The organism is Ruegeria arenilitoris (assembly GCF_013032445.1).
Lineage (GTDB): Bacteria > Pseudomonadota > Alphaproteobacteria > Rhodobacterales > Rhodobacteraceae > Ruegeria > Ruegeria arenilitoris_F.
The window spans coordinates 171,346-229,016 of the sequence record NZ_WQCA01000004.1 but is presented as its reverse complement, the minus strand read 5'-3'; the positions used below and the strand labels follow the sequence as shown (position 1 = coordinate 229,016).

49 protein-coding genes, 1 tRNA gene and 1 pseudogene (1 of these 51 running past the window's edge) are annotated in these 57,671 nt (G+C 57.7%); 25 read left to right on the top strand and 26 right to left on the bottom strand.

Annotation, left to right across the window (positions count from 1 at the left end):
• Positions 1-11 precede the first annotated feature (11 nt).
• Genes GOW98_RS07335 through GOW98_RS07325 form a run of 3 tightly spaced genes read right to left on the bottom strand, consistent with a single transcriptional unit; the run spans position 12 to position 4,170 of the window.
• A complete protein-coding gene (locus tag GOW98_RS07335; RefSeq protein WP_170330488.1) occupies positions 12-1,742 on the bottom strand; it encodes a dynamin family protein in 1,731 nt (576 codons plus the stop codon).
• An 8-nt stretch (positions 1,743-1,750) separates the two neighbouring features.
• A complete protein-coding gene (locus GOW98_RS07330) occupies positions 1,751-3,760 on the bottom strand; it encodes a dynamin family protein (protein WP_170330486.1) in 2,010 nt (669 codons plus the stop codon).
• 2 nt (positions 3,761-3,762) lie between these two features.
• Positions 3,763-4,170, bottom strand: a complete 408-nt coding sequence (locus GOW98_RS07325; protein WP_170330732.1) for a hypothetical protein — start codon at positions 4,168-4,170, stop codon at positions 3,763-3,765.
• Positions 4,171-4,898: 728 nt separating this feature from the next.
• Here GOW98_RS07325 and GOW98_RS07320 point away from each other — a divergent pair.
• Positions 4,899-4,983, top strand: a tRNA-Leu gene (locus tag GOW98_RS07320).
• 189 nt (positions 4,984-5,172) lie between these two features.
• Positions 5,173-5,370: a hypothetical protein gene (locus tag GOW98_RS07315; protein WP_170330484.1), complete on the top strand. Its 198-nt coding sequence runs from the start codon at positions 5,173-5,175 to the stop codon at positions 5,368-5,370.
• 217 nt (positions 5,371-5,587) lie between these two features.
• Here the strand turns inward: GOW98_RS07315 and GOW98_RS07310 are convergent, their stop codons facing one another.
• The 5 genes from GOW98_RS07310 to betI form a co-directional block, all read right to left on the bottom strand.
• A complete protein-coding gene (locus GOW98_RS07310) occupies positions 5,588-6,709 on the bottom strand; it encodes an asparaginase (protein ID WP_170330482.1) in 1,122 nt (373 codons plus the stop codon).
• A gap of 105 nt (positions 6,710-6,814) precedes the next feature.
• Complete coding sequence (locus GOW98_RS07305) at positions 6,815-7,291, bottom strand: hypothetical protein (RefSeq protein ID WP_170330480.1); 477 nt, start codon at positions 7,289-7,291, stop codon at positions 6,815-6,817.
• 51 nt (positions 7,292-7,342) lie between these two features.
• Positions 7,343-7,636 (bottom strand): tetratricopeptide repeat protein, encoded by a 294-nt coding sequence (locus GOW98_RS07300; RefSeq protein WP_217359438.1) that lies wholly within the window; start codon positions 7,634-7,636, stop codon positions 7,343-7,345.
• 5 nt (positions 7,637-7,641) lie between these two features.
• Complete coding sequence (locus GOW98_RS07295; RefSeq protein WP_170330476.1) at positions 7,642-7,932, bottom strand: hypothetical protein; 291 nt, start codon at positions 7,930-7,932, stop codon at positions 7,642-7,644.
• A gap of 159 nt (positions 7,933-8,091) precedes the next feature.
• The gene (betI, locus tag GOW98_RS07290) at positions 8,092-8,745 is read right to left on the bottom strand and encodes a transcriptional regulator BetI (RefSeq protein ID WP_170330474.1); all 654 of its coding nucleotides are present in this window, start codon (positions 8,743-8,745) and stop codon (positions 8,092-8,094) included.
• Between the two features lie 175 nt (positions 8,746-8,920).
• On the opposite strand from betI, the gene GOW98_RS07285 reads away from it, so the two are divergent.
• The 4 genes from GOW98_RS07285 to GOW98_RS07270 are packed head-to-tail and all read left to right on the top strand — an operon-like array spanning position 8,921 to position 14,535.
• The gene (locus GOW98_RS07285) at positions 8,921-9,856 is read left to right on the top strand and encodes an ABC transporter substrate-binding protein (protein WP_170330472.1); all 936 of its coding nucleotides are present in this window, start codon (positions 8,921-8,923) and stop codon (positions 9,854-9,856) included.
• A gap of 60 nt (positions 9,857-9,916) precedes the next feature.
• Complete coding sequence (locus tag GOW98_RS07280; protein WP_170330470.1) at positions 9,917-10,996, top strand: quaternary amine ABC transporter ATP-binding protein; 1,080 nt, start codon at positions 9,917-9,919, stop codon at positions 10,994-10,996.
• A gap of 4 nt (positions 10,997-11,000) precedes the next feature.
• Positions 11,001-13,064 carry an ABC transporter permease gene (locus GOW98_RS07275; RefSeq protein ID WP_170330468.1) on the top strand — a complete coding sequence of 688 codons (2,064 nt, stop codon included), beginning with the start codon at positions 11,001-11,003 and terminating at the stop codon, positions 13,062-13,064.
• Between the two features lie 16 nt (positions 13,065-13,080).
• Positions 13,081-14,535 carry an amidase gene (locus tag GOW98_RS07270; RefSeq protein WP_170330466.1) on the top strand — a complete coding sequence of 485 codons (1,455 nt, stop codon included), beginning with the start codon at positions 13,081-13,083 and terminating at the stop codon, positions 14,533-14,535.
• Between the two features lie 348 nt (positions 14,536-14,883).
• Here the strand turns inward: GOW98_RS07270 and GOW98_RS07265 are convergent.
• Positions 14,884-15,135, bottom strand: a pseudogene (locus GOW98_RS07265) (ISNCY family transposase); the annotation flags it as partial.
• Between the two features lie 452 nt (positions 15,136-15,587).
• Here GOW98_RS07265 and GOW98_RS07260 point away from each other — a divergent pair.
• The 5 genes from GOW98_RS07260 (at position 15,588) to GOW98_RS07240 (ending at position 20,763) form a co-directional block, all read left to right on the top strand.
• Positions 15,588-15,815 carry a hypothetical protein gene (locus GOW98_RS07260; protein WP_170330464.1) on the top strand — a complete coding sequence of 76 codons (228 nt, stop codon included), beginning with the start codon at positions 15,588-15,590 and terminating at the stop codon, positions 15,813-15,815.
• Between the two features lie 96 nt (positions 15,816-15,911).
• Positions 15,912-17,117 (top strand): YcaO-like family protein, encoded by a 1,206-nt coding sequence (locus tag GOW98_RS07255; protein WP_170330462.1) that lies wholly within the window; start codon positions 15,912-15,914, stop codon positions 17,115-17,117.
• A complete protein-coding gene (locus tag GOW98_RS07250; RefSeq protein ID WP_170330460.1) occupies positions 17,114-18,424 on the top strand; it encodes a TfuA-like protein in 1,311 nt (436 codons plus the stop codon). The genes GOW98_RS07255 and GOW98_RS07250 overlap by 4 nt, the downstream gene beginning before the upstream one ends.
• Before the next feature lie 43 nt (positions 18,425-18,467).
• Positions 18,468-19,760: a hypothetical protein gene (locus GOW98_RS07245; protein WP_170330457.1), complete on the top strand. Its 1,293-nt coding sequence runs from the start codon at positions 18,468-18,470 to the stop codon at positions 19,758-19,760.
• 151 nt (positions 19,761-19,911) lie between these two features.
• Entirely contained in the window at positions 19,912-20,763 is an 852-nt protein-coding gene (locus GOW98_RS07240; RefSeq protein ID WP_170330455.1) for a hypothetical protein, read from the top strand.
• Between the two features lie 74 nt (positions 20,764-20,837).
• On the opposite strand, the gene GOW98_RS07235 is transcribed toward GOW98_RS07240, so the two are convergent.
• From GOW98_RS07235 to GOW98_RS07210, 6 genes are all read right to left on the bottom strand, one after another.
• A complete protein-coding gene (locus tag GOW98_RS07235) occupies positions 20,838-22,607 on the bottom strand; it encodes an adenylate/guanylate cyclase domain-containing protein (RefSeq protein ID WP_170330453.1) in 1,770 nt (589 codons plus the stop codon).
• Positions 22,608-22,699: 92 nt separating this feature from the next.
• Positions 22,700-23,344, bottom strand: coding sequence for a GNAT family N-acetyltransferase (locus tag GOW98_RS07230; RefSeq protein ID WP_254437930.1), 645 nt, complete (start codon positions 23,342-23,344; stop codon positions 22,700-22,702).
• A gap of 193 nt (positions 23,345-23,537) precedes the next feature.
• Positions 23,538-24,482: an ABC transporter substrate-binding protein gene (locus GOW98_RS07225; protein ID WP_170330451.1), complete on the bottom strand. Its 945-nt coding sequence runs from the start codon at positions 24,480-24,482 to the stop codon at positions 23,538-23,540.
• A 36-nt stretch (positions 24,483-24,518) separates the two neighbouring features.
• The gene (locus GOW98_RS07220; protein WP_170330449.1) at positions 24,519-25,526 is read right to left on the bottom strand and encodes an ABC transporter permease; all 1,008 of its coding nucleotides are present in this window, start codon (positions 25,524-25,526) and stop codon (positions 24,519-24,521) included.
• A complete protein-coding gene (locus GOW98_RS07215; RefSeq protein ID WP_170330448.1) occupies positions 25,523-27,049 on the bottom strand; it encodes a sugar ABC transporter ATP-binding protein in 1,527 nt (508 codons plus the stop codon). The genes GOW98_RS07220 and GOW98_RS07215 overlap by 4 nt, the downstream gene beginning before the upstream one ends.
• 41 nt (positions 27,050-27,090) lie before the next feature.
• Positions 27,091-28,644 carry a UxaA family hydrolase gene (locus GOW98_RS07210; RefSeq protein WP_170330445.1) on the bottom strand — a complete coding sequence of 518 codons (1,554 nt, stop codon included), beginning with the start codon at positions 28,642-28,644 and terminating at the stop codon, positions 27,091-27,093.
• An 82-nt stretch (positions 28,645-28,726) separates the two neighbouring features.
• On the opposite strand from GOW98_RS07210, the gene GOW98_RS07205 reads away from it, so the two are divergent.
• From GOW98_RS07205 to GOW98_RS07170, 8 genes are read left to right on the top strand one after another with little or no spacing between them, the layout of a single operon-like run.
• Positions 28,727-29,464, top strand: coding sequence for a GntR family transcriptional regulator (locus GOW98_RS07205; RefSeq protein WP_170330443.1), 738 nt, complete (start codon positions 28,727-28,729; stop codon positions 29,462-29,464).
• The gene (locus tag GOW98_RS07200) at positions 29,461-30,513 is read left to right on the top strand and encodes an aldo/keto reductase (RefSeq protein WP_170330441.1); all 1,053 of its coding nucleotides are present in this window, start codon (positions 29,461-29,463) and stop codon (positions 30,511-30,513) included. Before GOW98_RS07205 ends, GOW98_RS07200 begins: the two co-directional genes overlap by 4 nt.
• Complete coding sequence (locus GOW98_RS07195) at positions 30,503-30,931, top strand: RbsD/FucU family protein (RefSeq protein WP_170330439.1); 429 nt, start codon at positions 30,503-30,505, stop codon at positions 30,929-30,931. The genes GOW98_RS07200 and GOW98_RS07195 overlap by 11 nt, the downstream gene beginning before the upstream one ends.
• The gene (locus GOW98_RS07190) at positions 30,928-31,758 is read left to right on the top strand and encodes an amidohydrolase family protein (protein ID WP_170330437.1); all 831 of its coding nucleotides are present in this window, start codon (positions 30,928-30,930) and stop codon (positions 31,756-31,758) included. Before GOW98_RS07195 ends, GOW98_RS07190 begins: the two co-directional genes overlap by 4 nt.
• Position 31,759: 1 nt before the next feature.
• Positions 31,760-32,872, top strand: a complete 1,113-nt coding sequence (locus tag GOW98_RS07185; RefSeq protein WP_170330435.1) for a fumarylacetoacetate hydrolase family protein — start codon at positions 31,760-31,762, stop codon at positions 32,870-32,872.
• A 13-nt stretch (positions 32,873-32,885) separates the two neighbouring features.
• Complete coding sequence (locus GOW98_RS07180; protein WP_170330432.1) at positions 32,886-34,388, top strand: aldehyde dehydrogenase (NADP(+)); 1,503 nt, start codon at positions 32,886-32,888, stop codon at positions 34,386-34,388.
• A gap of 8 nt (positions 34,389-34,396) precedes the next feature.
• On the top strand, positions 34,397-35,143 hold the full coding sequence (locus GOW98_RS07175; protein ID WP_170330430.1) for an SDR family oxidoreductase: 747 nt from the start codon (positions 34,397-34,399) through the stop codon (positions 35,141-35,143).
• Positions 35,144-35,161: 18 nt separating this feature from the next.
• Positions 35,162-36,004 carry a fumarylacetoacetate hydrolase family protein gene (locus GOW98_RS07170; RefSeq protein WP_170330428.1) on the top strand — a complete coding sequence of 281 codons (843 nt, stop codon included), beginning with the start codon at positions 35,162-35,164 and terminating at the stop codon, positions 36,002-36,004.
• Positions 36,005-36,069: 65 nt separating this feature from the next.
• On the opposite strand, the gene phnY is transcribed toward GOW98_RS07170, so the two are convergent.
• From phnY to psrA, 3 genes are read right to left on the bottom strand one after another with little or no spacing between them, the layout of a single operon-like run.
• On the bottom strand, positions 36,070-37,518 hold the full coding sequence (gene phnY, locus GOW98_RS07165) for a phosphonoacetaldehyde dehydrogenase (RefSeq protein ID WP_170330425.1): 1,449 nt from the start codon (positions 37,516-37,518) through the stop codon (positions 36,070-36,072).
• 12 nt (positions 37,519-37,530) lie between these two features.
• Positions 37,531-38,775 carry a phosphonoacetate hydrolase gene (gene phnA, locus GOW98_RS07160; RefSeq protein WP_170330423.1) on the bottom strand — a complete coding sequence of 415 codons (1,245 nt, stop codon included), beginning with the start codon at positions 38,773-38,775 and terminating at the stop codon, positions 37,531-37,533.
• A gap of 54 nt (positions 38,776-38,829) precedes the next feature.
• A complete protein-coding gene (psrA, locus tag GOW98_RS07155; RefSeq protein ID WP_170330421.1) occupies positions 38,830-39,945 on the bottom strand; it encodes an iron-containing alcohol dehydrogenase PsrA in 1,116 nt (371 codons plus the stop codon).
• A 308-nt stretch (positions 39,946-40,253) separates the two neighbouring features.
• On the opposite strand from psrA, the gene GOW98_RS07150 reads away from it, so the two are divergent.
• Positions 40,254-40,928 (top strand): GntR family transcriptional regulator, encoded by a 675-nt coding sequence (locus tag GOW98_RS07150; protein ID WP_170330418.1) that lies wholly within the window; start codon positions 40,254-40,256, stop codon positions 40,926-40,928.
• A 6-nt stretch (positions 40,929-40,934) separates the two neighbouring features.
• Here GOW98_RS07150 and GOW98_RS07145 read toward each other — a convergent pair whose 3' ends face one another.
• From GOW98_RS07145 to GOW98_RS07115, 7 genes are all read right to left on the bottom strand, one after another.
• Positions 40,935-41,891 carry an ABC transporter ATP-binding protein gene (locus GOW98_RS07145; protein ID WP_170330416.1) on the bottom strand — a complete coding sequence of 319 codons (957 nt, stop codon included), beginning with the start codon at positions 41,889-41,891 and terminating at the stop codon, positions 40,935-40,937.
• The gene (locus GOW98_RS07140; RefSeq protein ID WP_170330414.1) at positions 41,888-42,865 is read right to left on the bottom strand and encodes an ABC transporter ATP-binding protein; all 978 of its coding nucleotides are present in this window, start codon (positions 42,863-42,865) and stop codon (positions 41,888-41,890) included. Before GOW98_RS07140 ends, GOW98_RS07145 begins: the two co-directional genes overlap by 4 nt.
• A 4-nt stretch (positions 42,866-42,869) precedes the next feature.
• The gene (locus tag GOW98_RS07135; RefSeq protein ID WP_170330412.1) at positions 42,870-43,772 is read right to left on the bottom strand and encodes an ABC transporter permease subunit; all 903 of its coding nucleotides are present in this window, start codon (positions 43,770-43,772) and stop codon (positions 42,870-42,872) included.
• Positions 43,772-44,779: an ABC transporter permease subunit gene (locus GOW98_RS07130; protein WP_170330409.1), complete on the bottom strand. Its 1,008-nt coding sequence runs from the start codon at positions 44,777-44,779 to the stop codon at positions 43,772-43,774. The genes GOW98_RS07135 and GOW98_RS07130 overlap by 1 nt, the downstream gene beginning before the upstream one ends.
• On the bottom strand, positions 44,779-45,873 hold the full coding sequence (locus tag GOW98_RS07125) for a M24 family metallopeptidase (protein ID WP_170330407.1): 1,095 nt from the start codon (positions 45,871-45,873) through the stop codon (positions 44,779-44,781). The genes GOW98_RS07130 and GOW98_RS07125 overlap by 1 nt, the downstream gene beginning before the upstream one ends.
• Before the next feature lie 68 nt (positions 45,874-45,941).
• On the bottom strand, positions 45,942-47,525 hold the full coding sequence (locus tag GOW98_RS07120; RefSeq protein ID WP_170330405.1) for an ABC transporter substrate-binding protein: 1,584 nt from the start codon (positions 47,523-47,525) through the stop codon (positions 45,942-45,944).
• A gap of 326 nt (positions 47,526-47,851) precedes the next feature.
• Positions 47,852-48,772, bottom strand: coding sequence for a LysR family transcriptional regulator (locus GOW98_RS07115; protein WP_170330403.1), 921 nt, complete (start codon positions 48,770-48,772; stop codon positions 47,852-47,854).
• Between the two features lie 341 nt (positions 48,773-49,113).
• On the opposite strand from GOW98_RS07115, the gene GOW98_RS07110 reads away from it, so the two are divergent.
• The 5 genes from GOW98_RS07110 to GOW98_RS07090 are packed head-to-tail and all read left to right on the top strand — an operon-like array spanning position 49,114 to position 57,605.
• Complete coding sequence (locus GOW98_RS07110; RefSeq protein ID WP_170330401.1) at positions 49,114-52,317, top strand: beta strand repeat-containing protein; 3,204 nt, start codon at positions 49,114-49,116, stop codon at positions 52,315-52,317.
• 60 nt (positions 52,318-52,377) lie between these two features.
• On the top strand, positions 52,378-54,108 hold the full coding sequence (locus tag GOW98_RS07105; protein ID WP_170330399.1) for a type I secretion system permease/ATPase: 1,731 nt from the start codon (positions 52,378-52,380) through the stop codon (positions 54,106-54,108).
• On the top strand, positions 54,105-55,475 hold the full coding sequence (locus tag GOW98_RS07100) for an HlyD family type I secretion periplasmic adaptor subunit (protein WP_170330397.1): 1,371 nt from the start codon (positions 54,105-54,107) through the stop codon (positions 55,473-55,475). The genes GOW98_RS07105 and GOW98_RS07100 overlap by 4 nt, the downstream gene beginning before the upstream one ends.
• Before the next feature lie 45 nt (positions 55,476-55,520).
• Positions 55,521-56,357 (top strand): HAD-IIB family hydrolase, encoded by an 837-nt coding sequence (locus tag GOW98_RS07095; protein WP_254437929.1) that lies wholly within the window; start codon positions 55,521-55,523, stop codon positions 56,355-56,357.
• 18 nt (positions 56,358-56,375) lie between these two features.
• Entirely contained in the window at positions 56,376-57,605 is a 1,230-nt protein-coding gene (locus tag GOW98_RS07090) for a glycosyl transferase (protein ID WP_170330396.1), read from the top strand.
• On the opposite strand, the gene GOW98_RS07085 is transcribed toward GOW98_RS07090, so the two are convergent.
• A protein-coding gene (locus tag GOW98_RS07085) for a sugar phosphorylase (protein WP_254437928.1) crosses the window boundary here: on the bottom strand, positions 57,589-57,671 show its 3' end. Its footprint extends 1,663 nt past the window's final position; the window shows 83 of its 1,746 coding nt (coding positions 1,664-1,746); its start codon lies off the right edge, out of view; it ends in the stop codon at positions 57,589-57,591. The genes GOW98_RS07090 and GOW98_RS07085 overlap by 17 nt on opposite strands.

Genomic DNA, 57,671 nt, shown 5'->3' with positions numbered 1-57,671 from the left:
TGAGGTTTTGGTCATAATACGCGGAACTCCGCGCCACCGTTTTCTGCGGTGTTGGGGATTGGGCGGCCGGGGGTCTTAGCATAGCGCGCGAAATGCTCGGCTGCGATCTGGTCGAATTCCTCAAGGAACGCTCTGAACACTTTCTTCATGCCTTCGACATCGTCTGGCAAGTTCTCATCTGCGGTAACGTCCCGCCACATTGTTGCTGCGCTAAGCGGAGTGCCCTCTGAAACATCCAACACCAGTTCTTCACTTGTGTCTTTTACTGGGGCTGGCTCGTCTGCAGGAGCTCCGTTTGACAACGGGACAACCTGCATGTTCACAAGGCCGCTGGATTCCGGCTCAGGTTCGTATTCCTCATCTGAGCCATTTGGCTGTTCTGCCAACAAAGCGGCAATTGACGACACCGATACTTCGGTCGGCTGTTCTTCTGGCTCGTCGACTGATGCCTGTGCCTGTTCCGGCGCGTCGGCCAACTTATCTTCCAACGACTCCATAAAAGGATCCGAAGATGCAGTGTCAGGCTTTTCCGAAGCCTCAACTGGTTCGGAATCAGCCAGGATGTTGACGTCGTCGTCTTCGAGGTCGTCCTCTTCCAGCAGATCGAACGAGTCTTCCTCTGACATTGTGTCCGTGAATTCGGCCAAGTTCAGGCTGTTGTTTTCCGTATCCCGGAAAAAGGCGCGCAGATCGTCCCCTTCAATGTCCGATTGGGGCTCTGGCACTTGCGTCTCAGCTTCCATTTCAGCGCGCAGGCGCCCGGCCTCCGCCGCGTCAATACGCTCTTCGCGGACAGGATCTTCGGTGCGACGCTCTACACGGGCAGGACGGACAGGAAAGCTTGTGACGACTTCATCATCCTTGGCGGTTTCGGCAACAGGGTTCACCAGTTTCAGCGGGGCTGGTTCGTTTGCCTGTTCATCCTTTCGTTTAGGACGGACGGGCTGAACGCGCGGGGCATCGGACATACCGTTGTCGATTTGATAACGCGTGAGTATGTCGGCGCGGTTGTCCATGATCTGTTCGGTGATCTGCAAGAAGCTATCGACCATCTTACCGCCGCCACTGCGGGCCCAAAGCTCGGCATCTCCGCTCTTGTCGCGCGCAGTGATTGCATCACGGGCTGAAAACAGAATCGATCGGTTGAACAGATGGCCCGCTTCGCGGTTGACCCGCCGCAGAACCTTTTGACGGTCTTTGGGACCCAGCACGTCGGCTCGGGTGACCAACAGCAGAGAGTTGTGCTGCAGCCGTTCCGGCAGAGATACCCATGTCGCACGCTCGGTTTCGCGCCAGGCCTGGGTCGCGTGCGTACACCACAAAACTCCGTTGGCCTGCCCGACTGCACGACGCCAGACGTCGCTTGATATCTTCGGGTCTGAGATGCCGGGGGTGTCGATCAGGTCCACCGCTTCCAGAATGTCGGCCTCAAGAAAGATACGAACAAACTGGGCGTCATTGACGCCAACGGATTCCAGCTGATCCAGCGTGATATTCTCGCGGGTTCCGTCCGGTCTTTGCACATAGGCAGATTTTTTACCCCAACTGAACCAGACCGGCGGCAGTTGCGTGGCGGTGACCTGTGTCGGCAACGCTTGCGAGCGAAGCAAAAAGTTCATCAGCGTCGATTTCCCGGCACTGAACTCTCCCATCAACGCAAAGATCGGTTTGCGCCGGGACCACTTTTCAATGCGTTCCCATGCCTTAGGAGAGACGAAGCGGGTTTGTGAATCTTTTGCCATATCGCTACTTATGCTGCCTCGTTACTAAGATCTTTCAGGATGTCACCCAGGATGTCGTCGCGCGATTTCTTGGGGGTCATACCTGCCGTCAGGGCCGCCTGGTTTGGATTCTGGTCGGCAGAAGCTGAAATGTTCAGCAGAGTTTCTTTCTGCTCGCGCAGGAAGTCCGACAAACCAGCCCGAACGTTTTCTAGGACCGCTGCGACCTGGTTTTCCTCCAGGTCTTTTGTGATCGAGTTCGCCTCGGACGCAATCAGGCGGGTGTAGTCAGCGGCATAAGCCTCGAACCCTTTTCGGCGTTGCCACCACCGGCGCCACCACGTACTTTGCAAATCCAGTGCGATGGTGCGGCCGATACCCAGTGGCGGCGGCACACGAGGCACAATGGGGGCTTCGATGCTGAACTCGCCCAAATGGTTGCCCAGCAGCTTTTGATACAACGCCTGAACGTCTGCCGCAGCGGAGTTGTAAAGCGCTCCGGCGTCTTTGCGCATCGCGCGGGCAAAGCTGAAATAGGCCGCCTTTTGCAGGGTCCGCAGGCCCGCAGGGTCGTACTGCCATGTGCCTTGCTCGCCGTGCTGCTCAAGATGAGAAATCAAGGAGTCTGTTGCGCGTTTAACAAAATTTGACTCCGCCGAATTCAACCGCTCCAGCACTTTGTTCCGCAAAGAGGTCGTCAAATCAGCGGCCTTCTTCTCATACTCCTCGATAACCTTGGCGATTGCTTCTTCCGGTGACGCACCGTCCAGATCTCGCACGACGCCCTGACCGTCAGACAGGTTCTTGGCTACTGCGGTTGCACGAATTTGACTTGCGATGTTGCGTGCCCGGTGGCGTACCCTGTCCAACAACCGGGTGCCGGCCCCCTCGGCGATGCGTTCATTCATCGCCAGAAGCAAGTCAGGCAAGCCCGAAAGCGCCCAGATTTTATCGAGTGACGGGGCCTGATCGCCAAACCCGGCGGCCAGATAGAAGGTGTTCAGGGCCTCGCGCGATTCCTCGGACAGGATTTCGGGATTCCCGGTCAGGGCTGCCTCGGCCCAGAGGGCGCTGCCGAAGACAACGCTGGTATTGGTGTCAATGTTGTTCTGTTTCAGCGTGTCCTGAATCCGATCGCGAATCTCAGGCACCTGATTGACCGGATCGGACAATTCGTCGATCCGGTTCACGAACAGAATGATCTGGCGGTTTTCGAACTGCGCAATGATCCGCATCAGTGCCATGTCCATTGTGGTCAGCGCCTGGCTGGCCGCCAATACCACAACGCAGACCTCGGACCCACGCAGACTGCGCAGGGTGATCTGCTCGCGCACCATGAAGGTATCGTTCACACCGGGCGTGTCGCAGAGCTTCAGCGAGATCGGGTATTGCGGAATGTCCATGAACAGCTCCGCCGACTTGGTGACGTCGGCGAAGCGTCCGGTCTTGGGGTTGATATCCGGATCGTCTTCATCGCCAAGACAGACATAGCGCTGGATCAATTCGTCGTCGAAATAATCATACTGGTGGCTTTGTCCCAGAATCAGGTCGAAATGCTGGCCCAGACGTGCTTCGGACTTGGCCTTCATTTCACCGATCTGACGGCGGATGTCCTCCATTTCGTCATCAGCACCGGCCCGGTTGGCCAGTTCGCCCAGACGGCCACCGCCAACCATAAGATTGTCCCACTCTTCCTGTTCGAAAAAGGTGAACTTGGCTTTTTTGTCGCCTTCGGTACGGGTGTTGATGTTCAGCGTCGTCACCACCGAGGTCCACGGGTTCACATCCGAGGGCAACAGAGCAGGGCGCCCGGCCAGAATGTTCACGATCGAAGACTTTCCAGCCTTAACCTGCCCGACCAGCGTCACGCTGGCCGTAAAGTTTTCCATACGCGTTCTAAGTGTCGCCAGCCGCGCCGAGGACCGCGCGTCTGCCACCTCTGTCAGTTGGTCAATCTGAGTGGACAACGCGGTCATGGCCGACGTCATTGGCGTCAGGGCTTCGTTCCCTACGGACAGAAGGTGATCGTTGCGGGCCATGGTCAGCCTCCGGTTCCAGTGGCAGCAATGTGGGGTTGATTCTGACCCTCTGAAGAACTGGTCAGGATGTCGATCCGGGCGATCAGGTTCAAAGCGTTACCCAAAATAGCGGCTTCGTCCCCTGGTGTGATTTCTTCGTAAGCCTGCGAATCCGCAAGCACTTCGATCGAGCTGAACTGTTCACTGTTTTCCAGCAGAGCCAGGCGACGCCCGGTTGGAAAACCCTGGGATTTGGTTTTCGGCAGCGGCATACGAGAGTTTGCCAGCAGATAATGCCCTCCCGAATGCGTGCGCAACGATACGCCAAATCCAGTATTTGGATGATCCCGGTTTAAGGACTTCAGTTCACCAAGAAAACTTTCGCGTGCAAGACCAATGGCGTCTTGCTCAGCAGCAGCAGAGTTCGTCATGTTGATCACGGCTTAGACCCTTGTGTTCGAGTTGAGCAAAAAACTCTTACGGTGCCCGAAGGCGGGAAAGACTCATTAACTCCCATTCGCTATCAATTACTGGCAAGGCGGTGTTATTTTGACGCGAATAAGATATTTTGGCGTTTGAAATGTGGCGTAAATATGAACGTGACTTTTGGCGGACTCTCAACCCTTGGGCGTGCGATCCGATTCCGGCAGTTGGCGGCTATGGGCGCGCAGTTGGGTGGAGCGACAGTTATCGCAGAATTCGTTGTAATTTGGCATGCTTAAGCAGAACTGTTGCCGAATGCAGGGGAGTGCGAACCTGTAAATCTCGATTGAGCACTGATCGAAAAAGCCAGGTTCAGCGTTTTCTTCGAGCCTTGCCGTTACTCAACGTAAGCGCGTTTAAAATGTGCCCGTTGAAATCTGCTTTGCGCAGAATTCGAATCTTCTAAATTTAGTGGGATTTCCAAACCGTCGGGTTATTTTTGATTAATATCAAAGAGTCAGCATGAGCTACTCTGGGCAAGCGGAACAAAAATGCCTGATGAGTGACGCGGAGTTTGTCCCGAAGTCTGAATCGATACTCGGGTTGCGAGCAAACAGCCGCGTTCGTCTTTGGCGAGATGGTGCCCAACAAACTTGCGTATTAGTGAAATTCCCTCTCGCGCTCGGTCGCAGGCTTTGTTATTGAGCACTTCGATCCGGCACACAGTGTCGGTACTGCGGGTGTGGCGAAATTGGTAGACGCACCAGATTTAGGTTCTGGCGCCGCAAGGCGTGGGGGTTCAAGTCCCTCCACCCGCACCACTTTGATTTCAAGCGAAAAACCGGCTTTGAGTGGATGCAATATAGCCTTTTCCTGGGGCCTCTAAGGTGCCGTTGCGCTTTTCCTTATTTCCACCCAGAAAATCCCGCGCCCACGAAGCTCTGATAACAAATGCACCAAAAACAAGAATGTAGGCTATACTCCTAACCATCAATAGACAGGAGACTGCCATGCTTTATCCACTTGCAACGCTTGAGGCCGACAAACTCAACGCAGTTCGGGCGCTTGAACAGGAGATCGGACGTCCGGTTGTTGCGCTTGCCGCCGTGGATGCCGAAACCGCCAATCTGCCGCAAGATGACCTGAAGAAGTTGCAGGCTTTGGAGGATGAGCTAGACGTTGTTCTTGTCGCAGTTCGGCCAAGCTAAGCACTTCAATAAACCGGACGAGGGCAGCTCTGCTTTGTTGCCTCCTGTCAGGTGCGTGCAGGCGTCAAAGGTGATCATATAGAGATGATCGGGCCTCTCTCGTCCAATGGGTGGCCGGACCGTTCGTACAAATAGAAATGACCTGTAAGGCGGTTGCCGACTGACAGTCTGCAAGGAACGACAGGTGTGCAAAGTTTATCTCGCCTGAGCTTCCGTTTCAGGGCTCGAACAAGTTTCGCAACGATTCCTGATCGGCATCAGGGTTCAAAAGGCCAATCATCAGCAACAGCCGAGCCTTCGTTGCCGGCAAGTTGCCAGCCAGAATGCAGCCGATCTTTTGCAATGTGTCACCTCCTCCGGCGTCCCCGTAAATGGGTTCGACGCTGCCGTGATAGACTCGCGTTGCGATGACCACGGGAATGTTCTTTGCCAATGCGTATTTGATCGCGTCAAAGACCTCAGCGTTGACATTGCCCGCACCGACGCCGTTTACGACAATGCCTTTCGCACCTGTATCAACGGCATGGCGTAGCAACCGACCGTCCGAACCGGCATAAGCCATGATCAGCGGCACGTCCGGCAGTGTTTTGGGCAGCGGGTCGGGCAGGCGGACACGTACCCGGTGCAGGCGGTCATTCAGACGTTGTACGTGGTTATCAAATACGTAACCTAGGTAGCCTTTTTCGCCGGAATTGAAGGTCTGTACATTGGTTGTCTGGGTCTTGCGCACATGCCGGGCCGAATTGATGTATCGGTTCAAGGTCACGGACACACCCCAGTTCTGTGCATTGGGCGACAGTACCTGAACAACCGCGTCATGGAGGTTTCCCGGGCCGTCTGGATTTGGACTGGATGCGTCGTTCATGGCTCCGGTGAAGACCACTGGTTTGTTGCTTTTCAGCGTTACATCCACAAAAAACGCGCCGTCTGCCATGGTGTCCGTGCCATGGGTGACCACCGCACCGCTGATGCCTGGGCGCGACAAGATCTCGTCCAGTGCGACGCTCAGACCAGCCCAGTCCCTGGGGGTCATTTGCGATGAATCGATATTGCTGAACTGATAGACGCCGATATTGGCGACTTCGGCCAACCCAGGCACTGCGGCTACCAGATCTTTGGCGGAAACGGCGGGTACGGCACCGCCGGTTTTTGGATCTGTGCGTTCGGCGATCGTGCCACCGGTGGCTATGATCGCCACCGACAAAAGGTTTGGATCTTTGGCCGAGAATTCCAGCGTTATGTCTTGTTGCTCGGCCTGCGCGATAATGGGGGACAACAGAACCAGTGGAAGGAAGAGCACGCGCAAAATTCGGGTGAAATCCATAGCTTTCCTTTCCAATATCTTGAAAACCTATGACTATAGGGATTTGTTTTTCAACCTAAATTGGGAAACCGGTATCTGTCATTACTTGAGCCAGGTTCCGGGCCGCGCCTGAACGCACGCTCAGTAGTCCATCTTGAGGGTCGCTGCTTTTTGATGCCTTGCCGATTTATGGGAATAAAGCTGTGTGCTCACTAACAGTAGAAGCGCGCCGATCGGCACACCTCTATGAATGGCGTCCGAAACTCTTTCATAGCCCAGAAAATCCAGGATGTCGCTGCCTGTCATGTACAGAAACAGCGCGGGGATAAAATACAGTGAGGCTGTTTTGATATTCGTGCTGTTGGCAACGTATCCAATGCGATGTAACCAGCCGGTAAGAGGTATGCGGTGCATTTCGATTGCCGCCAGCAAGTCATGAGCACCTTGATTGTTCGGCGCAATCCGGAGCGCTGCTCTTGCGTGCCGCTCTGCGGCCTCGTTATCCAAGCGCAGTGTTGCCAGCCGGGACGCATAGTAATGAGCTTGATCGTCATCTGGCGATGAAGACAATAGTGAGTTAGCCGCCGCGCTCAACGCTGGTATGTCGCGGTTGAACAATGCGCTGGCACATTGCTTCTCCAGCGCGTTTTTGTTCTCGGGATCCAGACGCTAGGCTTGTTTCAGCGCTGCCGCCGCCGCTTTGTCGTCGCCAAAAAATGTGTCCAGCAGGGATCGGACCACATGAGCACTGGGCAAGTTCGGGTCGAGGGCCAAGGCAGTATCCACGGCGCGCGACGCTGCAAAGCATTTACCTTGGACAAGCAGGCAATACGCCAGATGCACATGAATAAGGGCATTTTCGGGCTCTTCCTTCAACGTCTTGCGAAAATGCCCGAGCGCTTTGGTGTAGTCTCCCCGGTCCGTGGCTGCGATAGCAAGTAGGAAATCTCTATTGGAAAGCATCATGATCAGTACAGAAAATAGGCAAGGCCGCCTATCGCCTCACCCAAGGGTGGAAAGACGGCAAGCATAAACCCGGTGGCAAACCAGGAAGCGATGAGGAACAGAAGGGCAGAGGGCAGTCTCAGATTTTTTTGCCCAGTTGACCTCTGATGCAGATGATAAAGTTGACGCTGGGCCTGAAAGCGATGGCCCGAAGCAACGATTGCAACCACCAGAACGACGTTCAGCAGAACCTGACTGCCCAGACGTTCGATGCTGCTTTTTTCGAAACTGTCCTTGATGAAATCGATCAGCACCAGCAGTGGGGCGCAAAACAGGACCGAAGCAAGCAGCTGTCAGGCAAATTCTGTCTCCGAAAATATCAGGCTGAGGCGTAACGAAAAACCGCGCCAAGCTGTATTAGAAATCTGGCTAAATCATTTCGAAATCATAGGTCAAAAAATGCTTCAAGCTTCTCACACTTTGAACAAGATTCCGCTGACCTGTGCGATCTTTTCGCGTGCAGCCTGCAGGTCGGAGCTTTTGACCTTAGTATCTTTGAACAACTGGCACAGCCCAAATTCCATATGAGCCAGAGCTTCGTTCGAAGACATCGGTTGTGCCTGCAAGGCAGTCCGCATCCAGATCCCGTCGATCAGTGTTGTCAGGTTAAAGGCAATCTGTTCAACTAAGGTCGGCTCAACCATATGGCGCAATGCGCTCATCAGGTTGCTACGCATTCGAGAGTGGATGACATTCTGTATACGTAAGTATCGGGCGTTTTGCGGCACCTCTGCGCACAGACACACCCAGGCATGACAGATTTCGTGCTGGAAAAGTGTCGGGGCGAAATTACCGTAAACGATCGCGTAAAGCCGTTCCGCCGGTGTGTCGCTATGCGCAAACAGCGCGGTCACGCAACGGCGCGCTTCCGCGTTCGATTCACGCAAAACAGCTTCGAACAAAGCTTCTTTGCCGGGAAAATAGTGCTGCACGACTCCTTTGGACACACCGGCCTCTTTGGCGACCTTGTCAAAGGTCGTCCCCGCGATTCCATGAGTTTTGAGAATTTCGAACGCCGCCTCGGTCAATTGCTTGCGACGCATGTTCTTGATGGTCTGCTTTCTCATGTTAGGATCGCTTTCATGCTCAGCGTAATGCATGCGAAAGTATCATTCGGGAAGGCAAAAAACAAACACTGTTGACAAAAAACGGTCTGATGCACCAAATTACCTGCAACCGTACTGTTTTTTGATACGGACACTAAAAGGTCGAAAACGGCCAACGCACCAACGGAGGTTAACCATGAATTTCTCACGCAAACTGAGGCCCGCTTTGCTGGCCTCCGCCACGCTTATGTTAACAACGGGCGCGGCTCTGGCCGAACCGATCAAGATTGCCGTCAACGAATGGACCGGACAGCATATCTCGGCTCATTTCGCAGGTGCGCTGTTCGAAGAGCTCGGCCACGAGGTCGAATTTGTCACCGCCGGTGCGGTGCCGCAGTTGGCCGCGATTGCCGAAGGCAGCCTGCACTATCAGCCCGAGCTGTGGACCAACAACGTTGGTGACATCTATCCCAAGGCTGTTGAGGCCGGGGACATCATCGTTGTCGGTGGGCTGGGACTCGAACCGCAGGAAGGTTGGATTTACCCTCCGTACATGGCCGATCTCTGCCCGGGTCTGCCTGCTTATGAGGCGCTGTATGAATGTGCGCAGGCCTTCGCTGCCGCAGACACCTTCCCCGATGGCCGCCTGATCACCTATCCTGCAGACTGGGGCACCCGTTCGGCCGATTTGGTGGAACTGATCGACCTGCCGTTCAAGCCGGTGCCGGGTGGTTCGGAAGGCGCGATGCTGGCCGAACTTAAAAGTGCCGTGGCCGCAGAGCAGCCGATTCTTATGATGATGTGGCAGCCGCACTGGGTGTTCGCGGATACCGAGGTTGAATGGGTCGAATGGGATACGCCCCACGGCACCTGCGACGAGACCAGCCAGAAACGCGGTGAGGCCTGTGGTTTCCAGCAGGCAACCGTCGATAAGATCGTCGCCAAGGATTTTGCCTCAACCTATCCGGACGCGATGAAGATGGTTGAGTTGATGAGCCTCACAAACGACGTGCAGAACGCCCTGATCCTTGAAGTGGACCAGAACGGACGCGAAGTGAAAGAGGTCGTGGCCGAGTGGATGGGCGCTAACCAGGACGTCTGGCAGCCTTGGGTTGAAGCCGCAAAGCAATAACCAACACTGACTCCGGTGGAGCATGTTTCCGCGTGCTCCACCTTTTTCAAGGCTGCCGAAATGACCACATCTTCCCCGACCACCATCCCGAAACTGTCCTGCAAACATGTCTGGAAGCTCTACGGCAAAGGGGCGGATCAGCATCTGAGCAACGTCGATGTTGCCGGGCAAGAGGCCGACGAGGCCAAGGCTCTGGCGCAGAGCATTCGGGACAACGGCGGCATCGTCGCGTCGACCGATGTCAGCTTTGACGTCATGCCGGGCGAGATTTTCGTGATCATGGGTCTGTCGGGCTCGGGCAAGTCCACCATCGTGCGCTGCCTGTCCCGTTTGGTCGAACCTACCGCCGGAGAGATCCTGCTGGATGGGGAGGACCTACTGAAAGTTTCCTCAAAGGAACTGATCGATATTCGTCGGCACAAGATGGGGATGGTGTTCCAGAGTTTTGGCCTGATGCCACATCTGAATGTTCTTGAAAACGTGGCCTTTCCGCTGAAACTGCAGGGTCTGGACGACAAGGAACGTTTGGAACGGGCCGAGCGGGTGATTTCGCTGGTCGGATTGGAAGGGCGGGAAAGCAGCTTTCCCAGTCAGTTGTCCGGCGGTCAACAACAGCGTGTCGGCATTGCCCGGTCGTTGGCCGTAGAACCCGAGGTCTGGTTCCTGGACGAGCCCTTCAGCGCACTGGACCCGCTGATCCGGCGACAGATGCAGGACGAATTCCTGCGACTGCAGCAAGAGCTGCACAAATCCATCGTCTTCATTACCCATGATTTTCTCGAGGCGCTGCGCATCGCCGACCGGATGGCCATCATGAAGGACGGCGCGGTCGTTCAGATCGGACGCCCCGTGGATCTGATCCTGAACCCGGTTGATGATTACGTCCGCGAATTTACCAATGACGTCCCGTGGGAGCTGATCCTGACCGCAGGCGATGTGGCTTCGGACAGCACTCCACCCGCCGGGATCAAAGAGGTTCCGGCCTCAACCAATGTGGCCGACCTGCTGCCCTATCTGGCCTCACACGACACCGGCGTTGCGGTGCGCCGGGATGACAATGCGTTGGTGCACATGACCAGCCAGAACGTGATTGCCGCATTGGCCAGCGGTGTCTCGGATGCCTCTGCGGTCAAGGACTGACGCCATGGATGCAACTTCAAACAGATCGCTGGTGGTCTGGCTTGCGGTCACGGTGCTGGTGGCAATTTGCGTCGTGTTTGCCAAAAGCCTTGGGCCACTGGTAACTTATCCCGATGCGCTGGTCCTGCCGGTGACCGATCCGATGAACACCGCAATGCGGTGGTTTGTTGTGACGTTCGGGTGGTTCTTCAAGGCCATTTCCTGGCTGTTGGACTGGCCGATCCTTCTGGCCAAGACGGTTTTGCACGCGGTGCCCTGGGCAGCCTGGTTTGTGCTGTGGGTCTTTCTGGCCTTGCGCGCCGGGGGCAAAGGGCTGGCGATCTTTACCGCGGCCAGCCTGCTCTACATGGTCACATTCGGGTTCTGGACCCAGTCGATGAACTCTTTCGCTCTGGTATGTGTGTCGATCCCGATGGCGGTCGCCTTGGGTTTTGCGCTGGGAACATGGGGGTTCATGTCAGAGAGGGCCTATCAGATCATCATGCCGATCCTCGATCTGATGCAGACGGTTCCTGCCTTTGCTTACCTTCTGCCGATCTTGCTGTTGTTCGGCTTTGGCACAACGGTGGGTCTGGTCGCCTCGATCTTGTTTGCCTTTCCGCCAATGGTGCGAAACACCATCGTGGGTCTGCGCGGTGTCCCGGATGAGGTCATAGAGTCCGGTCTGATGAGCGGCGCCACTCCATCACAGCTATTCTGGCGCGTGCGGGTGCCGACGGCCCAGAGACAAATCCTGCTGGGGGTGAACCAGACAACGATGGCTTCTCTGTCGATGGTCATCATTGCCTCGATCATCGGGGGGACCAACGATATCGGTTGGGAAGTTCTGTCGACCATGCGCAAGGCACAGTTCGGGGAAAGCCTGCTGGCTGGGATTGTGATCGCGCTGATGGCGATGGTGCTGGACCGGATCACATGGGGATTTGCAGTTCAGACCAATTCGACGCAGCGCAAGGCGTCCGGTTGGATAACCTGCGCCGTCCTGTTTGGCGCGGCTTGGCTGTTGGCGCTGGTCTTTTCGCCCCTCAAAGACTGGCCCGAGGCATGGATCCTGAACCCGGCCCCGGCGATGAATGCCGGTCTGGAGTGGGTCTTCGTCGAATTCCGCACCGTTCTTGAGGCGATCAAGCGGGCGGCGCTGTTCTACCTGATGCTGCCGATCAAGATTGGCCTGGCTCAGGCCGTCAGCCCGTTCACGTGGGGCTTTGCAATGACCCCTGCTGTGACCGCTGGCTACGCGGTAATAGTCGCTGCAGTGGCCGGATATCTGGCCTTCAAAGGGCGATTGCTGCCAGCGCTTTGGGTCATCCTGTTTGCTCTCGTTCTGTATTCCGGGTTGACCGGACTGGCTTGGGTCGCGCTCTGCGCGATCATCATCGCTTTGGCGTGGCAGGCGGGCGGCACGAACCTCGCCTTGTGGGCATTAGCTGGAGTCGCGTTCCTGTTGCTGACCGGGATATGGGAGCCTTCAGTTGTCTCGCTCTACCTGTGTGGGGTGGGGGTGCTGCTGTCCTTCCTGTTCGGCAGCGCGATTGGCATTTGGGCATCCGAGAATGACACCGTATCGCGCATGGTGCGACCCGTGATCGACACATTGCAGACCATGCCGTTGTTCGTAATCCTCATCCCTTTTGTGATGGTGTTCAAAATCGGTGAGTTCACGGCCCTTCTGGCCATCATTGTCTATGCCATCGTCCCTGCGATCCGTTACACCGAGCATGGACTGCGCAATCTGCCGCATGACGTGATCGAGGCCGCAACGGCCATTGGCACGACACCACGTCAGTTGCTATGGCAGGTAAAACTGCCGCTGGCGGTACCGTCGATCATGTTGGGGCTGAACCAGACGATCATGTTTGGCATCTCGATGCTGGTGATCACCGCTTTGGTGGGAACCGACGATCTGGGGCAGCAAATTTACATCGGCCTCGGCGACGGTGATTTCGGGGTTGGCATGACCGCCGGGATCGGCATGGCCATCATCGCCATGATTGCCGACCGCATCACCCAAGGATTCAGCCAGCAAATTCAGGCGCGTCTTGGTGTGAAGCTGGACAACGCCGTCTGACAACAAGGTAAGCCGCATGGAATCCACAGCGCCCGTTGACCTCGAACTGTGTTACATGTCAGCGACCGAGGCGCTTGAAGCGTTTCGCGCGGGCCGCCTGAAACCCAGCACCCTGCTGCAGGCCTTGATCGCGCGGATCGAGCAGGTCAATCCGGTGATCAACGCTCTGACCGACACCTATTTCGATGAGGCGCGGGAGCAGGCTCTTGCGGCCGATGCTGCCTATGCGGATGGTTCGGCCAACGGAGCGTTGCTGGGTATTCCGGTGCTGGTCAAAGATGCGCAACGTGTCAAAGGCAAGCGCACGACGCATGGGTCGCTGCTGCACATGGACGCCGCGCCGGATGAGATGTCAGACCCGATGATTGAACGTCTGCAGGATGCCGGAGCAATTATCCTCGCCCGTACGACCGTACCCGAGTTTTGCATCTCGGGCGTTTGCCGCAGCCTCGCATGGGGCAATACAGTCAACCCGTTTAATCCTGACTATGGAACCGGAGGATCGTCGGGCGGATCGGGGGCAGGGCTGGCGGCGGGGTTTGCGCCAATTGCAACCGGCACCGATATCGGCGGATCAATCCGAATTCCGGCCAGCTGTTGCGGCGTGGTGGGGTTTAAACCGCCCCACGGGCGCAACCCCGACGGCCCGCCAGCTAATTTCGACTGCTACAACCATTGTGGCCCGCTGGCCCGTTCGATCGCGGATCTTGCTCTGGTGCAGGACGTGGTGTCGGGTGCGCATCCGCGCGATCACGACAGCCTGCGCGAAACCGTCGTCCTGCCGCGTGAGGCCGGCAGGCTGGACGGGATCAAAATCGCGTTTTCGATGGACCTTGGCTACTGTCCCGTCGATCCGGAGGTGCGCCGTAATACTCTGGCCGCATTGGATCACTTTCGCGCACTTGGTGCCGAAGTCACCGACGTCGATGTCCCCTGGACCAGCGCTTGCGACGTGGCGGCCACCCATTGGTACAACACGATGCATTACCTCAGGCAGGCGTCCTGGGCGGCAAATATGCACGCGGATCAACTGAACGACTACACTCTGGCCGCAGCAAAAGGCATCGAGGCCACCACGCTGGACGATGTGTCCCGATCCTGGGAGACCCAGCACGACATGTATCAGTTTTTTGGCGCACTTATGGAGCGGTTCGATCTGTTCCTCTGCCCGACCACAACGATACCTGCGGTCAAAGCAGACCACGATGCGACCGCAACGGATTTCGAAATCGACGGAATTCAGGTCGATCCGGAATATGGGTGGATTCTGACACACCACTTCAACATGCTACACCATTGCCCGGTCATCGCCGTGCCCAGCGGTTTTGCAACGACCGAAGTCCCGACCGGCCTGCAGATAGTCGGCCGAACCTTCGACGACCCGACCGTTTTCCGCGCCGCACTGGCCTATGAGGCGCAAATCGGGGGATGGTTTAGAGAACCTGGCGCGCGTCCGATGACACAAGCTTAACGACAAATGATGCGGCGCTTGTTCCTTCTGGTTCAGATGAAGGTCTACAAACGTATCGAACGCGATTGTATCAAGGAGCTATATAAAAAATGCCGCGCCCAAAAAATTTGCCCGTCTCTACCTTAGAGAAGCGCGGCAAAATCGTCCCGCAGTCTATGTCACGGACCGTTCAGGTGCCGATGTATTTCGATTCCGGGACAACTTTGGGTCAGACACGATTGCCTACTTCGAAGATGGCGTGGATCTATTACGAATAGGAATAACGGGGAGATCGTATGACGATCTACAGATTGCAGAGGAAGGGAGCGACAACGTAATCTCGCTAGAAAACCAAGGATCATCCTGTATTCGCCTGGCCACACGGAACACCGTGTTTTTGTCGCCGTAAAACGCCACCGGACGGCCATGGGTATGCAGATAGCTCTCAAGCGCTTCGAAGTAGCTAAAGGTGCATTCCGACTTCATAAAGCGAAATTCCATCAAGGTGCTGGCGGCGTAATCAATGAAGACGAGCAGGATGCAGGGGTCGCCACAATCCTCGAACCAGCAGCGATCGGAGCCGTCGATTTGGATGAGCTCGCCGAAGCATTCCCGGCGCAAGTTCATAACATTTGCGGCAGAAACCACCGTCAGGCGGCCCTGAAAAACCGGACTCAACACTTCAATACTGTTAAGCTCGGGCTCGCTCATCATTACCCAACCCATGCACGATCTTCCTCGCTTTGTTAAACGAGGAGAATGACATTCCTGAATTGCTCATGAGTTACATTTTAGCTTTGCGACTACACAAGCGCGAACCGTGTAATCTATGTTATGGTGAAACTATTGCGCAGCCGATCACTTTGTAGATTGCTGTCGATCGACATTTGCGAGTTGATGGTTACCTAATCCCAAGAGGCGAATCCGCGCCTGTTCATTGTAAGAAGTTTGATTTCCGTACACCAAGTGTGGTTGGCGGCTTCCCGTTTGATCACAACTTTTGCATTTCGGCCCGGCGGCTCTCCAAAAGCCTGTTGATGTATTGAAATCTTCTGTGACGGGTGCCTTCTACGATGGAACCGGGGTTGCAAGTCTATTCGGGTATCCAACTGAACCACCCGGTTCATGCGACTTTGTCCACCGAGATCTATTTAGCGTATTCAGGTTTGGGGCTTGAGCCACAAGGCTGGTCGGACGCGTTGAACAACCCCTGTTACCCAAGCGCGATTTTGCAGACCGGGGCGCTTTACCGCCACGTATCCCGGCTTAGCTTCAGCAAAACGGCAATCCACGGCGGTTGACCGAATGGGTCCGATCCATCATCCTGAACCGTAACAGTTTGGCCCGGCGCATTTATTTCCGCGTTGCGGTCAATTATTCTTGGCAAGGTTCAAAATATGCCCGATGCATCGCAGAAGCAATATGTGCTGGATACGCATCGGTTGCGCGACCCTGAGCAGACTTTGCAGATCGTCAAACCTTTTTTGAAAAGCATGGGCATCACCCGGATCGCAAACCTGACCGGGCTGGATCGCATCGGATTGCCCACGGTGATGGTTGCGCGGCCCAACTCCCGCTCGGTTGCGGTGTCGCTGGGCAAGGGGCTGTCTTTGCGCGCTGCCGAGGCCTCGGGCGTGATGGAAGCAATCGAATCCTGGCACGCCGAAAGAGTGCAGTTGCCACAACGTTTGGCCAGATATGCCGAGCTTACCGAAGAAGCCGCTGTAGTCGACGTGGCCGGCCTACCGCAAGTGACCGGAGGGCGCTTTGATCCGCATGGCAATATGCTGTGGGTTCAAGGGCGCGATCTGGGCACAGGTGATCCATGCTGGGTCCCTCTTGAGATGGTTGATACCGATTATACCAGCGCACCGGTCGGAGGTCAGGCGGCCTTTCCCCGCACTACCAACGGTCTGGCGTCGGGCAACAACCTGACCGAGGCCAGCTGCCACGCCATTTGCGAGCTGATCGAACGGGATGCCACAACTTTGTGGCACTACCAGCCGGGGTTACCTCGTCTGGATCCGGACAGTGTCGATGATCCACGCTGCCGGCAAGCCATTGCAATGATCGCCGATGCGGGGCTGGAGGTTGGGCTTTGGAACACGACATCGGACGTCGGCATCGCCAGTTTTCGCTGCATGATCTGCGAAGATGGCGGACAACCCGGTCATATCGGCATCGGGGATGGGTGCCACCCGGACCGCGCCATCGCCTTGCTCCGCGCCCTGACCGAGGCGGCGCAGACACGTCTGACCTATATCTCGGGCGCGCGGGATGATCTGGACCCCGAGGAGTTCACCGATCAGGCGAAAATGGAACGCGGGCGCTATGTGCGCGATTTGATTGACGCCACTGCGGCAGATCAAAGTTTTGGCGAATGCCCGTCGCATGTAACCAACTCCTTCGACGAGGATCTGGACTTGCTATTGCGGCGGCTTGATGCTGTGAGCATCCCGCAAGTGGTGACGGTTGACCTGTCGCGGCCCGAGTATGACATCGCGGTGGTCCGGGCCGTCATTCCCGGGCTTGAGGCTCCGCATGACGAACCGGATTACATCCCCGGACCCCGGGCGCAGCGCCTCAGGGAAGGTCTGTCATGACGGTGGTGGTTTTCGTGGGTCCAACTCTGGCGCCAGAGGCGATCTCGGATCATCTGGACACCACGATCCTTCCCCCCGTCCGGCAGGGTGACGTGTATCGCGTCGTACGCGACAATCCGACCGCCATCGGCATCATCGACGGATTTTTCGAAGGTGTGCCCTCGGTCTGGCACAAGGAAATTCTGTGGGCGATCGAACAGGGCATTCCGGTCTTCGGCAGCGCCAGCATGGGCGCTCTGCGTGCGGCAGAACTGGCCGATTTCGGAATGATCGGCGTTGGGGGCATCTTCGAGGACTATCGCAACGGTGTCCTGCAAGACGACGACGAAGTCGCGGTGCTGCACAGCCCGGAGGAATTGGGCTTCCAAACGCTGAGTGAGCCGATGGTATCAATCCGCGCATCCGTGGCACAGGCCCAAACCGCCGGGATTCTGCCGTCGGATACAGCGGCCGAAGTGCTACGCTGCGCCAAGTCAATGAACTACCGTCATCGCATCTGGGCTGATATCTTTGGGGCACTGCAAGACCTGCCGGGTATCGTCGAATTCGCGGATTGGTTGCCGACGGGTCGCATCGACGCCAAGGCTCGGGATGCCGTCGCGATGCTGGAGCGAATGTCGGAATATATAGCCGGAACCCCCCTGCCCCCTTCAGACGTTGCGCGAACCGAGCCCACCCTGATGTGGAAAGCGTTGCGCGCACGGGTCGATGCTGGGAACCCTACCGCCGATCGCAGCGTGATCGACGAATTGCGGCTACAGCCTGAACTTTACGCAACATTGAGGGACCGTGCGGTTCTGGCCCTGCTGTCGCGCGAGGAGGCCTCGAGACAGGATCGCCACCCCGAACGAGCGGAACTGGTCCGGCAGATGGAGGATCACCGGGCCAATGCTGACCTGTCGCGGCGCGCCGATCTGATGGCGTGGATTGAAGCGAATGATCTTAACCCCGAGGGCTATGAGACGATGCTGGCAGATGCCGCCCGGATCGAAGCCGCCACGACGTCGCGGGCGGACCGGCTGGACAGGCAGATTCTGTCGGAATTGCGTCGCTCGGATCAATACACCGGGCTGCGGGATCGAGCCGCCAACAAGGCGGAACAGGCCAATCCGACGGGCACATCCGGCGTGGATCGGTTGCGGGTCCTGATGTGGTATTTTGAATCTCGTCTTGACCAGACAGTGCCCGATGATCTTGACTCTTATGCAGTGGCGCTGGGTTTGGCCGGGCGCGATATGTTTTACGACCTGATAGAAGCCGAATTTTTGTATTGCCACAGGGGTGCCGACACCGGAGCCGCCGAATAAAGAGCTGCCGGATTTAACGGGGTACCACACGGGAGGGCGTTTAGTGAACTTACCCGAACAGATCGAAGAAGAACCCGGGACTCGGTTTCTGTTGTACCCGCAGTCTCCATTTCTGGAACCCAATGCCCAACTGGAACTGGTTGAGGTTTCCGCGCCACAAGGCAGCCTCGGGCCCGGACCGTCCGGGCCACGCATGTATACGGTTAACCCGGTGGGAAAAACCACGCCGTATGGCGCGATTGTTCCGGGTCCGAACGGGCCGGGCATGTACCTGCCGCCTTGGGACGGTTATGTCCAGCCGCCCGCCATGCCGGATGAATTTGGCAACTTCATCCATATCGACCCCACCGATCCCGCGTTTGAGGCCGCGCATCTGTTTGGTTCGGCCCATTTCACTATGGATGTCTGGCAGGGCTATTTCGACCGCCCGATCCCGTGGCATTTCGCCCGCGATTTCGACCGGCTGGAATTGTCGCTGCTGCCCAGTCTGGACAATGCACATATCGGTTGGGGGTTTTTAGAAACCGGCGGCACCCATGAGCATGGCAACGAATACCGCCCCTACAGCCTGAATTTCGATGTGGTCGCTCATGAGATTGGCCACGCCATCATTTACAGCGTAATCGGGATGCCGTCCGACGGAGATGCCTCGGGCGAGTATTACGGATTTCACGAGTCCGCGGCTGATCTGGTTGCATTGCTGGCGTCGCTGCACTTCGGTTCGGTAGTCGATGATTTGCTGGATAACACGCGGGGGAACCTCTATACCTTCAATCGCCTTAGCCGATTTGCCGAACTGTCGGAGAATGCGCAGATCAGGCTTGCCACCAATAGCCGGTCCTTGTCGGAATTCGCTGGTGGCTGGTCCAGCGAACATGCGCTGTCCGAACCGCTGACCGGAGCGATGTTCGACGTTTTTGTCGATATCTATCACGAGCGTTTGCTGGTGCATCACCTGATCTCGGCAGAAGAGGAGAACCTGTCAGATCAGTTGGAAGGCTCTCCCGACTACAGCCGCGTGATGCAGGGTATTTTCAACAAGCGATACGCCGAGAACCCCGAAGGATTCCGCATCGCCCTGCTTGAGGCGCGCGATTTTCTGGGCACCTATCTGGCGGACGCGTGGGAGATGCTGGATGCCGATATGCTCAGCTATTTCGGAGTGGAAAAGGCCTTGCTGGCCGTAGATCAAGAGATCACCGGCGGCGCCTTTCGAAACATCATTGAGGGCAACTTTCGGATGCGGGATATCGGGTTGACCACTGCGGGGCCACGCCTGCCTGATCCCAACGAAGACAGCCATTCAAATTCGGTCCGCACACGGGTACCGGGCTAGCGCCCAAAATCCTTTATTTTTGAATGGTTTTGTGGCATGCAGTCGTAGGATGATTGTTGAAACCAATTTGCTCGAACTTAACGTTCGAGTTCATTTATAGGGGGAGATGGGGTTCTGACTTCGTCAATCCCGTATTTTGGGGGAGAATAGTATGTCTGAATCCTTGCTCAGTTTCTCAGAAGTGTTGTTGTTTGGGCGCACAGTAGACGATCTTCAGATCGTTAAAAAAGGAGTTGAATCGACGGTGCAACTAGCCACCACCGAGAAGGTCGATGACTTTAACGACATTGAAAAGGAAATCGACGGAGAAGACGTTCAAGATGATGATTTGATACTAGTACGAAAAAACAAAGCCAGTCAGAATGGTGTTTATAAGGTCAGTCCAGCAGGTGGAAACAAGAAAAAGCTGGAGGCCCGAATGGAAATTCCCAAAGACGGTCTTGTTGCAGTAGAAAAGGGTGTTGAATTCGCAAGCTCAATATGGCGCCAGAAAAAGACGCCTCCCAAACAATCGTTCAAGCAAGCCAACTTGCGCGGTGAAGGTCGAAATAATCTGCTGGATTCTCAACTGGATTTGTCGGCCCAATTCGCACGGATTTATGGATTTGCCTATGAGGGCACGTACTACGAGCTTCCGGAACCGACCGTCTTTTTAGTTCATGGGGACGGAGAGCCTGCGGCTGCAGCAAGTGGAGCGGATGCGCGTTCGCCACTGGATCCTTCAAAAAGCGGCGTCGCATCGGCGGATTATCAGGTTTCAGACGGCATACGCGTCTGGAATTATGACAAGGCCGATTATTCGATCCGCATGGATGTGATGACAGGTATGTTCGAACAGGTTCTGCTGGATCTCTATTTCGGTGATGACAGCCCAGCGATTAGCGGCGCCCGCGTAAGTGGGGCCAGAGTCAGTGGTGCTCGAGTGAGCGGGGCCAGAGTCAGTGGAGCACGCGTAAGTGGAGCCAGAGTCAGTGGAGCACGTGCGCGGGGATCGGAAGACTGACGCGCGATACCCGTATAAAGCTTCGTATCGGAACAATTGTGCGAAAGGCCCTGGATGAGCAGGGCCTTTTTGGTTCAGAACCCAGCCTTTTTCAGACCCTCAAGGAAATGTTGAGTGTCTTCTTCTATCTTGTCCGGCTGGACAGTTCCCCAACGGGCCATTGAAAAATTCGGGTGCGCGGCCCGATGCTTGTCGGCGATCTGACGGGCAAGGTCTATGTGGCCAAGCTGAGCATAGCTTGCGGCCAGCAAACGTTGTCCTTCGGTGGGGTTGTTCATCTTATTGACGGTGTCAATGGCGTCCTCGTAGCGTCTGAGATTGAAATACGCCCCACCCAGATGCCAAAGGTATTGGTCCGGGAAATATGGGTTCAACCGCATTGCCTGTTGGATATGCGTGATTGCCGCTTCGTTCTCACCACAATGAGCTAATGCATCGGCGAAATCCGAATGCATGTCAGCATCATTGGGGTTTAACGCCAAGGCCCGCTTATAGGATTGCAGCGCCGCATCATGTTCCTTTCGGTACAAATGGACATACCCCAACTCCCCAAATCCACGGGCATCTGTGGGATCAAGCTCTATGGCTCGTTGGGCAAAGATCAGCGCCTGATCCAACGCAGTCGAGGGGTCTTCGCTCCAGGAATAACGCCAGTCGATGTTCAGTGTGCGAGACAAGGCCGCCGCTGCGCGTGCATAGCCTTCGTCCCGTTCCAGCGCTGACTCGTAGAAGTTCTGCGCCTTACGGTTGTCGTTCCGCGTGTATTTGAAAATGTGATATTGGCCCTGCAACACAGACCCATAGGCTTCAAGGTCAGCCGGGATCGCCTGAATCATGCGTTGTTTTTCGTGCGATTCAATCATCACCGCTGTTGCGGCCACGATGCATTCAGTTACTTCGTCGAGAATATCAAATATATCGTCTATCTTGCGATCAAACCGCTCGCCCCAGATGGTGCGTTCAGTCGTGGCATCGATCAGTTCAGCAGTAATCCGGATACGGCTGGCAGAACGCCGCACGCTGCCGCGCGCAATATAGCGTACATTCAGCTTTTGCGCGGCCTCTTTCGGCGGCATCCCTTGCGTTTTAAAGAAAAACGACGAATTCCTTGCGATCACGAACAGATTCCGGAATTTGGACAGGTTCATGATGATGTCGTCGGTCAGCCCTTCGGCGATCCAACTGTCTGACTCGTCGCCACCCTGACTGCTGAAAGGTAAAATTGCCACCGAGGGCGTGTCTGGACGTTCCAGAATGTCTCCGGGAAGGTCAGGGCGCATTGTTCCCGCCATCGTGGCGCCTGCGACTTCACTGCGGACGCAATAGGTCGAGACAGGGGACAGAATGTTCTTGAGCTGTTTGGGCCCGAGAAACTCATACCCATAGCGCAGACGGTTGCAGACCTGATCGTACACGGCAGAGCTGACATAAACTCTTTCAGGCTCTGCAATTTCCTGAAGTCGGGCTGCGATATTCACGTTGTCGCCGTGTATGCCGCGATCGTCGATCAGAATTTCGCCCAGGTGGACCCCAGCACGAAACTTGATTCGCTGATTATCGGTGCGCTTTTGATTGTGCTGGCTGGCGATTCGATGCAGCTCCACACCAAACTCCACCGCGCTGGTCGCTGTGTCAAAAAGGGCCAGAATACCGTCGCCTCGCACCTCAACCACCCGACCGTGAAACGCAGCGCACGTCTCTTCAAGCTGAGTAATCAACGATTTCAGTGCGTTGTATGTATCCAGTTCATTCTCGCTCATTAAGCGTGAATAGCCAACGACATCGGCAAACAAGACTGCGCCCAGCTTTTGCGTTATGGATGGATTTGGACTTGTAGTGTTCACATTCAATACTCGTCTCGGGGGCTGCGTTTGAACCCTGTCGTTCTTTTATAGCAAGAAGTGCATTTGCGTTCTGAAAGCAAATTCACACCCCGTTACTCACACTCTCCGACCTGCGGTGGCCAGGACCAATCTGAGACGCCACCCGACCCGAAAGTAACGAGTGTGCTCGGGTCAAGCTCTTTTGCAAGTATTGGGCGTCGAACCAACCAATCCTGCTTAAGAACACCAACGACGATCATGTCGTGGAATTCTCCATCCGCGTACCAGGCCTGCCTCATTGTCCCCTCGACCTGACAACCCAGTCTTTCCACAAGATCGCGGCTTATGTGATTATCGTCGCGATAATACGAGGTAAGTCGGTTCAAGCCAAGCTGCCGAAACGCGAAATCTGCCAGCAGGGCTGTCGCCCTGACAGCGAGACCCAGTCTTCGTGCAGATTTTTCAACAAACATTGCGACAACGGCGTCCCGATTGACTGACGATATACCCTCAAGGCCAGCGAGGCCCAGAAGTTGCCCGCTGTCTGATTCAACAACAAACCAACACTTGTGGTCGCTGCCAGATACGCAGAAAACATCGCTCCAAGCTTCTTCGGTTTGCGTCATGTTAAACGGAATGCGTAGCTTACGGTCAAATCGTGCGAGGTCTTCAATATCCTGAAACCAGGGGCTGATGACTTCCAGATCCGCCTTTTCCAGAGGACGCAGCTTAAAAATGCTGTTGGATTTGTCTGGCAATGAATCAACTACCTTTAATTGAAATCAGAAAAAACACTTCCCGGACCCTAACACACTTGTTCAGCAAATACGAATTGAGAAAACATCCGGCCCGGCAAATTTGTTCCGTCACAGTTCGCGTGACTGGCCGAAACAAAAGAAAAACCGGCCCGCTTGAAACAAGCAGACCGGTTCTTTGCGAGTGGCGTGGTAGTTAATCGTAAAGAACGGCCGAAATTTTCGGATCGTCCATGTTCGAAGCATCGTAGTAGTAGAAGCCCGTGTCGATCAGGGCTGGAACCTCTTCGCCGTTCAAAGCAGATACAGCCGCTTTGACGGTTTCATAGCCGATACCAACCGGATTTTGGGTAATAGCACCAGCCATCAGCCCGCTCTTGATCGCATCTTTCTGAGCTTTGCCGCTGTCATAACCAATGATGACCAGCCCTTCGGTGCCCAGTTCCTGCACACCGTTTACAACGCCAATAGCCGAGCCTTCGTTGGTGCCGAAGATGCCGTTCAGATCCGGATTTGCGGTCAGGATGGCCTTGGTGACTTCAGTCGATTTCAGGTGGTCGCCCTGCCCGTATTGAACGGTCACAACCTCGATATCCGGGTATTTCTCGGCGATGCGGTTCACGAACCCATCACGGCGGTCGATGCCAGTACGGCTGGTCTGGTCATGCGCGACCACGGCGACCTTGCCTTTTCCGCCCAACATTTCGGCCATCTTGTCTGCAGCCAGACCTGCAGCCGCCAAGTTGTCAGTGGTTGCCGTGGAAACGGGGATATCGCTGTCGACGCCGCTGTCGAAGGCAATAATTGGAATGCCTTTTTCATCAGCTTGCTTCAGCAGCGGGATGGCGGCCTGGCTGTCCAACGCGGCAAAGCCGATGGCCTTGGGGTTGTTGGCCAGTGCCGCGGCCAGCATGTCGATCTGGCGGTCAACCATGGTCTCGTTGTCGGGGCCTTCAAATGTGATGGTCACGCCATACTCATCCGCTGCCTGCTCGGCTCCGGATTTCACCGCCTGCCAGAACTGGTGCTGGAAGCCTTTGGACACCAGCGGGATGTAGATATCCTCGGCCGCAGCCATCGAGGCCGGTGCTGCAAGGGTGGCGGCACTCAGCGCCCCTAGAATGAAACGACGTGTTAACATGTTGTTCTCCTCCTTGTTGGTCGTTTGTATGTTGGTTCAGCCGGTTTTCTTCCGTCGCGCCATGTCGGCATAGACGGCCAGAATGATGATTGCGCCGGTCACGACGGTTTGCCATTCCTGCGCCACTGACAGCACGCGCAACCCGTTGGTCAACACGGCCATGATCAGCGCTCCGATCAGCGTTCCCAGGATTGTGCCGCGCCCACCGGACAGGGATGTCCCGCCAATCACCACGGCAGCGATGGCCTCAAGTTCATACCCCAGACCCAACGCTGGCTGCGCAGAATTCAGACGGGAGGCGATGAGGATTCCGGCGATACCGCAAATGGCCCCGGCCAGCGCGTAGATGCGCATTTTCCACATGTCGGTATTCACACCAGACAGGCGTACGGCCTCTTCGTTTGACCCCAACGCAAAGGTGTAGCGCCCCAAAACCGTGCGCCCCAGAATGTACGAGGCCGCGATAGCCACCAGAAACAGGATCAGCACGCCGTTGGGGATGGGCAGCGCCGGGAAGACCTCTCCGATAAGCGATCCGCGCGAGATCTGATCAAAGCCCGGTGTGTTGTTGAAATAGATCGGTCGGGTGCCCGAGATTACAAGTGACAGTCCCTTGAGGATCAGCATCATGCCGAGCGTGGCGATGAAGGGCGGGATTTTCATCTTGGCGACGAAGGTGCCCGAGCACAGCCCGCAGAGCGCACCCGCCCCAATGGCCGCCGCAACACCCAGCAACAACGGCATCCCCAGATAGGTCAGCACCACACCCGCGATCACCGCGCAGAACGTCATCAACGTCCCCAGCGACAGGTCAATCCCTCCGGTGATGATGATCAAAGTCGCCGCCACCGCCAGCACTCCGTTGACCGAGGTGGCCTGTAGAATGGCGATCATGTTCGAGGTCTGCATGAAGTTGGGCGACGCGATCGAAAACCCGATCAGCAAGGCGATCAAACTGGCAAACGCCAGCAGCTTTTGATAGGCGCCGCTTTCCGACAGACCCGCGAGGGGCTTTTTCTTGTCGATATCTGTGGCTGTGGTCATTGCACTGTCCCTGTTACCTGCATTGCCGCCGCCCGTTGGGTGGCCAGATGCATGATGTCTTCCTGAGTGGTGTCTTTTCCGCCGGGCAGAATGCCGGTCAACCGGCCTTCGCACATCACGGCGATGCGGTGGCTGAGGCGCATAATCTCGGGCAATTCGGACGAAATCACGATGATCGTCTTACCCTGTTCGGCCAATTCCTCGAGCAGCTTGTAGATCTCGGACTTCGCACCCACGTCGATGCCGCGGGTGGGCTCGTCAAAGATCAGAATATCGCAGTCGCGCAGCAACCATTTTGCGATGACAACCTTCTGCTGGTTGCCGCCTGACAACAGCCGAACCTCCTGCACATCAGACGGGGTACGTATGCCAAGCTGCTTGATATAACTCTTGGCGGTGGTGCTGATCTCGCCATCGTTCAGAACACCACCTGTCGCAGTGAACAAGTCCATTGAGGCCAGCGCGATATTGTCCCGCACGTTCATGCCCGTAGCTAGGCCAAAGTGTTTGCGGTCTTCCGACAGATAGCCGATCCCCGCACGCACCGCGTCCTTCGGCGATTTGATCGAGACCGGCTTGCCATGGACACGGATTTCCCCGGCATCTTTCGGATCGGCCCCGAAAATGGCACGCGCAACTTCGGTGCGCCCTGCCCCCATCAACCCGGCAAAGCCCAGAATCTCACCCTTCTGAACCGAAAAACTAACGTCGTGGATGTCTTTGCCCCGCGTCAGGTTCGACACCTGCAACGACACCTCAGCATCGCCCAGATCGGGCACGTCCAGAGGTTCCTCGTTCACTTCGCGCCCCACCATCATCGCGATGATCTGGCTGATCGGTGTGTCCGCGGCGTCGACTGTGCCGACATACTCTCCGTCACGCATAACTGTGACGCGGTCGGCGATTTGCTTCAGTTCATCCATCTTGTGGCTGATATAGACGATGCCCACACCCTCGGCCTTGAGGCGACGGATGATCACGAACAACTCGGCGATCTCGGCGTCATTCAGGGCGGCTGTAGGTTCGTCCATGATCAGAACCTTGGATCTATAGGACAGCGCCTTGGCGATCTCAACCATCTGCTGTTTCGCAATCGTCAGGCTGCCAACCAGTGTTTTCGGGTCCAGCGACAGGTTCATTGAGGCGAAAATCTCGGCGGTTTGAGCATTCAACGCGGCCTCATCTAATCGCCCAAAGCTCTTGCGGGGTTCGCGGCCGATAAAGATGTTCTGCGCAACGGTCAGATCGTTCATCAGGCTCAGTTCCTGATGGATGATGCCGATCCCCAGATCCTGTGCCTCGCGCGGGGTGGTGGGGCTGACCGATTTGCCTTCGATCACCAGATCGCCGCCATCGCGCTGATAAATCCCCGACAGGATTTTCATCAGCGTGCTTTTCCCGGCGCCGTTCTCGCCCATCAGTGCGTGAACCTCGCCCGGGAACAGATCGAACTGCACGGATTTCAGCGCGTGCACCCCGGGGAAGTGTTTGTCGATCCCCGTCATGTCGACCAGTTTTGTCATTTTTCCTCCCATATCGCCCCTCTCCCTAAGGGCTACGCGGGTTACATCACCGCGCCGATTTGCCAGGGGACGAATTCGACGCCCCCAAAGCCAAGGTCCTCACTTTTGGTTTTCTCACCGGATGCGACCCGGATCAGAATTTCGAACAGCTCTTCGCCCTTGGATTCGATGCTGATCCCGTCGGTGACGATGTCGCCGCAGTTCAGGTCCATGTCATCGGCCATACGCGCGTACATTTCGGAGTTCGTCGCCAGCTTGATACAGGGGGTTGGCTGATAGCCTGAGACCGAGCCGCGGCCTGTGGTGAACACAATCAGGTTTGCGCCCGAGGCCACCTGCCCTGTGACCGAGCATGGATCGAACCCGGGGCTGTCCATGAAAACAAAGCCCTTTTTGTCGATCATCTCGCCGAATTTATAGACATCTCGCATTGGCGCAGTGCCGCCTTTGGCCACGGCGCCCAGCGATTTCTCCAAAATGGTGGTCAGCCCGCCGCGCTTGTTGCCAGGGCTGGGGTTGTTGTCCATCTCTCCGCCATTTCGGGCGGTGTAGTCTTCCCACCAGTGAATACGGTCGATCAGTTTTTGACCCACTTCGGGCGTTTCGGCGCGCCGGGTCAAAAGATGCTCGGCCCCATAGACTTCAGACGTTTCCGACAGGATTGTCGTCCCGCCGTGCCGAACCAGAAGGTCCGAGGCATATCCCAACGCCGGGTTGGCAGTGATCCCCGAGTACCCGTCGGATCCCCCACACTGCATCCCGACCGTGATCGCGCTGAGCGGGGCTGGTGAACGTGTCGCTTGATTGGCCAACTCCGCGATGCCGCGCAATTCTTCCAAACCGCGCTCTATGGTCCGGCGGGTGCCGCCTTCATTCTGAATGGTCATATAGCGCAGTACACCGTCCTGCCGGATCGGGCGACCGCCTACCAGATCGGCCACTTGCATGACCTCGCAGCCCAATCCGATCAGCAGAATGCCCGCAAAATTCGGGTGTTGGGCATATCCGGCCAAAGTGCGGAACAAGGTTGCATAGCCCTCGTCCTTGCCTGACATGCCGCAGCCAGTGCCGTGCACGATCGGCACTACCCCGTCGACATTAGGGAACTCTTCCAGAATGCCAGTCTTCTGGGCGGCTTCAGCAATGAAACGCGCCACCGAGCCGGAACAATTCACCGTCGTCAGAATGCCAATATAGTTTCGTGTGCCTACTTTCCCGTCTGAGCGGTGAAAGCCTTGGAAGGTGCGCGCTTCGTTTATTTCCGGCAGCGGCACATTCGCGCTTGCATGCGCATAGTCTTGTTGGTGCGCGCCCATTCCAAGGTTGTGTACGTGGACATGCTCACCCAGAGCGATGTCCGCCTTTGCCTGCCCGATGATCTGCCCGTACCGAATGACATTTTCACCCGACGGGATCGGAGCGGCGGCGATCTTGTGCCCCCGCGCAATTGCTTCGGTTAGCGGTATGGAAAGGTCAAACGGCTGTTCACCAGCCTGCAAATTTCGCAAAGCGATCACGACATTGTCATCCGGGTTCAGCCTGACCGTGTCGCGAGTCGCTGCGTTAGAGGCCTTATTTTTCTGGTCTGCTTGCATCCCGTCCCCGCTTGCTTGGTCAAATTGCTAAACGGCAATCACGCACTTGTCAACTAACATGTTAGTATGATAGATCAGTCTTATGACTAAACCACAAGACATCGACGCGCAGGTTTTGCGCGATATTGCGTCGGATGAGGGCTCGCTGGCGCAGCGGGTTTATCAGGCGATCAAGCAGGCCATTCTTTCATTGGACTTTCCGCCGGGTGCGACGCTCAGAAAGGCGCCGATCTGCGAACGGCTGGGCGTGTCGCGCGCACCTGTGACCGAAGCGATCGCCCGGCTGGCCGCCGAAGGGCTGGTAGATGTCGTGCCGCAGTCAGGTACACGAGTTTCCTATTTCTCGATGCCGGAAATCCGCGAAGGCATGTTCCTTCGTGAAGCGCTGGAACTCGCAACTGTTGCCAAGGTTGCTCGGGACCTGACGGAAGATCAGCGCAAGAAACTCAGCCGAAATATGCGCATGCAAGAGCTGATGATCGAGGATGAGGACATTCCCGGCTTCTATCAGGCCGATGAGGAATTCCACGCCTTACTGATGCAATTTACGGGCTTCAAACGCCTGGGTGATGTGGCACAAACCGTATCCCTGCAAGTTAGTCGGGCTCGGATGCTGTTGCTGCCAACGCCGGGGCGCATCGCGGAAACTCTGGAAGAACACCGCGCCATCTACGCTGCCATTCTGGAGCGTAACGAGCACACAGCTCAGGCTGCCATGCGGCACCACTTGGGGCAGCTTATGCCGCGGATTGAGGTGCTGATTCAGGAGCAACCGCACCTTTTTAACCTCTCTACTCAGCCAGCACGGGAAGCAGGATGACCGTTTCGCAAACCGAACTATTGAATCACCGCACTGCACGGCCTGTGCCATTAACTCGAATGGGTTTTGGTGGCGCGCCACTGGGAAATCTCTATCGCAAAGTCCCGGATGCGGACGCGCAGGCAGCCTTGCAGGCGGCTTTTGACGCGGGCATTCGGTTCTTCGACACCGCCCCGCAATATGGCCTCGGCCGGTCCGAGCATCGATTTGGCGAAGCGATTGCCCGCTTTGGGCGTGAGAACATCCAACTGTCGACCAAGATCGGTCGCCTGTTGTTGGATTGCGAACCGCATGAGGTGACACCCGAGGCTTTTGTGGACGTGCCGCAAAAACGGATCGTGTTTGACTACACCTATGACGGCGTGATGCGCTCTTACGAAGAAAGCCGGGAACGGATCGGAGTGGCCAATGCCGACATACTGTTGGTGCACGATGTTTGCGTCTTCAGTCAGGGCAGTCAGGAAATGTCTGACGCCAAAGTGCGCGAGCTGTTCGATGGCGGCGGCTACAAGGCGTTGACTGAATTGCGGGATGCTGGTGAGGTCGCGGCGATCGGTGCTGGTGTGAATGAATGGCAGGTTTGCGAGAAACTGCTGGGGCTTGGTGATTTCGACGCGTTTCTGCTGGCAGGCCGATATACGCTGCTGGAACAAGAGGCATTGGACAGTTTCCTGCCGCTTTGTGAGGAACGCGATGTTGGGATCATTCTGGGCGGGCCGTATAACTCGGGCATTCTGGCCACCGGGGCTGTGCCCGGCGCCAAATACAACTACGCCGATGCGCCCGAGGACATTCTGGATCGGGTGCGCAAGATCGAGGCTGTTTGCGCCGCACATGACACGCCACTGATCGCGGCAGCCTTGCAGTTCGTTCTGGGCCATCCTTGCGTCAAAACCGTGATCCCCGGCGCGGTCAGTGCCACCGAAGTGCAGTCCAATGTCGCTTTGCTGGATCGAAATATCCCGGCTGGGCTTTGGTCTGATCTGCGGTCCGAGGGCCTGATCCGCCCTGACGCACCTCTGCCCGCCGAGGCCGCCAATGCTGCGTAACATCGATCCGATCCTTTCGCCTGAACTGATACTCACACTGCGGGCCATGGGTCACGGGGATGAGATTGTCATCGCAGACGCGAATTTTCCGGGCTCTAGTACAGGACCGAATTGCATCCGCGCTGATGGGTCTTCAGCCAGTGAGATGCTGCGGGCGGTCCTGTCCGTCATGCCACTGGACACATTCGTGCCTGACCCGGCGCTGACCATGCAGGTGGTCGGTGACCCTGACGCTGTTCCCGAAGCCGTGGCAGACTTTCAGTCCATCATCGATGCCACGGCAGACAATCCTGCCCGCATTCAGGGGCTGGAGCGATTTGCCTTCTATGACCGTTCCGCCAGTGCTTTTGCCATCGTCCAGACAGGTGAGCGGCGACTGTACGGCAACATCATCCTCAAGAAAGGCGTCATTGGATGAGGATCGACGCACACCAGCATTTCTGGGCCTTGGCACGGGGTGATTATGGCTGGCTGACGCCGGAACTTACCGTGATCTACCGAGATTTCACACCCGATGATCTGGCGCCCCTTATCAAGGCCGCAGGGATCGAAGGTACGGTTTTGGTGCAGGCCGCCCCAACGATCGCCGAGACGGAATATATGCTGTCTCTGGCCGATCAGACGCCGTTTATCAAAGGCGTTGTCGGCTGGGTCGATTTCAAGGCTGCCGATGCACCCGCGCAGATTGAGGCGCTGTCCGCGCACCCGGCTCTGGTCGGGTTGCGACCGATGATCCAAGACATCCCTGATCCGAACTGGATGCTGGGGAACGCTCTGACCCCGGCGTTCGACGCAGTCCAACGCCATGATCTGACCTTTGATGCCCTGACACAGCCGCAGCATCTTGGCCCGTTGCGTCAACTTCTGGCACTTCACCCGCAGATGCGCGTTGTGATCGATCATGGATCAAAACCGCTGATCCGGGATGGAGTGATCTCAGGATGGGCAGAAGACATGGCCGCACTTGCCAGCGATACCGACGCCTGGTGCAAGCTGTCGGGTCTGGTCACCGAAGCCGCGCCGGATTGGACGACCGACGACCTGCGCCCGTATGTCGACCATTTGCTGGACACTTTCGGTCCATCCCGCCTGATCTGGGGCAGCGACTGGCCGGTCTGTACATTGGCCAGCAGTTATCAGCGCTGGCTGGACACTACCGACGAGCTGCTGAGCGCGCTGACCGAAACCGAACGAAAAGCGGTGCTGGGGGGCAATGCTACCCGGGCCTATAACCTCAGGGGTTAAAATGGCATTTCCAAATCTGGATACTGGCGGACTGTGGCTGGGACGTGTGGAGCGTGAGGGTATTGGTCCATGCGTCGTGACCTTCCGCGACGGGCAACTGCTTGATATCACGTCCAAAGAAGCACCGACCGTGCGCGATATCGTGGAACGCGATGATGCTGCCGACTACACACGCTCAGCACCGGGTGAGACCTTGGGTCCGCTGGACGCCGGCCACCAGTGGCTGGCCCCATGCGATCTGCAGGCGGTGAAGGCCTGCGGTGTTACCTTCGCGGGCTCCATGGTTGAGCGTGTGATCGAAGAGCAAGCCGCCGGTGACCCGGCCAAAGCCGACGCGATCCGCTCCCGTATTGGCGCTCGCATCGGCGACAGCCTGACCAATATCGTGCCCGGGTCTGACGCGGCCGAACGAGCGAAAGAGGCACTGATCACCGAGGGCCTGTGGAGCCAGTATCTGGAAGTCGGAATCGGCCCGGATGCCGAGGTGTTCTCCAAGGCGCAGGTACTGTCTTCAGTGGGGTTTGGCGCGGATGTTGGCCTGCACCCGATCTCAACCTGGAATAATCCCGAACCCGAGGTGGTTCTGGCCGTCAGTTCACAGGGTCAGATCAAGGGCGCAACGCTGGGCAATGACGTCAACCTGCGCGATGTCGAGGGGCGCTCAGCCCTGCTGTTGAGCAAGGCCAAGGACAACAACGCCTCGTGCGCGATCGGGCCAATGATCCGGCTGTTCGATGAAAGCTTCTCGCTGGATGACGTACGCGCCGCAGAGCTGACGCTGACTGTGACCGGGCCTGATGGCTTTGAGATGCAAGGCCATTCCTCGATGGCGCAGATCAGCCGTGACCCGGTCGATCTGGTGACCCAGACAATTGGTCGGCATCACCAGTATCCCGATGGTATCATGCTGTTTCTCGGAACCCTCTTTGCACCGACCCAGGATCGCGATGCTCCGGGGGGTGGGTTCACTCATAAACTGGGTGATATCGTCACGATTTCAAACGATAAGCTGGGTGCGCTGACCAACACCGTGCGCCTGTCGACCGAATGCCCGGAATGGAAGTTCGGGGCGTCTCACCTGATGCGAAACCTCGCCCGGCGCGGGCTGATTTAAGGAAGAATTGAACATGTTGACCGGAAAGCACCTGATCGCGGGCGAATGGGTCGGGACCGAGGCCACTTTCGCATCGGACCCAGCACACGGGCCAAGCCATGACTTCTCTGTTGGGACGCCTGCGCATGTGGACACCGCCGTTCAGGCGGCGGAAGAAGCCTTTGCCACATTCGGCTGGTCCACGCGGACCGAGCGCGCTGCGCTGCTGCGGAAAATTGCAGATGAGATTGACGCACGCGGCGACGCGATCACCGAAATCGGATGTCAGGAAACCGGCCTACCCGAGGCGCGGCTGCAAGGTGAGCGAGGCAGGACTGTTGGCCAATTGCGCCTGTTCGCAGATCACATCGAAACCGGCGCGTATCTGGACCATCGCCACGACCCAGCCTTGCCGGACCGAGCGCCCTTGCCTCGTCCTGACCTGCAGATGATCCAGCGACCTTTGGGCCCGGTCGCAGTGTTTGGGGCGTCGAACTTTCCGCTGGCGTTCTCGGTCGCGGGTGGGGATACGGCGGCGGCCTTGGCTGCGGGCTGTCCCGTGGTTGTCAAAGGCCACCCGGCACATCCCGGCACCGGTGAGATCGTGGCGCAAGCGATTGACGCGGCGATCAAGGCGACCGGCACCCCTGCGGGCACGTTCTCGTTGATCCAAAGCGATGGGATCGGGGTCGGAACCGCTCTGGCGCAGCACCCTCTGATCCGAGCAGTCGGGTTCACCGGATCATTGCGTGCCGGTCGCGCGCTGTTTGACATCTGCGCGCAGCGCCCCGAACCTATCCCGTTCTTTGGTGAGCTGGGCTCGGTCAACCCGATGTTTGTTCTGCCCAAAGCCGCAGCGGCCCGGGGTGCCGAGATCGGCACCGGCTGGGCCGGTTCCCTGACCATGGGTGCAGGTCAGTTCTGCACCAATCCCGGCATTGCCATCGTAGTTGACGGACCGGATGCGGATGCCCTGCAGGCGGCGGCGCAGTCCGCTTTGGCCGAGACCGCAGAGCAGACCATGCTGACCAGCGGAATTTCAGACGCGTATCGCAAGGGAGTGGCACAATTCTCCGAGGGTGCCGGAGTTATTCAGATTGTCAGCAAAGACAGCGCGCCCCGCAGCGCAGCGCCAAACCTGTTTGCCGTCTCGGGCGACAATTGGCTGGCCGATGACAGCCTGCACGATGAGGTCTTTGGCCCCACCGGCATCATCGTGCGCGCCCGGGACGTTGATCAGATGACCGACATCGCCCGCGCAATTGAAGGCCAACTGACCTGCACCCTGCACACGGACGCCGAGGATGCGGACACCGCGCGCAAACTGGTGCCCGTGCTGGAACGTAAGGCCGGACGGCTGCTGGCCAACGACTTCCCTACCGGTGTCGAGGTCTGCGACAGCATGGTGCATGGTGGCCCCTACCCTGCCTCGACCAATTTCGGCGCGACCTCGGTCGGCACCCTGTCGATCCGGCGTTTTTTGCGACCGGTTTGCTATCAGAACCTGCCGGTGGAACTTCTGCCTGAACAAGTGTGAGAGACCCGATGACTTCCTCAAACCGTTTATCCGGCAAAACTGCCCTGATTACAGCTGCAGGCCAAGGGATCGGGCGCGCCTCGGTAGAGCTTTTTGCAGCCGAAGGCGCGCAAGTCATTGCGTGCGATATCAATGAGGCGTCGCTGTCCGATTTGGCGAAAATCCCCGATGTTCAAACTCTGAAACTGGACGTCACTGACGCGGGTGCCGTTCAGGCCGCCACGGCGGAGCTGCCGCCGTTGGACGTGTTGTTCAACTGCGCGGGCTATGTTGCGGGTGGGTCAATTCTGGAATGCGAGGAAAAGGACTGGGACTTCAGCTTTGATCTGAACGTCAAGGCCATGTACCGGCTGATCCGCCTGACCCTGCCTGCGATGCTGGTAAACGGCGGCGGATCAATCATCAACATGTCTTCGGTCGCGTCATCTCTGAAAGGTGTACCGAACCGGTTCGCCTATTGTGCCTCCAAAGCGGCGGTGATCGGTTTGACCAAGTCGGTGGCCGCAGATTTCGTGACCCAAGGAATTCGCTGCAACGCAATCTGCCCTGGCACGGTCGCCAGCCCCAGCCTGCACGACCGGCTGCGCGCCACTGGCGACTACGAACAGGCCATGACGGATTTCATCGCGCGTCAGCCGATGGGCCGGATCGGAACGGCCGAGGAAGTGGCCGAACTTGCGCTGTATCTGGCAAGCGACGCCAGCAACTATACCACGGGTCAGCCCTTTGCCATCGATGGCGGCTGGACCATCTGAGTTGAAAAGGAACAGGAAATGAAGCTTTTACGCTATGGACCGGTTGGCGCGGAAAAACCCGGTGCGCTGGATGAGGACGGAAATATCCGCGATCTGTCCGGCGTTATTGGCGATATTTCGGGCGATGTGCTGGGCGACGAGGGTCTGGCGCGCTTGCGCGCGCTCGATCTGGCAGGACTGCCGGTTGTCGAGGGCAACCTGCGCATCGGTGCCTGTGTGGGTCAGGTAGGCAAGTTCATCTGCATCGGACTGAACTACGCTGACCACGCGGCCGAAAGCGGTATGGAGCTGCCTGCCGAACCGGTGATCTTTTTCAAGGCGACCTCTGCTATCGTCGGACCGAACGACACCGTCGAAATCCCGCGCGGTTCGGTTAAGACAGATTGGGAAGTTGAACTGGGCGTGGTGATCGGCAAAGAGGCAAAATACGTCTCCGAGGTCGACGCGCTGGACCACGTGGCTGGCTATTGCGTGGTCAACGACCTGTCAGAGCGTGACTTTCAGCTGCATCGCTCGGGGCAATGGGTCAAAGGCAAATCCGCTGACACGTTCGGTCCGATTGGTCCTTGGTTGGTGACACGGGACGAAGTTACCGATCCGCAGAACCTGCCGATGTATCTTGAGGTCAACGGCCACCGCTATCAGGACGGATCGACCAACACGATGCATTTCGGTGTCGCCACCGTGGTCTCGCACCTGTCGCAATTCATGTCGCTACAACCGGGCGATGTGATCTCGACCGGGACGCCTCCGGGCGTGGGCATGGGGCAGAACCCGCAGACCTATCTTAAGCCCGGCGACAAGATGGAGCTGGGCATCGAAGGGCTGGGCGTGCAGCGTCAGGATGTTGTGCAGGGCTGATCTGCCGAGATGAAAAAGGCCCCGGCCAAATGGGCCGGGGCCTTATTGTTTTTATTGTCAGTCAATCAGCCCGGCCAGGGCAGCGAATAGGTTTTAACGTTAGTGAAAAACTTCATCGCTTCGATGACGCCTTCCTTGACGCCGTTGCCGCTGTCCTTGATGCCCCCAAACGGGGACATTTCGATCCGGTAACCCGGCTGTTCCCAGATGTTGCAGGTACCGACGTCCAGCCCGTTGATATATGCAATCGCGCGGTTCAGGTCGTTGGTGCACACGCCCGAGGACAGGCCGAACTCGGTGCTGTTCGAGATCGCCATGACTTCGGCGTCATTGTCCGGCACGCGCACGATTGGGACGATTGGACCAAAGGTCTCTTCCATCACCAACTCGCTGTTATGGGGCACCTTGTCGACCACGATGGGCGGCAGCAATGCGCCCTGACGACCGGGGTGGTAGAGGATTTCCGCACCCTCTTCCTCGGCCATGTAGACGCGTTTTTCGAACAGCTCGGCGGCCTCGGCATGGATTACGCAACCCAGCTCGGTCTCGGGGTCCTGCGGATCGCCAAACTTGAGCTTTTTGGCTTTCTCCAGAACCAGCGGGACGAATTTGTCTGCCACGCTTTCCTGCACCAAGATGCGTTTGATCGCGGTGCAGCGCTGGCCCGAGTTACCGGTGGCCCCGGCCACGGCGATAGTGGCGGCTTTCTCCAGATCGGCATCGCTCAGGTCGTTCAAAACGATCAGGGGGTCATTGCCACCCAGTTCCAGCGCCTGACGTTTGTAACCCGCTTTCGAGGCGATCATTTTGCCCACCGGTACACCACCGGTGAAGGTGATGATGTCGATGTGTTCATTGGTGATCATCTCTTCGCCGATATCCTGCGGCCAGCCGGTGACCACCTGGAACATCTCGGGCGGCAGACCGGCCTCATAGAGGATATCCGCCAGTGTCAGAGCGGTAAGCGGGGTCAGTTCGGTCGGTTTGCACACCATGCAGTTGTTCGTTGCAATCGCAGGCGCGATCTTATGGCTGACCATATTCAGCGGGTGGTTGAATGGGGTGATCGCGCTGATGGCTTTGACCGGTTCACGCTTGGTGAAAATCTTCCGTTCCTTGCCGTTATGGGTCAGATCGCATGAGAAAATCTCGCCATCGTCTTTCAGCGCCTCGGCGGCGGCGAATTGATAGACGTCCTGCGCGCGCTTGGTCTCATAGATTGCGTGCTGGTGGCAGATGCCAAGTTCCAGCGTCAACCACTTGGCCAGATACTCGCGCTTTTCGCCGATCAGTTCACCGGCACGTTGCAGGATCTGGCTGCGCTCGTACCGGGTCAGCTTGGGTGTGTAGTTCGCCGCAACCTCGAACGCCTTGCGGGCGTGCTCGGCGGTGCCAGCCGGCACATGGCCGACCACTTCGTTGGTGTAGGGATAGCGCACGGGAACGGTGGCCTCGGTAAAGACAATCTCTCCACCGATGCGCATCCCTTCGTTGCGGATGTCAGATGTATTCATGATCCCGTCCATTTACTGGGCCGCCGCTGTGGTGGCGTAGAAGAAGGCGTCAAAGTTGCGCAGCTCGGGCGCGTTGCCCAGATCGATAACGCGGTTGACGATGAAGGGGACTTCCTGCTCGGTCAAACCACCATGGCTGCGCAGCGGTTCCTTAAGCGCAGCCAGATCGTGGCGGTCGGCCGAGGTGCCGATGGTCATAGTTTCGCCCGAGATCATGACAATGTCTCCAATCCGGTCGGCGGGCAGTTCAAAGCGGCGGATCGCCTCTTCCTTGTCAACCACCAGGATCATGTCCTCAATGGCGTCCAGTTTGGCCATGATGTCGGCCTTGTCGGCACCTTCCGGCAGGTAAGCTGTGGCGAATGATCCCAGCGCGCCGTGGTGCACTACGTAGGGGTCGGTGATCGGCAGGATAACGCGGGCGGCGTCCTTACCCAGCCATTCGTCCATCAGGTCCTGCGCATAGATGACGTTGGGTTCGCCCGCTACGTTGTGCTTGGGCTTCATGCCATGGTCGGCAGTGATGACGATGGCAGCTCCCAGCTCGTCCAGCTGCGCCAGATACTTGTCGAACATGGCATAGAAATCCAGCGCGCCCTGCTGTTCGGGGGCGAACTTGTGCTGGATGTAGTCGGTGGTCGACAGGTACATGATGTCCGGCTTGAATTCCTTCAGCAGCTTGACGCCTGCGGCGAAAACAAACTCGGACAGTTCGGCCGAATAGACCTCGGGGACGTCCATGCCCAGCCATTCGCTGGCGTTGTCGATGCCGTGTTCGGCTTTGGTAGTTTCACCCGAACGTTCGGACGAGAAGGCAACCGCGCGGTCTTCGTCAAATTTCAGGCCAGCGCCCAGCAGCGCGCGCAGCTTGTCCTTGGCGGTGACCATGGCAACGCGGTACCCGGCCTCATAGAATTGCGAGAAAATGGTCGGCGCGCGCAGGAAGCGTACGTCGTTCATCATCACCTCTTCACCACTGTCCGGGTCGATCAGGTAGTTGCCGCAGATGCCGTGCACGATGGGCGGACGTCCGGTCGCGATCGACAGGTTGTTGGGGTTGGTGAAGGATGGGATCACCGAATGCGCCAGGCGGTCGGTGCCGGTTTCACGAATGCGCTTGAGCGTCGGCATCAGGCCCTTGGCAATGGCGACTTCCAGATATTCCGGCTCGCACCCGTCCAGGCAAATGGCGATTGCGGGAACTTTGGGCTGAGGGTAGACCCGCTCGTTGGCCGTGATCGGGGTGTGAAGTGTCATCTCTTGGTCCTTGGTGATGGCGTGCTTAGGCGCCTGAGTTAGGGTTGGGTTCGATCACGCCACTTTCGGGCGTGAGGATTGCATCGCCTTCTCGGCAGCGAGGAAGGCGTCTTTTGTTCCGGCAAAGTTACGGCCGCGCTCTCCGGCGAAGGCGTCATTGATGATGTTCGTGCGTTGGTTTTCGGAGATGCCGTAATCTGCGAACCGGGTGGCCACACCGAGCCCGGTCAGGAAGGCGTTCAATCTGTCAGCCCCGGCTGCAAGATCGGGTCCGAAGATCTCATGCAGTGCGTCCTGACGAAAGCCGCCAAGGCCATCCACCGACCGCAGGATCACCGGCAGATTGAACGAGCACGCGATGCCATGCTGCACCCCCCATCCCAGTGTGATCGGATAGGACAGGCTATGCGCTATGGCGGTCTTGGTGTTGGAGAAAGCCAGACCGGCACTCAGGGACGCTTCGGCCATGCGGGTGCGCAGTTGCAGATTGCCCAGATCGCTCAGCAATGCGGGCAGCGTGTCCAGCACCTGCCGGGCGGCGGCAACCGCGTGGCGGGCCGAGATTGGGTTGGCGTTGATGTTCCAGATGCTCTCTAGCGCGTGGGATAGCGTGTCCAGCCCGGTGGCCAATGTCAGCCCGTAGGGTTTGTTAACCATAAGCGCCGGGTCGATCACCGCCGATTCCGGGTAGAGATTGGGCCGCGCCAGCGAGAATTTCTTGCCGGTCTCTTCCTGCCAGACGGTGGCCCAGCAGGTGACCTCACTGCCTGTACCGGCAGTTGTGGGGATTGCGATGATCGGGGTTGCGGCCAGGTCCTCGGCACCGGTTTTGGTTTCCAGAAACCGGGCGACCTTGCTGAAATCCCCTGCGGCGGCAGCAAACACCTTGGCCGAGTCGATCACCGACCCGCCGCCCAAAGCGACGATAACGTCCACATCGTCGAAGCGGGCGCATTGCTCCTGCAGCAGGCGGTAATCCGGGTTGGGGGCGACGTCATCAATGACCAATGCGGCAGGCCCGGCCATTTCCGCCAATTGCCCCGCCATCGCCTGAAACGGTGCGTCAGGATAGGTCACCAAAGCGTATCGGCGGCCAATGATCAGCTGCGGCACTTCGTTTAATGTTCCGGTACCGAACAAAGTTCTAACCGGGTTGGAATATGTCCACATCAGGGGTCTCACACCAAAACAAAGGATTCGCCTTGTTGGGCGCAATCTGCTGCAAATTTCTCCATCGGTCCAATAGATTGTTTTGATCTATTTCATTGATTGAAGCTATAGTTTAACTGCACCCGTGTTTCAGTCTTAACCGCTTGAAACCAGTTTGGAGAAAGGACGTGAAACGGGGATGAAACTCGGTTGACCTTGCCACCAGATGCGGCGTGTCACCTGATTGTAATCAAGGCGTGTAAGGGACTTGGAAATCCATCCCTCATTTTGTATTTTGGATACAAGTTTCATGCACCCGAGACCACCGAATGCCCAGAACCCGCGCGATCCCCCGACAAAGCCTGCCCGAAGTCATCACCAACGATCTACGCGAGCGGATTCTGAGTGGTGAAATGGCCGAAGGCGAGACCATCAGACAGGAAGCACTGGCCGAGGATTACGACGTCTCGCGTATGCCGATCCGCGAGGCGCTGAAACGGCTGGATGCCGAAGGTCTTGTGCAGTTGACCAACAATCGAGGCGCATCGGTCACCAAGCATTCGCTATCAGAAATCGGTGAGATTTTTGATCTGCGCGTGTTGCTGGAAGTGGATCTGTTCCAACGCGCCATCCCGCAGATGGCTGAGGCTGATTTCATCGAATGCGACCGGATTCTGGATGAGATGGAGAAGTCCTACGACGCCTATGATGTGGGCCGCTGGGGTAGTCTGAACAACGAATACCATATGGCGCTTTATGCTGCCGCGGGGCGCGGGTTGAGCAATGAAATCCTTCAGCGGGTCAATGTGCAATCCGACCGGTATGTCCGGATGCACCTCAGCGTCATGGAACAACGCGAACCGGCCAAGAAAGACCATAGAGAACTGTTGTCACTGGCCCGCGACGGCCGGGTCGAGGACGCCTGCGCCCTGCTGACCCGACATATTCAGCGCACCAAGGACCAGTTGCTGGAAATGGTCATTGCCACGCGCAAAAGCGAATAAGCCCAATTAATCCAGAGGATGCAGGCAGGCCACCTGATGGTCCTCACCGCTCAGTTCGGGTGGGGCGGCACGGCATTCCTCGGTCGCCAGCCAGCAACGTTGAGCAAAAGCACAACCTTTGGGGATGTTCATTGGTGAGGGCAGCTCACCTTCCAATTTGATCCGCTCTTTCCGCGCCTCTGGGTCGGCACGCGGGGTCGTGGACAGTAGCGCCTTGGAATAGGGATGCCGGGGGGCTGCGAACAGCAGCTCTTTCGGGGCTTTTTCAACGGCCCGACCCAGATACATTACAATCACGTCATCGGCGAAGTGTTTCACCACCGACAGGTCATGCGAGATGAAAAGATAGGCCAGGTTCAGACGCTCTTGCAGTTCGACCAGAAGGTTCAGAATCTGCGACTGGATCGAGACATCCAGCGCCGAGACCGGCTCGTCCAGCACAAGCACCTTGGGGTTGAGCATCAGCGCGCGTGCGATGGCGATCCGCTGACGCTGCCCGCCCGAGAACATATGCGGATAGCGGTCGTAATGTTCGGGGCGCAGACCGACGAGGTCGATCATCTCACGCGCCCGAGCTTCGCGATCAGCGGCAGACATGTCGGGCCGGTTGATGATCAGCGGTTCCTGCAAGATTTGCCCGATCCGCTGGCGTGGATTGAGCGAGCCGTAAGGGTCTTGAAACACGATCTGAACCGTCTCGCGCATCTGCGCCCATTTTGATGGTGTGATGTCGACACCGTCGATGGTCAGATTGCCCGAGGTCGGCTCCTCGATCATCGTCACCACGCGCGCGAGTGTCGATTTCCCACAGCCGGATTCACCGACGATGGCCAGAGTTTTGCCGGGTTTCAGGTCGAAATCGACGCCGGACAGAGCTTTGACCGTTGCCGGTTTCGACAGCAACCCGCCCTTGACGATGTAGTGCCGAGCCAAGGCGCTTGCCTGAACAATAGGTGCGGTCATGCCATTTCTCCGGCGGTTATCTTTTCGACATAGTGGCAGCGGGCCTTGCCGAACTCCGCACTATGCGGGGTCGGCGGCAGGGAACGGCACAGATCGTCCGCAAACTGGCATCGGGGGCTGAACAGGCACCCTTTGGGCCGGTCGAACTGACCGGGGACCACGCCCGGAATGGTAGGCAACATTTTCGATGTGGCCCGTTCCGGCAATGCGCTCAGAAGCGCCGAGGTGTAGGGATGGCGCGGTGTCCGAAACAGGTCTTTGACGGGCTGTTCCTCGACTTTTTGGCCGGCATATTGCACCTGCACGCGCTCGGCCGTTTCAGCAACCACGCCCATATCGTGGGTGATCAGCACCAGACCCATGCCCTGTTCGTCACGCAACCGTACCAGCAGATCCAGAATCTGCGCCTGAATGGTCACGTCCAGCGCCGTTGTGGGTTCATCCGCGATCAGCAGTTTCGGAGTGCAGGCAATCGCCATCGCGATCATTACCCGCTGATTCATCCCTCCCGACATCTGGTGCGGAAAAGTGTTCAGGCGGCTTTCCGGGGCCGGGATACCGACCTGATCGAACAGCTCAATGGCGCGTTGGTGGCGGTCTTTTCGATTCAGGCCCAGATGGATGCGCAGGGCTTCCTTGATCTGAAAGCCGACCGTGAAGCAGGGGTTCAGCGACGACATCGGCTCCTGAAAGATCATGGCGATGTCTTTACCGATGATCTTACGGCGGTCGCGGGCCGAGATTTTGGTCAGGTCGATGCCTTCGAAACTTAACTGGTCGGCGGTGATCGTGGCGGTCCAGGGCAGCAGACCCATCAGCGCCAGCATCGACACAGATTTGCCCGAGCCGCTTTCGCCGACGATGGCCATCAACTCGCCCTTGTCGACCGACAGGTCCACCCCGTCCACGGCCCGGAACTTGCCCGAAGCGGTTGCGAATTCGACGGTGAGGTTTCGGATATCCAACAGGCTCATGTCGTCAGCTCCGCTTCAGTTTCGGGTCCAGCGCGTCGCGCAGACCGTCGCCCATCAGGTTGATGGCCAGCACCGTTACCAAGATGGCGAGGCCGGGGAAGGTCACCACCCACCACGCGCGCAGAATGAATTCACGCGCTTCGGCCAGCATGGTGCCCCATTCCGGTGTGGGCGGCTGTGCGCCCATGCCCAGAAAGCCAAGGGCGGCGGCGTCCAAAATAGCGGTTGAAAACGACAGTGCCGCTTGCACGATGATCGGAGCCAGACAGTTGGGCAGCACGGTTTTGAACATCAACCGCGCCTTGCCCGCACCCGCAACGCGGGCCGAAGTCACATAATCTTTCTGTCGCTCCGACAGCACGGATGCTCGGGTCAGGCGCACGTAATGCGGCTGAAACACGATAGCGATGGCGATCATCGCGTTGGTCAACGACGGCCCGAGGATGGCGACCAACACCAGCGCCAGCAGCAGCGACGGGAAGGACAGGATGATATCCATCACTCGCATGATCAGCGTATCGATCCATTTCGGCGCAAACCCGGACAGCAGCCCGATGATCACGCCACCTGTCACAGCGACACAGACCACAACGATGCCGACAAAAAAGGAATAGCGCGATCCCATGATCAGGCGCGACAGCATATCCCGGCCCAGCGGGTCGGTGCCCAATGGGAAGGCCCAGCTGCCGCCCTCTTGCCATGCTGGCGGCTGCAGAATGTGCGCGCGGAACTGCTCGGTCGGGTCATAGGGTGCCAACAGGGGTGCGAAGGCAGCACAGAAGACAAAGGCCAGGAAAACCCACAGGCCCATCACTGCTCCGCGGTTCTCGCTGAAATAGTACCAGAACTCGCGCAGGGCGCTGGGGCGGTCTTCGGTTTTGGGCGCGTTTGCAGATAGTTCAGCCATCACCGCCTCCGGATTTTGGGGTTGATGATGCCGTAGAGGACATCGACCAGAAGGTTCACTAGCATCACGATCACGGCGATCATCAACAGGCCGCCCTGCACCACCGGGTAGTCGCGGCGGAAAATGCTGTCGACCATCCATTTGCCGATACCCGGCCAACTAAAGATCGTTTCCGTCAGGATCGCGCCAGCCAACAGAGTTCCGACCGACAGGCCGATTACTGTGATCACCGGGATCAGGGCGTTGCGCAGCGCGTGCAGCCCGTTGATCCGTGAAGGCGAAAGACCCTTGGCCCGAGCGGTGCGGATGTAATCCTCGCCCAGCACTTCCAACATGGCCGAGCGTGTTTGCCGAGCGATCACCGCAAGCGGGATAGTGCCCAGAACGATGGTCGGCAGGATCAGGTGACGGACGGCAGATCCGAACGCCCCGGGCTGCCCCGATAACAGACTGTCGATCAGCATAAAGCCGGTGACGCTTGGGAAGTAGTACAGTAGGTCGATCCGGCCCGAGACCGGCGTCCAGCCCAGATTGCCCGAGAACACGATGATCAGCAGTAGCGCCCACCAGAAAATCGGCATCGAATATCCAACCAGCGCCGAAGACATCAGCGCCCGGTCAAAGAACTTGCCCCGGTTCACAGCGGCGATCACGCCAGCTGGCAAGCCAAGAGCCACAGCAAAGATCATCGCGCAGATCGACAGTTCCAATGTTGCAGGGAACAGCGCAAAGAACTCATCCCAGACAGGCTTCTTGGTGACAAAGCTTTCGCCCAGATCGCCATGCATGACGCCGACCAGATAGTCCCAGTATTGCTGCAGGACCGGTTTGTCGAAGCCCAGCTTCTCAACCATCTCCTGATAACGTTCCTCGGTCATGCCGCGTTCGCCGGCCATGACGATGATAGGATCGCCCGGCAGGACCCGGATGAACATGAAGGAAATCAGCGTCACGCCCAGAAAGGTCGGGATGAACATACCCAGGCGGGTTAGAAAATAGCCAAACATCAGCGACCTATGATTGTGAGATCTTTGGGAAAGCTGGTCAGCGACCGGCAACCATCTTCGGTCACCAATACGTCATCTTCGATGCGTACGCCGAAATTGTCCAGTTCATAAAGCCCCGGTTCGTTGGTCCAGACCATGCCGGGAAGGATTTTCTGGTCATTTCCACGCATGATGTATGGTGCTTCATGCACGTCCCGGCCCAACCCGTGACCCGTCTTGGTACGAATACGGTCAGCATAGGGCGAGGCTTCGAGCACGCTGATCACCGCGTCGTCGATGTCGTGGGCGGTGACGCCGGGGCGGCAAGCCTCGAACCCTGCGCGGTTGGCACGCAGAACGGTGTTGTAGACATCCCTGCCCTCGTCCGAAACTTCGGCCACAAAGAAAGTGCGGGTGATGTCGGCGGCGAACCCATGTTTACGGGCGCCGAAATCAAACAGCAACGCGTCGCCCGGTTTGATCTTGTAATCCGCGCGTGCCTTGCCGTGGGGTCGCGCCGAGTTATCCCCTGCTGCAACGATCGGCGCAAAGGCCAGCGATGCCGCGCCTTCGGCAAACAGGGCTTGAACCAGAGCCTGCTCAATCTGAACTTCGGTCTGGCCGACGCGCACATCCGCGATAACGCGGGCCAAGGCACGTTCCGAAATATCAATCGCCGCCTGCATTGCTGCGATGTCGGCTTCGGTCTTGCAAATTCGCAGGCCGGAAATCTCACGCTCGGCATCGACAATCCGTAGGTTCGGCAGCGCGTTGGTGAAAGCCTTGGACACAAAGACCCGCATCACTTGCCCTTCGACAGCAAGCGACGTCAGTGGCGTATGGTCGGCCAGCGCGACAAACGCATCGTCATAGCCGGTTTGGTCGAACCAGTCGAAGACAGCGCCTTCGAACCCGACCAACTCCCATGACCCCAGTTCAAGATTGGGTACTACCGCAGCTGGCGCACCTTCGGCCGGGATCACGACCACAAAGGGCCGTTCGTGGCTCATGAAGGGCTTTCCCAAAGCGCGGGTGAAATTCGGACCGGGCACAAGCGCCACGGCATCCACTGACATGTCCTTTGCCAGTTGACGGTACTCGGACAAATCCGGCATTGACGCCGACCTCCAGAAATAGAAAACCGGAGCCGCCTAATCGACGGCTCCGGTCTGTGAGTGGTGGTTTATTCGACGCTCACGCCATAGAAGATGTGACCGCCCAGCGGGTGTACTTTGTAGCCCTGCACTTCATTGCGCATCGGCATGAAAACAACCGAGTGTGCGATGGTCGCCCACGGCGCCTGCTCTTTGAAGATCACCTGAGCGTCTTCATACAGCTTGGTGCGTTCGGCCTGATCGGTGGTCTGCTTGGCCTGCAGAATCAGGTCTTCGAACGGCTGGTGGCACCATTGTGCGCGGTTCGAAGCTTCGCGACCGTCACAACCCAGCAGAACGGCCAGGAAGTTGTCTGGGTCGCCGTTGTCGCCGGTCCAGCCCAGCAGAACAGCACCATCACGGTTCAGTTCTTTCGAGCGTGACAGGTACTCGCCCCATTCGTAGGACACGATCTCGACATCCACGCCAACCTTGGCGAAATCTGCCTGGATCAGCTCGGCCATACGGCGGGCGTTCGGGTTGTACGGACGCTGAACCGGCATCGCCCAGATCTTCATCGACAGATCGGATACGCCTTCGGCCTCTAGCATCGCCTTGGCCGCTTCGGGATCATAGGCGTCGTCGGTGATGGCGTCGTTATAACCCCACATGGTCGGCGGGATCGGGTTCTTGGCCACCTGGCCCGAGCCCTGGAACACCACGTCGATGATGGCGTTCTTGTCGATTGCCATGTTCAGCGCCTTACGGACGTTCGGATTATCGAACGGTTCCATGGTGGTGTTGTAGGCCAGATACCCAACGTTCAGGCCTTCCTGCTCCATCATGTTGATGTCGGCGTCATCCTTCATCGCCTGAATGTCGGCGGGGTTCGGATAGGGCATGATGTGGCATTCGCCGGCCTTCAGCTTTTGATAGCGAACCGATGCGTCCGGAGTGATCGCGAAGATCAGGTTTTCAACCGCCGCCGGGTCGTTCCAGTAATCGGCATTCTGGGCATAACGGATCACCGCGTCTTTCTGATATGCCACGAACGAGAACGGACCGGTGCCGATAGGCGCGGTGTTCAGCTTTTCAGGTGTGCCCGCTTCCATCATCGCATCCGCGTATTCGGCCGACAGGATCGAGGCGAAATCCATCGCCATGTTGGCAACAAACGGCGCTTCGGGCTTGGTGAGTGTGAATTTCACCGTGTAGTCGTCGACCTTTTCGATGGACTCGACCAGATCGGGCATGCCCATGCCCTGGAAGTACTCCCAAGTACCGCCCGAGACCTGATTGTAGGGGTGGCCTTCGTCCTTCTGACGCATGAACGAGAAGATCACGTCATCGGCGTTGAAATCGCGGGTCGGGGTGAATTCGTCGTTCGAGTGGAACTTGACGCCCTGACGCAGTTTGAAAGTGTATTCCAGACCGTCATCGCTGGCCTCGACACTTTCCGCCAAACCGGGGATCACGTTGGTGGTGCCGGTTTCGAACTCGAGCAGGCGGTTGTAGATCGGGTGCGAAGAGGCATCAAAGGTCGTGCCGGCGGTGAACAGCGCCGGGTCGAAGCCTTCGGGCGAGCCTTCCGAACAATAGACCAGCGTGTTCGCTTGTGCCGCGGCAGCCGACAGGGCAATCGCAGCAGTTGCGGCCATTAATTTCAGTTTCATGTGGGTCTCCCAGAAATGATTTTATTCAGACATTCGCGTTGCTCTTTGTGGCCAGAGCATTCTTGGACGACTCTGTTCGCCGCGAAATCTCTGCCCAATGTATCCAAAATACAAAATCCATTGTCAACTGACTTGCGCGCGTGATCGCGGACAGTTGGAAAACCGACTGGATACACCGGTACGTTCGGCCTTTTGGACCATATGGGCAAGAAGATTTTCAGACCGTCCGACAACAATAACTTGCCTAAAAATAGACGTTTAAGATGCAGGTTTTGGGTCGTACGTTATGTGCCCGCCGGGGCGAGATCACGTCTTTTGGCAGAGTATCACCCTGAAAAGGTTGGTGTGACACCGACGGGCGGGTTATCATTTATGTAAGTACCGATGCGATCCAGAAGTGGTCGGCGCGGGCAGCCCGGGCGCGTCACCGCACCCAGATCGCGCAGGTGACCCGGCGCGTCAAACGGCACAAAGCACAATGGCCACTTGTCGCGTTTGAACTGTTCCGCAGCCAGCGCCGAGACAATGGTGCAATCGTCCGAGTGGCAGATATGGCGGCAAATCGTTTCGAACCGAAGGGCACTCAGATCAAAGCGTTTGCCGACCCGGCGCGACGGATCTGGTTTGGGCAGACGGTCCTCCAGCGCATAACCGAAACTGTGCGGCAATCGGATGAAATCATGCGCGGGCACGTCTTCCGGTGCAATAGACGATAGCTGACACAGCGGGTGCCCTTCGCGCAAAGCCAGAAACAATGGCTCGATCCAGATTGAGGTGAAGTCCAGTGTCGCTGCTGTATTGGGTTTCGCGACCAAAGCGACGTCCAGCGTGTGATCCCCAACCATTTGCAACATATTCTGCGGCAGGTCCTCGATCATGGTGACCCGCATGTTTGGGAACAGCGTGCTGAACAAGTCTGAAAAATACTGCGTGAGGTATGGGGCAAGCGTCGGCGTCATTCCGATATGAAAGGGAACGGCCTCGGGGTCGCGGAACTGGGTTGCGGTATCTCGAATGTTCTGGGCGTCCTTAAGGATACGTTCGGCGATAGCAATTACCCGTTCTCCGCAAGTGGTCGGACGCACATCGTTATTGAGCCTCAGAAACAGATCCGTTCCCAACTCCTGCTCGAGCTTTTTAACCTGATTGGACAATGCGGGTTGAGAGACGTTACAAGCTACGGCTGCCTGACTGAATTGGCCATGTTTTGCGATGGCGAGAACGTATTCCAAATCTCTGAAATTCATAACTGCAATCCAAAACCGTGTTTTCCAACCCCGCCGGGGATGTTCTTTAGATACGCCAAAGCGGGTGTCATTGCAGGAAAGCGGGATCACAATCCCTGACAAAACCGTCATTCTGCGCCACTGAATAGCTCCACGCTGGCGGAGCAATCCATTTAACCAATTGAAATCACTTGTCGCGCTGACGTCTTACATCACGGCGGGCGTGACTATTTGCATTGGTTATATCCCCAATTCGAAGGATGAATTTTAGCTGACCGGCCGTGGTGACTACCCCTTTGCTACGTGGAGCGCCCAAACCAGCGGGCGGGCCGCAAAACGCAAATCCTATGACGGAGTTTCCAATGCTGTCCCAACTTCTGGCAAGCTTACGCGCCCGTCTCTTGACCACGTCAACATTGGCGCAAGAGACATCCCGCGACGGCCAATCCCTTATCAACAACTTCTCTCAAAGCACTGTCGTCGATGACACGCCGGCTTTTGTTCTGGCAAATGACTTCTCGCGCCTGCTGAATTTTGGCGAGATCGTCACCAATAACGCTGTCGCGGCTGTTCTGGCGCAAGGTCAGGATGTTGATGTCTTCAACTTCCGCTCGGGCCGGATCGAGGCCAACAACGGTCCAGACGTGCTGGCCACGGGTGTTCAGGTCACCGGCAGCGCCTCGATCCGCAACTTCGGTGAGATCGCGGGTGAGTTCAACGGCGTGCAATTTGCAGGCGCAGCCAGCTCGGGCAGTCTCGACAACTTCCGCGGTGGCGTCATCAGCTCGGACAGCCGCGCGGTCGACATTCAGGGTCAGGGCATCGATGTGCGCAATTTTGGTGACATCATCGGCACCGGCGATCAGCGCAATGGCACGATCTATACCAACAGCACCGCCGAAGATGTTTCGATCTCGAATTTCACAGGCGGCGCCATTGATGCCGGTGAAGATAATCAGGGCGCGGGTATTTCGCTGCAGATCGGTGATGAGATCGGTGACCGCGTCGAAACCGACGTTTTCAACGGTTTCGGGGCAACCATCCAGGGCCGAGGTCAGGCCGCGTCGAACACCGCGCTGGCCGGTGATGGCATCCGCATCAACAATGGCGCGGAAGGCACCATTCTGGACACCGAGATTGTCAACAGCGGCCTGATCTCGACCGAGAGCAATCAGGGCACCGCCGCCGGTATCCGCATCGCGGATGGTGCGTACACCGAAGGAGAAATCCTGAACACTTCAACCGGTGTGATCGAAGGCCCGCGTAATGGTCTGTATATCGGTAACGGTGAACACGATCTTGACGTGCTGAACTTTGGTACCATCCAGTCGGGTAGTCGCGCGGTGAATATCGACGGCTCAGGCGTCGATCTGATCAATGGCGGTGACATTCTGGGCACAGGTGATCAGCGCAACGGGACTGTCTATGCCGACGATACGGCACGCGATTACTCGATCAGCAACCTTGCAACGGGCAGAATCGATGCGGGTGAGCACAACGACGGCGCTGGCATCTCGCTGTCGCTGGCCGAGGGTGGCAATGGCGAAGTTGAGATCACCAACGATGGCATCATCGCAGGACGTGGTAACGCAGGCGCGGGTCTCGGCACAGCCGGAGACGGTATCCGTCTGGAAGGCGCACGTCTTGAAGGTGGCGGCTTTGGCCCTGCCCTGTTCACCGGCACAATCACCAACACTGGTACGGTGTCCTCCGAAGGCGCAAACAACACTGTTGGCGCGTTCCGGGCTGTAAACGGCGTCAGTTTCCAAGGCCAGTTGGTCAACGAGGAAACCGGTCTGTTTGCTGGCGTTCAGAACGGTGTGTACTTCGGCACCGGTGATCACGCAGGCGGGTCTTTCGTCAACCGTGGCACCGTGACCTCGGACAGCCGGGCGCTGAACATTGACGGTGACGGGCTTGAGGTCGTGAACGAAGGCGACATCCTTGGCACAGGCAATCAGCGCAACGGCGCGGTCTATGCCGATGGCACGGCCGACAATTACAGTTTCACCAACACCGGTCTCGTTGATGCGGGCGAAGGCAATAACGGCTCCGCCGTTTCGCTGCAAACCGGTGATGTGTCGGGCGATGTGGTCTCGGCAGTTGTTGTGAACGAAGGTGCCTTTCAGGGGCGCGGCGACGCGGTCGAAGGCAATCAGGTCGGGGACGGCCTGCGCCTGTTCACCAATCAGGACGATGCTTCGTTTGCTGGTGTGGTTGTCAACGAAGGTCTGATCGCCGGGTCCGAAGGCTCGGACGCCGCCGCAGGTATTCGCGTGGATGGCGGTCTGAACCTTCTGGGCGCAATCCTGAACGAAGGTGAAATCCGTGGCACGGTCAACGCAATCGACGCCTCGGATGCGGGCGACGTGACCATCGTCAATGACGACGAAGGCGTGATCAACGGCAATGTTCTTCTGGGCGACGGCGACGACATCTTTGTCGATCTGGGGACCACCAATGGTGATATCGACGGTGGTGCAGGCGATGACGTACTAATCGCAGGTGAAGCCGACAACGTTCTGACCGGTGGCCTGGGAGATGACTTTATCGACGGTGGCGACGGGATCGACACAGCCGATTTCTCGGACCTGGATGTTGGGGTTGAAGTCCGTCTGGACGCCAACGGCAACGGTACTGCAACGCGTGACACCGGCTTCAGTGTCTCGATCACCGACGCGATAGTCGCTACGCCGGATCAGTTTGGATCGGCCATCGCCGACGGTGCAGCCTTTGTGGATCAGGCCGTTCAAGGCAACCTGTACTACAACATCCACACCGCTGACTTCCCTAGCGGGGAAATTCGCGGACAGCTGCTGGTTGACAGCGATGTGACCGAGCATGGCATCCGTACGGTGACCCTCAGCGGTGCCTTGGATGCTTCGCAGGAACCGGGCCCGACCTCGGATAGCGAAGCAACAGGGGACGCCTCGGTCGTCATCACTCAGAACCTGAACACAGGTGTGGTCACCTATTCCAGTGAACTGAGCGTGACCGGTCTGAACGAGGCTGACCTGAACACCCCAATCCCGGGGGTTGTCTCGGCCATCCACCTGCACAACGCTCCGGCGGGTGCGAACGGTCCGGTGGTTCAGGACAGCTTGGTGGACGCTGGCGCCACACTGGACGTGGATGCGGTCGGTGGAACGGGCGTGGTCGTTCTGGATGTCATCGACAACCAACTCGAGACGGATGTGCTGCGTTCGATCGAAAACGTCGTCGGGTCGGATGATGGCGACGTGATTGTTGGCAGCGATTTGTCCAACGTGCTGAACGGTGGCGCGGGCGCTGATCTGATCTCGGGTGAGGGCGGCGATGACATCCTCATCGGCGGCGCCGGGGCCGACACTTTCACTTTCGGGGCAAACTTCGGAAACGACGTGATCCAGGATTTTGAGGTTGGTCTGGACCAGCTGCAATTCGGTGATTTCGGCCCGGATTTCGGTGGTGCGGTGAGTGTCGCGCAGGATGGCAACGATGCCGTGATTTCATTCGGTAGCGAAGGTTCGGTTCGTCTGGCAGGCGTCGACAGCACCGACCTGACCGAAGACGACTTCGTTGCATAATCGAGCAGCAGCGGGGCGGCCTCTGGTCGCCCCGTTTTTCAACTAGGAAAGGGCCAAGACATGTCCCAGAATGCCAATCCCGTCAAATCCGCCTGGGGGTCGCTGCGCAAAGGCTTTGTTGCGGTCGCGGTCTTCAGTCTGTTTCTTAACCTTCTGATGCTGGCCGGACCGTTGTACATGCTGCAGGTCTATGATCGCGTGTTGACCAGCCAGAATGCCGATACTCTGATCGCCCTGTCGCTCTTGCTGGCCGGGGTTTTCGTCGTGATTGCCTGCCTTGACCTGATGCGGATGCGCATCCTTGGCCGCTTGGCCGCCCGGTTCGAGCTGAGCGTCGGCGCCCCCGTTCTTGGCGCTGCCATGCGCCGCCGGGTCCAGGGTGAAAGCGAGGCTGGCGAAAATCTGGTCGAAGACGTGAACGGCTTTCGCGAGTTTATCTCAGGTAACACTCTGACCGCATTCTTCGATGCGCCCTGGATGCCGATTTACTTGTTGGTGCTGTATGTTCTGCACCCGTTTCTGGGCCTACTCGGTCTGGCCGGAGCTGCCACCCTGACCATCATGGCGCTGATCAACAACGCCCGCGCCCGCAATCCGATGCAACAGGCGTCACATGCTCGGGGGCGCTCGGACGCGCTGTTCAAAACCAGCGACAACAACGCCGAGCTGGTTCACGCGCTGGGTATGAAAGACGATCTGGTACGTCGATGGACGGCACTGCAGGCGGACGCGCATCAGCACAAGACCCGTACTGCAGATCGGATCGCCAGCTTTTCAGTGATGTCCAAAACCATCCGCATGGGTTTGCAATCTGCTGCTCTTGGCCTTGGGGCCGCGCTTGCAATCACCGGAGAGTCCACTGCCGGCGTGATGATCGCCGCAACCATCGTTCTGGCTCGTGCTCTGGCTCCGATTGATCAGTTGATTGGCCAGTGGCGTACGTTTCTGGCCGCGCGCGGCTCGTACAGCAAGATCAAACAACTGACTGAGGATTTTGCAGAGGCACCAGCCAACCTGCATCTGCCGCGTGCATTCAAGTCGCTGGATGTTCGCATCGCGCAGGCGGCCCCTCCGCGTGCGCTGAATGCCACTCTCCGTGGAATTGATTTCAACCTGAAAGCCGGGGATGTTCTGGCCGTGATCGGCCAAAGCGGGTCGGGCAAGACCACTCTGGGCAAAATGCTGGCCGGTATCTGGCATCCTCAACGGGGCGAGGTTCTGCTGGACGGCAGCCCGATGTCGAAATGGAATGCCGAGGATCTGGGCAAGCAGATCGGTTACCTGCCTCAGGACGTAGAGCTGTTCGATGGCACCATTCGCAAAAACATCGGCCGGTTCTCAAATGCAATTGATGACGCTGAAATCCTGCGCGCTGCCCGAGAAGCCGGGGTGCATGAGCTGATCAGTGGCCTACCCGACGGGTATGAAACCCGCATCGGGCAGGGGTTCTTTTTGTCCGGCGGTCAGCGTCAGAGGTTGGCTCTGGCCCGGGCGCTGTATGGCGATCCGTTTGTATTGGTTTTGGACGAACCCAACTCGGACCTGGATGCCGAGGGCGAACAGGCCCTGCGCGATGCCTTGCTGGCCATCCAGGACCGGGGCGCGATTGCGATCGTCATGACCCATCGCCCGGCCACCTTGCAGGCTGCCAACAAGGTGCTGGTTCTGCGCAATGGCGGTCAGGCTCAGTTTGGCGACAAACAGGACGTGTTGAAGGTGAACAGCCGCAACGTGTTGCAGACACCCCCACGCCGGGAAACCGAAACTCAGATCGCAGGAGCAGCGCAATGACGGACCTGATAAACTACACATCTTCCCGCAACGCGGTTGGTTTCCATGAGGCGCAGTTGAAGGAGATCACCGATACGTCATCCAGCATTGGGCGGTATGTGCTGTTCGGGTTGTTCACTCTGGCGGTGTTCGTCGGTGGCAGTGCCTATTGGGCCTTCGCCTCGAAACTGGACGGGGCCGTGGTCGCACCTGCCTCGTTCGTCGTCGAAGGCGACCGCAAGACTGTCGAGCATCTGGACGGCGGCATCATCCAGTCCATTCTGGTGACAGACGGGCAATTCGTCGAGGCGGGGCAGCCTTTGGTACAACTCGACAGCACCGAGATCGACGTAGACCTTAGCGTTCAGGGCAGCCAGTTGGGAGAGCTTTCGGTCGGCCGTGCCCGCCTGTTGGCGCAGATGAGCGGACAGGCCGCGTTTAACGAAGACACCGCGTTGGCCGGGTTTCGCGAAGGCATGGAGCGTTTGCACTGGGTGTCCCCATACCTGACCCAGAAACAACTGTTCGACGCCGAAGCCCGCGCGCGGCGCACCGAAGCACAGATCAATGCGCAACGGATCACCGGTCTGCGCAACCAGATCGCGGGTTTGAACGAGCAGCGAAAGGCAACGCAAAACCAGATGGATATCACGCAAGTCGAACTGACGAACCTGCAATCGTTGCTGGCCAAGGGTCTGGTCGCCGTCACACGGGTCAGTGCACGGCAGATCGAATTGGAACGGCTTGGCGGCGTTGACGCCTCGTTACGCACGCAGATTGCGCAGGCCGAAGATCAGGTGCAGGAACTGGAGCTGTCGCTGCTCAGCCAACAAAAACTGCGCGATGAGGCCATTGCTGGGGAACTGGCCGTGGTTGAAGCCCAGCTTGATCTGGTCCGCCCGCAATTTGCAGGAATTCAAGCCCGGCTGAAGCGAGCGCAGGTTCTGGCACCCACCAGTGGGCGTGTGGTGAACCTTGGCGTATCGACGACAGGCGGCGTTATCCGTCCGGGTGAGCCGATCATGGATATCGTTCCCGCCGATCAGTCGTTGATCGTTGAGGCGCGGGTCAATACAGGTGACATCGACAAGCTGCGGGTTGGTCAGTCTACTCGCATCCGTTTGTCGGCCTTCGCGCAAGCGCATGTGCCCGAGGCAAGTGGTCGGATATTCGATATCTCAGCAGATGCGCTAGAGGATGAACGCTCGGGTGAGCCTTACTACAAGGCGCGGGTCAAGCTGGATGCCGAGCAACCGCAGGACGTTGCTGCGTTGGAGTTGGTGCCCGGCATGCCTGCCGATCTGTTCGTAAATACCGGCGAACGTGCTGTGTTCACTTATCTGTCGCAACCGATCAGCGACCGGCTGGCCAGAACGTTCATCGAATGACCTCGGGCGCTTATGCCTAATAATTAGGCGCGAACGCTTAGTTTGATGGAAAATTCGTCAGTGCGGATTTACATCCCGCATCTGCAGATTTCTACTTCGGGGGCAATGAACGATGCCGCTGCCCCCACCCTGCCGCTTTTGGTGTTTTCCGATCTGGATGGCACTTTATTGGATCACCACGACTACGGCTGGGACGCGGCCAGACCCGGCCTTGCACTTCTGACAGAACTGGATGCAGGTCTGGTTTTGGCCAGCAGCAAAACTGCAGCGGAAATCCAGCCGTTGCAGCGGGACATGGGCCTGACCCATATGCCCGCCATCGTCGAAAACGGGGCTGGGGTACTTTGGCCTGGCAAGTCCAATAGTGATGATGACGATGCGTATTTGCGCCTTCGGAACATTCTAAGGTCTCTGCCGAAAGGTTTCGTCGGGTTTGGCGATCTGACCGCCCAGGAAGTGGCGCAAAAAACGGGTTTGAGTCTTGTACAAGCTGCCCTTGCCAAACAACGCAATTTCAGTGAGCCGGGGCTGTGGACTGGTTCGGAAACCAGTTTGCAGACGTTCCTTTCTGCCGCTGCGAGCGCAGGTCTATTTGCTCGGCAGGGTGGGAGGTTTCTGACCCTATCCTTCGGCAAGACCAAAGCCGACGCGATGATGGACATTGTCGAACATCTGAAACCTGTGCGCACCATTGCTTTGGGTGATGCGCCCAATGACAGCGAAATGATCTGTGCAGCGGATCAGGGTGCGATCATCGCCAATACGGACGGCCCCTCCATCCCTCCCTTCCCGCCCGAAATCGAGGCGCGAATTCTCAGAACAACTCAGAGCGGCCCACGCGGTTGGTCCGAAGCGATCCTGACGCTGACAGCAGGGCTCTGATACAAAAAGGCACAAGACATGGCAGATTTTCATCAGAACGGTAACATCACCACCCTACACAACCTGCGCAGCAGACCCGCGGGGCAACTGGCGCATGAGATCTCGGTCTTTGCGGAAACCCGCAGGATCACCCTGATCCTTCCCTGCCTGTATTCCGAACTGGAAGGTCCCGCATTGGCGGGCATTCTGAAGGAGTTAAAGCCGGTTCCCTATCTTCACCGCATCATCATCGGCCTGGATCAGGCAGATGAAGCGCAATATCGCCACGCCCGCGCGTTTTTTGCCAGTCTGCCGCAAAACCACGCGGTGATCTGGAATGACAGCCCGCGCCTGACCCAGCTTGAAGCACACCTGCGCGAGATGGGATTGGCCCCGCAGGAACCCGGCAAGGGCAAGAATGTCTGGTCCTGCATCGGGTACCTGCTGGCCTGCGCCGACAGTTCGGTGATGGCGATCCATGATTGCGATATCGTGACCTATGACCGGCAGATGCTGGACCGGCTGGTCTATCCGGTCGTCAACCCGACCTTTCCATTCCAGATGGCCAAAGGGTTCTATCCCCGCGTTGGCGAGGGCAAGCTGAATGGCCGTGTAACGCGCTTGCTTGTCAGCCCGCTGTTGATTGCCTTGAAGAAGGTGATCGGAGACCGGGACTACCTCGATTACCTGCGCAGCTTCCGCTATCCGTTGTCAGGCGAGTTCGCCATCCGCACCCCCACCCTGCCCGACCTGCGCATCCCTTCGGACTGGGGGTTAGAGATCGGTGTTCTGTCCGAGGCCTGGCGCAATCTGGCTCCGAAATCGGTCTGTCAGGTCGAAATCGCCGACAATTATGACCACAAGCATCAGGACCTGTCGCCCGAGGATGCCAACCGTGGCCTATCCCGCATGTCCACCGATATCTGCAAGGCGATTTTCCGCAAACTGGCCGCCGATGGCACGGTGTTCACACCCAACACGTTCCGCACACTCAAGGCCACTTACTACCGATCCGCGCTGGACCTGTTGGAGGGCTACTATACCGACGCCAAGATGAACGGTCTGGAATTGGACCGCCACAAGGAAGAAAAGTCCATCGAGCTGTTTGCTGAGAACATCATCCGCGCGGGTCAGGTTTTCCTCGATAACCCGCACGAGACGCCGTTCATCCCGACTTGGAACCGTGTCCATTCGGCAGATCCTGAGTTCCTGTTGCGCCTAAAGGCGGCGGTGTCCGAAGATTTAAAGGAGTTCACACCCGGTTCGTGATCCAGCGGCACTGATATGGCGCCAGCACAATATCCGGGCCGTTGGTCGCAAGGATTTCTCCGGTCA

Excerpts from the sequence above, each read along its gene's own strand:
- betI (WP_170330474.1), bottom strand. The coding sequence starts at position 8,745 with ATGAGAAAGCAGACCATCAAGAACATGCGTCGCAAGCAATTGACCGAG.
- GOW98_RS07330 (WP_170330486.1), bottom strand. The coding sequence starts at position 3,760 with ATGGCCCGCAACGATCACCTTCTGTCCGTAGGGAACGAAGCCCTGACG.
- GOW98_RS07105 (WP_170330399.1), top strand. The coding sequence starts at position 52,378 with ATGTCCCAGAATGCCAATCCCGTCAAATCCGCCTGGGGGTCGCTGCGC.
- GOW98_RS07100 (WP_170330397.1), top strand. The coding sequence starts at position 54,105 with ATGACGGACCTGATAAACTACACATCTTCCCGCAACGCGGTTGGTTTC.
- GOW98_RS07300 (WP_217359438.1), bottom strand. The coding sequence starts at position 7,636 with ATGCTTTCCAATAGAGATTTCCTACTTGCTATCGCAGCCACGGACCGG.
- GOW98_RS07090 (WP_170330396.1), top strand. The coding sequence starts at position 56,376 with ATGGCAGATTTTCATCAGAACGGTAACATCACCACCCTACACAACCTG.
- GOW98_RS07220 (WP_170330449.1), bottom strand. The coding sequence starts at position 25,526 with ATGACCACAGCCACAGATATCGACAAGAAAAAGCCCCTCGCGGGTCTG.
- phnA (WP_170330423.1), bottom strand. The coding sequence starts at position 38,775 with ATGACACTTCACACCCCGATCACGGCCAACGAGCGGGTCTACCCTCAG.
- GOW98_RS07125 (WP_170330407.1), bottom strand. The coding sequence starts at position 45,873 with ATGCCGGATTTGTCCGAGTACCGTCAACTGGCAAAGGACATGTCAGTG.
- phnY (WP_170330425.1), bottom strand. The coding sequence starts at position 37,518 with ATGAATACATCTGACATCCGCAACGAAGGGATGCGCATCGGTGGAGAG.
- GOW98_RS07315 (WP_170330484.1), top strand. The coding sequence starts at position 5,173 with ATGCTTTATCCACTTGCAACGCTTGAGGCCGACAAACTCAACGCAGTT.
- GOW98_RS07110 (WP_170330401.1), top strand. The coding sequence starts at position 49,114 with ATGCTGTCCCAACTTCTGGCAAGCTTACGCGCCCGTCTCTTGACCACG.
- GOW98_RS07170 (WP_170330428.1), top strand. The coding sequence starts at position 35,162 with ATGAAGCTTTTACGCTATGGACCGGTTGGCGCGGAAAAACCCGGTGCG.
- GOW98_RS07205 (WP_170330443.1), top strand. The coding sequence starts at position 28,727 with ATGACTAAACCACAAGACATCGACGCGCAGGTTTTGCGCGATATTGCG.
- GOW98_RS07215 (WP_170330448.1), bottom strand. The coding sequence starts at position 27,049 with ATGACAAAACTGGTCGACATGACGGGGATCGACAAACACTTCCCCGGG.
- GOW98_RS07190 (WP_170330437.1), top strand. The coding sequence starts at position 30,928 with ATGAGGATCGACGCACACCAGCATTTCTGGGCCTTGGCACGGGGTGAT.
- GOW98_RS07260 (WP_170330464.1), top strand. The coding sequence starts at position 15,588 with ATGGAACCGGGGTTGCAAGTCTATTCGGGTATCCAACTGAACCACCCG.
- GOW98_RS07250 (WP_170330460.1), top strand. The coding sequence starts at position 17,114 with ATGACGGTGGTGGTTTTCGTGGGTCCAACTCTGGCGCCAGAGGCGATC.
- GOW98_RS07335 (WP_170330488.1), bottom strand. The coding sequence starts at position 1,742 with ATGGCAAAAGATTCACAAACCCGCTTCGTCTCTCCTAAGGCATGGGAA.
- GOW98_RS07270 (WP_170330466.1), top strand. The coding sequence starts at position 13,081 with ATGGAATCCACAGCGCCCGTTGACCTCGAACTGTGTTACATGTCAGCG.
- GOW98_RS07225 (WP_170330451.1), bottom strand. The coding sequence starts at position 24,482 with ATGTTAACACGTCGTTTCATTCTAGGGGCGCTGAGTGCCGCCACCCTT.
- GOW98_RS07150 (WP_170330418.1), top strand. The coding sequence starts at position 40,254 with ATGCCCAGAACCCGCGCGATCCCCCGACAAAGCCTGCCCGAAGTCATC.
- GOW98_RS07115 (WP_170330403.1), bottom strand. The coding sequence starts at position 48,772 with ATGAATTTCAGAGATTTGGAATACGTTCTCGCCATCGCAAAACATGGC.
- GOW98_RS07180 (WP_170330432.1), top strand. The coding sequence starts at position 32,886 with ATGTTGACCGGAAAGCACCTGATCGCGGGCGAATGGGTCGGGACCGAG.
- GOW98_RS07130 (WP_170330409.1), bottom strand. The coding sequence starts at position 44,779 with ATGTTTGGCTATTTTCTAACCCGCCTGGGTATGTTCATCCCGACCTTT.
- GOW98_RS07140 (WP_170330414.1), bottom strand. The coding sequence starts at position 42,865 with ATGAGCCTGTTGGATATCCGAAACCTCACCGTCGAATTCGCAACCGCT.
- psrA (WP_170330421.1), bottom strand. The coding sequence starts at position 39,945 with ATGTGGACATATTCCAACCCGGTTAGAACTTTGTTCGGTACCGGAACA.
- GOW98_RS07200 (WP_170330441.1), top strand. The coding sequence starts at position 29,461 with ATGACCGTTTCGCAAACCGAACTATTGAATCACCGCACTGCACGGCCT.
- GOW98_RS07195 (WP_170330439.1), top strand. The coding sequence starts at position 30,503 with ATGCTGCGTAACATCGATCCGATCCTTTCGCCTGAACTGATACTCACA.
- GOW98_RS07175 (WP_170330430.1), top strand. The coding sequence starts at position 34,397 with ATGACTTCCTCAAACCGTTTATCCGGCAAAACTGCCCTGATTACAGCT.
- GOW98_RS07255 (WP_170330462.1), top strand. The coding sequence starts at position 15,912 with ATGCCCGATGCATCGCAGAAGCAATATGTGCTGGATACGCATCGGTTG.
- GOW98_RS07280 (WP_170330470.1), top strand. The coding sequence starts at position 9,917 with ATGACCACATCTTCCCCGACCACCATCCCGAAACTGTCCTGCAAACAT.
- GOW98_RS07135 (WP_170330412.1), bottom strand. The coding sequence starts at position 43,772 with ATGGCTGAACTATCTGCAAACGCGCCCAAAACCGAAGACCGCCCCAGC.
- GOW98_RS07210 (WP_170330445.1), bottom strand. The coding sequence starts at position 28,644 with ATGCAAGCAGACCAGAAAAATAAGGCCTCTAACGCAGCGACTCGCGAC.
- GOW98_RS07325 (WP_170330732.1), bottom strand. The coding sequence starts at position 4,170 with ATGACGAACTCTGCTGCTGCTGAGCAAGACGCCATTGGTCTTGCACGC.
- GOW98_RS07275 (WP_170330468.1), top strand. The coding sequence starts at position 11,001 with ATGGATGCAACTTCAAACAGATCGCTGGTGGTCTGGCTTGCGGTCACG.
- GOW98_RS07285 (WP_170330472.1), top strand. The coding sequence starts at position 8,921 with ATGAATTTCTCACGCAAACTGAGGCCCGCTTTGCTGGCCTCCGCCACG.
- GOW98_RS07120 (WP_170330405.1), bottom strand. The coding sequence starts at position 47,525 with ATGAAACTGAAATTAATGGCCGCAACTGCTGCGATTGCCCTGTCGGCT.
- GOW98_RS07185 (WP_170330435.1), top strand. The coding sequence starts at position 31,760 with ATGGCATTTCCAAATCTGGATACTGGCGGACTGTGGCTGGGACGTGTG.
- GOW98_RS07145 (WP_170330416.1), bottom strand. The coding sequence starts at position 41,891 with ATGACCGCACCTATTGTTCAGGCAAGCGCCTTGGCTCGGCACTACATC.
- GOW98_RS07240 (WP_170330455.1), top strand. The coding sequence starts at position 19,912 with ATGTCTGAATCCTTGCTCAGTTTCTCAGAAGTGTTGTTGTTTGGGCGC.
- GOW98_RS07095 (WP_254437929.1), top strand. The coding sequence starts at position 55,521 with ATGGAAAATTCGTCAGTGCGGATTTACATCCCGCATCTGCAGATTTCT.